This is a genomic window from Streptomyces sp. NBC_00289 (assembly GCF_041435115.1).
Classification (GTDB): domain Bacteria; phylum Actinomycetota; class Actinomycetes; order Streptomycetales; family Streptomycetaceae; genus Streptomyces.
This window is the reverse complement of record NZ_CP108046.1, coordinates 8946750-9002001: the sequence shown is the minus strand read 5'-3', so window position 1 is coordinate 9002001 and position 55252 is coordinate 8946750. Positions and strand designations below refer to the sequence as shown.

General features: G+C 71.9%; 56 protein-coding genes and 3 pseudogenes (1 of these 59 running past the window's edge). 26 read left to right on the top strand and 33 right to left on the bottom strand.

Features of this window, described 5'->3' with window-relative positions; all coding sequences use genetic code 11:
- Window positions 1-65: 65 nt before the first annotated feature.
- Window positions 66-1283 (bottom strand): FAD-dependent monooxygenase, encoded by a 1218-nt coding sequence (locus OG985_RS40765; RefSeq protein ID WP_371673416.1) that lies wholly within the window; start codon window positions 1281-1283, stop codon window positions 66-68.
- Window positions 1284-1622: 339 nt separating this feature from the next.
- Between OG985_RS40765 and OG985_RS40760 the strand changes: the two genes are divergently transcribed.
- The 3 genes from OG985_RS40760 to OG985_RS40750 all read left to right on the top strand — a co-directional run bounded on the left by OG985_RS40760 (window position 1623) and on the right by OG985_RS40750 (window position 3493).
- Complete coding sequence (locus OG985_RS40760; protein WP_371673415.1) at window positions 1623-2024, top strand: tyrosinase cofactor; 402 nt, start codon at window positions 1623-1625, stop codon at window positions 2022-2024.
- 107 nt (window positions 2025-2131) lie between these two features.
- Window positions 2132-2956, top strand: coding sequence for a tyrosinase family protein (locus tag OG985_RS40755; protein WP_371673414.1), 825 nt, complete (start codon window positions 2132-2134; stop codon window positions 2954-2956).
- Window positions 2957-3040: 84 nt separating this feature from the next.
- On the top strand, window positions 3041-3493 hold the full coding sequence (locus OG985_RS40750; RefSeq protein ID WP_371673413.1) for an SRPBCC family protein: 453 nt from the start codon (window positions 3041-3043) through the stop codon (window positions 3491-3493).
- 16 nt (window positions 3494-3509) lie between these two features.
- Here OG985_RS40750 and OG985_RS40745 read toward each other — a convergent pair whose 3' ends face one another.
- Window positions 3510-4223, bottom strand: coding sequence for a ribonuclease H (locus tag OG985_RS40745; RefSeq protein WP_371673412.1), 714 nt, complete (start codon window positions 4221-4223; stop codon window positions 3510-3512).
- Window positions 4224-4262: 39 nt separating this feature from the next.
- On the bottom strand, window positions 4263-5063 hold the full coding sequence (locus tag OG985_RS40740) for a VOC family protein (RefSeq protein ID WP_371673411.1): 801 nt from the start codon (window positions 5061-5063) through the stop codon (window positions 4263-4265).
- Between the two features lie 146 nt (window positions 5064-5209).
- On the opposite strand from OG985_RS40740, the pseudogene OG985_RS40735 reads away from it, so the two are divergent.
- Window positions 5210-5323: pseudogene (locus tag OG985_RS40735) on the top strand (SGNH/GDSL hydrolase family protein); the annotation flags it as partial.
- Window positions 5324-5375: 52 nt separating this feature from the next.
- Complete coding sequence (locus tag OG985_RS40730) at window positions 5376-6275, top strand: aminoglycoside phosphotransferase family protein (protein ID WP_371673410.1); 900 nt, start codon at window positions 5376-5378, stop codon at window positions 6273-6275.
- 30 nt (window positions 6276-6305) lie between these two features.
- Here the strand turns inward: OG985_RS40730 and OG985_RS40725 are convergent, their stop codons facing one another.
- Window positions 6306-6788, bottom strand: a complete 483-nt coding sequence (locus OG985_RS40725) for a VOC family protein (RefSeq protein WP_371673409.1) — start codon at window positions 6786-6788, stop codon at window positions 6306-6308.
- Between the two features lie 155 nt (window positions 6789-6943).
- On the opposite strand from OG985_RS40725, the gene OG985_RS40720 reads away from it, so the two are divergent.
- From OG985_RS40720 to OG985_RS40710, 3 genes are all read left to right on the top strand, one after another.
- Window positions 6944-8155, top strand: a complete 1212-nt coding sequence (locus OG985_RS40720; protein WP_371673408.1) for an epoxide hydrolase family protein — start codon at window positions 6944-6946, stop codon at window positions 8153-8155.
- Window positions 8156-8283: 128 nt separating this feature from the next.
- Window positions 8284-8937, top strand: a complete 654-nt coding sequence (locus tag OG985_RS40715; protein WP_371673407.1) for an ATP-dependent Clp protease proteolytic subunit — start codon at window positions 8284-8286, stop codon at window positions 8935-8937.
- A 1-nt stretch (window position 8938) separates the two neighbouring features.
- Window positions 8939-9541 (top strand): ClpP family protease, encoded by a 603-nt coding sequence (locus tag OG985_RS40710; protein WP_371673406.1) that lies wholly within the window; start codon window positions 8939-8941, stop codon window positions 9539-9541.
- 36 nt (window positions 9542-9577) lie between these two features.
- Here OG985_RS40710 and OG985_RS40705 read toward each other — a convergent pair whose 3' ends face one another.
- Window positions 9578-9979, bottom strand: coding sequence for a helix-turn-helix domain-containing protein (locus OG985_RS40705; protein WP_371673405.1), 402 nt, complete (start codon window positions 9977-9979; stop codon window positions 9578-9580).
- 388 nt (window positions 9980-10367) lie between these two features.
- Here OG985_RS40705 and OG985_RS40700 point away from each other — a divergent pair, with 388 nt between their 5' ends.
- Window positions 10368-11267: an RNA polymerase sigma factor SigF gene (locus OG985_RS40700; RefSeq protein ID WP_371673404.1), complete on the top strand. Its 900-nt coding sequence runs from the start codon at window positions 10368-10370 to the stop codon at window positions 11265-11267.
- Window positions 11268-11364: 97 nt separating this feature from the next.
- Here the strand turns inward: OG985_RS40700 and OG985_RS40695 are convergent, their stop codons facing one another.
- A complete protein-coding gene (locus tag OG985_RS40695; RefSeq protein ID WP_371673403.1) occupies window positions 11365-11823 on the bottom strand; it encodes an ATP-binding protein in 459 nt (152 codons plus the stop codon).
- 250 nt (window positions 11824-12073) lie between these two features.
- On the opposite strand from OG985_RS40695, the gene OG985_RS40690 reads away from it, so the two are divergent.
- A complete protein-coding gene (locus tag OG985_RS40690; protein ID WP_371673402.1) occupies window positions 12074-13321 on the top strand; it encodes a streptophobe family protein in 1248 nt (415 codons plus the stop codon).
- 47 nt (window positions 13322-13368) lie between these two features.
- Here the strand turns inward: OG985_RS40690 and OG985_RS40685 are convergent, their stop codons facing one another.
- Window positions 13369-13779 (bottom strand): hypothetical protein, encoded by a 411-nt coding sequence (locus OG985_RS40685; RefSeq protein WP_371673401.1) that lies wholly within the window; start codon window positions 13777-13779, stop codon window positions 13369-13371.
- A gap of 283 nt (window positions 13780-14062) precedes the next feature.
- Here OG985_RS40685 and OG985_RS40680 point away from each other — a divergent pair, with 283 nt between their 5' ends.
- The gene (locus OG985_RS40680; protein ID WP_371673400.1) at window positions 14063-14350 is read left to right on the top strand and encodes a DUF1905 domain-containing protein; all 288 of its coding nucleotides are present in this window, start codon (window positions 14063-14065) and stop codon (window positions 14348-14350) included.
- Between the two features lie 87 nt (window positions 14351-14437).
- On the opposite strand, the gene mgrA is transcribed toward OG985_RS40680, so the two are convergent.
- The gene (gene mgrA, locus OG985_RS40675; RefSeq protein WP_371673399.1) at window positions 14438-15427 is read right to left on the bottom strand and encodes an L-glyceraldehyde 3-phosphate reductase; all 990 of its coding nucleotides are present in this window, start codon (window positions 15425-15427) and stop codon (window positions 14438-14440) included.
- A 130-nt stretch (window positions 15428-15557) separates the two neighbouring features.
- Between mgrA and OG985_RS40670 the strand changes: the two genes are divergently transcribed.
- Together OG985_RS40670 and OG985_RS40665 are read left to right on the top strand one after the other, a co-directional pair.
- A complete protein-coding gene (locus tag OG985_RS40670) occupies window positions 15558-16472 on the top strand; it encodes a LysR substrate-binding domain-containing protein (protein WP_371673398.1) in 915 nt (304 codons plus the stop codon).
- 84 nt (window positions 16473-16556) lie between these two features.
- Entirely contained in the window at window positions 16557-17072 is a 516-nt protein-coding gene (locus OG985_RS40665; RefSeq protein WP_371673397.1) for a DinB family protein, read from the top strand.
- Here OG985_RS40665 and OG985_RS40660 read toward each other — a convergent pair.
- The 6 genes from OG985_RS40660 to OG985_RS40635 all read right to left on the bottom strand — a co-directional run bounded on the left by OG985_RS40660 (window position 17054) and on the right by OG985_RS40635 (window position 23143).
- Window positions 17054-18124, bottom strand: coding sequence for an adenosine deaminase (locus OG985_RS40660; protein ID WP_371673396.1), 1071 nt, complete (start codon window positions 18122-18124; stop codon window positions 17054-17056). The two genes, OG985_RS40665 and OG985_RS40660, sit on opposite strands and share 19 nt — an antisense overlap.
- A gap of 25 nt (window positions 18125-18149) precedes the next feature.
- On the bottom strand, window positions 18150-18545 hold the full coding sequence (locus OG985_RS40655; protein WP_371673395.1) for a VOC family protein: 396 nt from the start codon (window positions 18543-18545) through the stop codon (window positions 18150-18152).
- A gap of 414 nt (window positions 18546-18959) precedes the next feature.
- The gene (locus OG985_RS40650; protein ID WP_371673394.1) at window positions 18960-19850 is read right to left on the bottom strand and encodes a glycoside hydrolase family 19 protein; all 891 of its coding nucleotides are present in this window, start codon (window positions 19848-19850) and stop codon (window positions 18960-18962) included.
- A 214-nt stretch (window positions 19851-20064) separates the two neighbouring features.
- Window positions 20065-21459, bottom strand: a complete 1395-nt coding sequence (locus tag OG985_RS40645; protein WP_371674634.1) for an aldehyde dehydrogenase family protein — start codon at window positions 21457-21459, stop codon at window positions 20065-20067.
- Between the two features lie 146 nt (window positions 21460-21605).
- Window positions 21606-22793 (bottom strand): RNA polymerase sigma factor, encoded by a 1188-nt coding sequence (locus OG985_RS40640; protein WP_371673393.1) that lies wholly within the window; start codon window positions 22791-22793, stop codon window positions 21606-21608.
- Window positions 22793-23143 carry a YciI family protein gene (locus OG985_RS40635; RefSeq protein ID WP_371674633.1) on the bottom strand — a complete coding sequence of 117 codons (351 nt, stop codon included), beginning with the start codon at window positions 23141-23143 and terminating at the stop codon, window positions 22793-22795. Before OG985_RS40635 ends, OG985_RS40640 begins: the two co-directional genes overlap by 1 nt.
- A gap of 101 nt (window positions 23144-23244) precedes the next feature.
- On the opposite strand from OG985_RS40635, the gene OG985_RS40630 reads away from it, so the two are divergent.
- Window positions 23245-24273 carry an acyl-CoA dehydrogenase family protein gene (locus OG985_RS40630; RefSeq protein ID WP_371673392.1) on the top strand — a complete coding sequence of 343 codons (1029 nt, stop codon included), beginning with the start codon at window positions 23245-23247 and terminating at the stop codon, window positions 24271-24273.
- Between the two features lie 169 nt (window positions 24274-24442).
- On the opposite strand, the gene OG985_RS40625 is transcribed toward OG985_RS40630, so the two are convergent.
- The 8 genes and pseudogenes from OG985_RS40625 to OG985_RS40590 form a co-directional block, all read right to left on the bottom strand.
- Window positions 24443-25576 (bottom strand): hypothetical protein, encoded by a 1134-nt coding sequence (locus OG985_RS40625; RefSeq protein ID WP_371673391.1) that lies wholly within the window; start codon window positions 25574-25576, stop codon window positions 24443-24445.
- A 147-nt stretch (window positions 25577-25723) separates the two neighbouring features.
- A complete protein-coding gene (locus tag OG985_RS40620) occupies window positions 25724-27019 on the bottom strand; it encodes an ISAs1 family transposase (protein ID WP_371666527.1) in 1296 nt (431 codons plus the stop codon).
- Window positions 27020-27208: 189 nt separating this feature from the next.
- Complete coding sequence (locus tag OG985_RS40615; RefSeq protein ID WP_371673390.1) at window positions 27209-27649, bottom strand: peptidoglycan-binding protein; 441 nt, start codon at window positions 27647-27649, stop codon at window positions 27209-27211.
- A gap of 111 nt (window positions 27650-27760) precedes the next feature.
- Complete coding sequence (locus tag OG985_RS40610; protein WP_371673389.1) at window positions 27761-28906, bottom strand: LLM class flavin-dependent oxidoreductase; 1146 nt, start codon at window positions 28904-28906, stop codon at window positions 27761-27763.
- A 177-nt stretch (window positions 28907-29083) separates the two neighbouring features.
- Window positions 29084-29413, bottom strand: a pseudogene (locus OG985_RS40605) (acyl-CoA dehydrogenase family protein); the annotation flags it as partial.
- Between the two features lie 5 nt (window positions 29414-29418).
- Window positions 29419-29973 (bottom strand): NADPH-dependent FMN reductase, encoded by a 555-nt coding sequence (ssuE, locus tag OG985_RS40600; RefSeq protein WP_371673388.1) that lies wholly within the window; start codon window positions 29971-29973, stop codon window positions 29419-29421.
- Window positions 29974-30031: 58 nt separating this feature from the next.
- On the bottom strand, window positions 30032-30259 hold the full coding sequence (locus tag OG985_RS40595) for a hypothetical protein (protein WP_371674724.1): 228 nt from the start codon (window positions 30257-30259) through the stop codon (window positions 30032-30034).
- Between the two features lie 152 nt (window positions 30260-30411).
- The gene (locus tag OG985_RS40590; protein WP_353962189.1) at window positions 30412-30489 is read right to left on the bottom strand and encodes a putative leader peptide; all 78 of its coding nucleotides are present in this window, start codon (window positions 30487-30489) and stop codon (window positions 30412-30414) included.
- A 143-nt stretch (window positions 30490-30632) separates the two neighbouring features.
- Here OG985_RS40590 and OG985_RS40585 point away from each other — a divergent pair, with 143 nt between their 5' ends.
- Entirely contained in the window at window positions 30633-31562 is a 930-nt protein-coding gene (locus OG985_RS40585; protein WP_371673387.1) for a LysR family transcriptional regulator, read from the top strand.
- A gap of 10 nt (window positions 31563-31572) precedes the next feature.
- Here OG985_RS40585 and OG985_RS40580 read toward each other — a convergent pair whose 3' ends face one another.
- From OG985_RS40580 to OG985_RS40565, 4 genes and pseudogenes are all read right to left on the bottom strand, one after another.
- On the bottom strand, window positions 31573-31740 hold the full coding sequence (locus tag OG985_RS40580) for a hypothetical protein (protein ID WP_371673386.1): 168 nt from the start codon (window positions 31738-31740) through the stop codon (window positions 31573-31575).
- A gap of 146 nt (window positions 31741-31886) precedes the next feature.
- Window positions 31887-32852, bottom strand: a complete 966-nt coding sequence (locus OG985_RS40575; RefSeq protein WP_371673385.1) for an MMPL family transporter — start codon at window positions 32850-32852, stop codon at window positions 31887-31889.
- A gap of 148 nt (window positions 32853-33000) precedes the next feature.
- A pseudogene (locus OG985_RS40570) lies at window positions 33001-34029 on the bottom strand (efflux RND transporter permease subunit); the annotation flags it as partial.
- 161 nt (window positions 34030-34190) lie between these two features.
- On the bottom strand, window positions 34191-34694 hold the full coding sequence (locus OG985_RS40565; protein WP_371673384.1) for a MarR family winged helix-turn-helix transcriptional regulator: 504 nt from the start codon (window positions 34692-34694) through the stop codon (window positions 34191-34193).
- 92 nt (window positions 34695-34786) lie between these two features.
- On the opposite strand from OG985_RS40565, the gene OG985_RS40560 reads away from it, so the two are divergent.
- The gene (locus OG985_RS40560) at window positions 34787-36325 is read left to right on the top strand and encodes an SDR family oxidoreductase (RefSeq protein WP_371673383.1); all 1539 of its coding nucleotides are present in this window, start codon (window positions 34787-34789) and stop codon (window positions 36323-36325) included.
- 74 nt (window positions 36326-36399) lie between these two features.
- Entirely contained in the window at window positions 36400-37773 is a 1374-nt protein-coding gene (locus OG985_RS40555; RefSeq protein ID WP_371673382.1) for a deoxyribodipyrimidine photo-lyase, read from the top strand.
- A 283-nt stretch (window positions 37774-38056) separates the two neighbouring features.
- Here the strand turns inward: OG985_RS40555 and OG985_RS40550 are convergent, their stop codons facing one another.
- Window positions 38057-39298 (bottom strand): NAD(P)/FAD-dependent oxidoreductase, encoded by a 1242-nt coding sequence (locus tag OG985_RS40550; RefSeq protein WP_371673381.1) that lies wholly within the window; start codon window positions 39296-39298, stop codon window positions 38057-38059.
- Window positions 39299-39578: 280 nt separating this feature from the next.
- Window positions 39579-40691 carry a MerR family transcriptional regulator gene (locus OG985_RS40545; protein WP_371673380.1) on the bottom strand — a complete coding sequence of 371 codons (1113 nt, stop codon included), beginning with the start codon at window positions 40689-40691 and terminating at the stop codon, window positions 39579-39581.
- A gap of 269 nt (window positions 40692-40960) precedes the next feature.
- On the opposite strand from OG985_RS40545, the gene OG985_RS40540 reads away from it, so the two are divergent.
- From OG985_RS40540 to OG985_RS40525, 4 genes are all read left to right on the top strand, one after another.
- Window positions 40961-41545 carry a sigma-70 family RNA polymerase sigma factor gene (locus OG985_RS40540; RefSeq protein ID WP_371673379.1) on the top strand — a complete coding sequence of 195 codons (585 nt, stop codon included), beginning with the start codon at window positions 40961-40963 and terminating at the stop codon, window positions 41543-41545.
- Window positions 41542-42294, top strand: a complete 753-nt coding sequence (locus OG985_RS40535; RefSeq protein ID WP_371673378.1) for an anti-sigma factor domain-containing protein — start codon at window positions 41542-41544, stop codon at window positions 42292-42294. Before OG985_RS40540 ends, OG985_RS40535 begins: the two co-directional genes overlap by 4 nt.
- 159 nt (window positions 42295-42453) lie before the next feature.
- On the top strand, window positions 42454-42894 hold the full coding sequence (locus OG985_RS40530) for an SPW repeat protein (RefSeq protein WP_371673377.1): 441 nt from the start codon (window positions 42454-42456) through the stop codon (window positions 42892-42894).
- A 684-nt stretch (window positions 42895-43578) separates the two neighbouring features.
- The gene (locus tag OG985_RS40525) at window positions 43579-44460 is read left to right on the top strand and encodes an N-acetyltransferase family protein (RefSeq protein WP_371673376.1); all 882 of its coding nucleotides are present in this window, start codon (window positions 43579-43581) and stop codon (window positions 44458-44460) included.
- A 49-nt stretch (window positions 44461-44509) separates the two neighbouring features.
- Here the strand turns inward: OG985_RS40525 and OG985_RS40520 are convergent, their stop codons facing one another.
- Window positions 44510-45286 (bottom strand): GNAT family N-acetyltransferase, encoded by a 777-nt coding sequence (locus OG985_RS40520; protein ID WP_371673375.1) that lies wholly within the window; start codon window positions 45284-45286, stop codon window positions 44510-44512.
- A 40-nt stretch (window positions 45287-45326) separates the two neighbouring features.
- Window positions 45327-45713: a MerR family transcriptional regulator gene (locus OG985_RS40515; RefSeq protein WP_371673374.1), complete on the bottom strand. Its 387-nt coding sequence runs from the start codon at window positions 45711-45713 to the stop codon at window positions 45327-45329.
- Between the two features lie 60 nt (window positions 45714-45773).
- Between OG985_RS40515 and OG985_RS40510 the strand changes: the two genes are divergently transcribed.
- Window positions 45774-47072, top strand: coding sequence for an MFS transporter (locus OG985_RS40510; protein WP_371673373.1), 1299 nt, complete (start codon window positions 45774-45776; stop codon window positions 47070-47072).
- Window positions 47073-47168: 96 nt separating this feature from the next.
- On the opposite strand, the gene OG985_RS40505 is transcribed toward OG985_RS40510, so the two are convergent.
- The gene (locus tag OG985_RS40505; RefSeq protein ID WP_371673372.1) at window positions 47169-48023 is read right to left on the bottom strand and encodes a GNAT family N-acetyltransferase; all 855 of its coding nucleotides are present in this window, start codon (window positions 48021-48023) and stop codon (window positions 47169-47171) included.
- A 226-nt stretch (window positions 48024-48249) separates the two neighbouring features.
- A complete protein-coding gene (locus OG985_RS40500; protein ID WP_371673371.1) occupies window positions 48250-49041 on the bottom strand; it encodes a chaplin in 792 nt (263 codons plus the stop codon).
- Window positions 49042-49315: 274 nt separating this feature from the next.
- On the opposite strand from OG985_RS40500, the gene OG985_RS40495 reads away from it, so the two are divergent.
- From OG985_RS40495 to OG985_RS40485, 3 genes are all read left to right on the top strand, one after another.
- On the top strand, window positions 49316-50890 hold the full coding sequence (locus tag OG985_RS40495; RefSeq protein WP_371673370.1) for an alpha/beta hydrolase: 1575 nt from the start codon (window positions 49316-49318) through the stop codon (window positions 50888-50890).
- Between the two features lie 443 nt (window positions 50891-51333).
- Complete coding sequence (locus OG985_RS40490) at window positions 51334-52431, top strand: chemotaxis protein (RefSeq protein ID WP_371673369.1); 1098 nt, start codon at window positions 51334-51336, stop codon at window positions 52429-52431.
- Window positions 52432-52493: 62 nt separating this feature from the next.
- Window positions 52494-53522: a Gfo/Idh/MocA family protein gene (locus tag OG985_RS40485; RefSeq protein WP_371673368.1), complete on the top strand. Its 1029-nt coding sequence runs from the start codon at window positions 52494-52496 to the stop codon at window positions 53520-53522.
- A gap of 34 nt (window positions 53523-53556) precedes the next feature.
- Here the strand turns inward: OG985_RS40485 and OG985_RS40480 are convergent, their stop codons facing one another.
- Entirely contained in the window at window positions 53557-53970 is a 414-nt protein-coding gene (locus OG985_RS40480) for an SsgA family sporulation/cell division regulator (RefSeq protein ID WP_371673367.1), read from the bottom strand.
- Between the two features lie 523 nt (window positions 53971-54493).
- Between OG985_RS40480 and OG985_RS40475 the strand changes: the two genes are divergently transcribed.
- Window positions 54494-55252: the 5' portion of a PP2C family protein-serine/threonine phosphatase gene (locus OG985_RS40475; RefSeq protein WP_371673366.1), read on the top strand. Its footprint extends 708 nt past the window's final position; 759 of the gene's 1467 nt are visible here — the first part of the coding sequence; its start codon is at window positions 54494-54496; its stop codon lies off the right edge, out of view.

Below are 55252 nucleotides of genomic sequence, written 5' to 3'. Positions count from 1 at the left end.
GGTGAATGGCGATTCACCTTATCGGTGAATCGCCATTCACCCAATACGCGGCGGAAACGACCGCGCTACTTGCGGGAGGCGAGTGCCCGGGCGTGCACGGTCCGGGCGACCCTCGGCCCCAGCCAGCGCTTGAACCGGCGCAGCACCTCCAACTGCCCCGCGGCCCGGTCGATCCGGTAGTAGAGCCGCGGCGGGACGTGCGGGAGCAGGGGCGAGTGCCGCTGACCGAGCAGGGCGAACATCTGCTCCGGCGGCAGATGGATGTAGCGGGGCAGGCTCTCGTACCACTGGGCGCTGTAGCGGGCCGCGCTCTGGATGGACAGCAGGGCCGACCTGCGTTCCTGCTCGTACGCGGTGAGGGCCTGGGCAAGCTCCACGGGTCGGCTCAGCGCACCGGCCAGGGCGACGGCGTCCTCCAGGGCGAGGGTGGTGCCGGCGCCGATCGAGTAGTGCGTGGTGTGGGCGGCGTCGCCCATCAGCACAAGGTTGCCGCGATGCCAGGTGCGGTTGGTGAGGGTGCGGAAGTTCAGCCACTGCGCGCTGCCGTCGCCGGAGGACCGGCCGATGAGGGGGTGGCCGTCCAGCACGTCGGTGAAGAGCTTCTCCAGCAGGGCCAGTCCGTCGGCCTCGTTCGCGACGTCGAGCCCGAGCCCGGTCCAGGTCTCGGGGGCGCACTCGACGACGCAGGTGCTGCGTTCGGCGCTGAAGCCGTAGCCGTAGCACCAGATCCAGCCGTGGTCGGTTTCCACGAAGGCGAAGGTGAAGGAGTTGAAGACCTTGCTGGTGCCGAGCCAGATGTACTGGTTGCGGCCGGCCCGGACCTCCGTACCGAAGTGGTCCGCGTGGCGGGTGCGCAGCGTGCTGTGAACGCCGTCGCCCGCGACGACCAGGTCGGCCTCGGGCAGGTTCCGGTCCGTGATCTCGTGCTCGAACTCGAGCCGTACGCCGAGCGAGCGTGCCCGGCCGGCCAGAATCTCCAGCAGGCGGTGCCGGCCGATGCCGAAGCCCTCGTCGCCGCCGTGCCGCGTCTCCACGTCCCCGACCCGGGCGACGCCCTCGTTCCAGCGGACCGAGTGCTCGTCGAGGGCGGCGGCCGACTCGGGGTCGTGCTCGTGCAGTTTGTCGAGCAGTCCGCGCCAGTAGGTCACGCCCCACCCGTAGGTCGAGCCCTCCGGGTCACGCTCGTAGACGGTGATGTCATGGGACGGGTCCTGCCGTTTCAGCAGGATCGAGAGATACAGGCCGGCGGGCCCGCCGCCGACGCAGGCGACCTTCACGCACACCCCTAGAAGTTACCCAGTGCGGTCAATTGACAGCGCAGAGTAGCAGGCGGAACGGGAGTGGCCGGTCCTTCGCATTCGCGCCACTTTCACCGCGTGAGGCAGGCCACTCGCAGGGCGTCCGCTCGCGAAAGATCATCGGAAACGCCGCCTTCGGCGGGAGAAATTCCCTCCTCCGGGGCACACGGGTCCCCCGCACAGCAAGATCAACTTCGTTCAACTCTGCACGACATCTGGGTAATTGTCGTGATCGCAGCCAACCACTCGCGGGCGATTCCTCCCGCTCTCGACCGGTCGGATAGGCATACGGAGTCGTCAACCGAACGAACTCCGGAGATCCACATGTCCGAACTCAGCAGGCGCCGCGCACTCACCGCGACGGCCGCCCTCGCCGCCACGGCCGGCATCCCGGCGGCCACCGCCCGCGCCGCGTCCGCCACCTCCGCCGCCTCCACCGCGTCCGCCGCCTCCGCCGCTCACGAGCACGGCTCCCCCGATGTCTTCGACGAGGTGTACCGGGGCCGCCGCATACAGGGCCGCGCCGCCGCCGGCGGCGGTCACCATCACGGGGGCGGCTACGCCGTGTTCGTCGACGGGGTGGAGCTGCACATGATGCGCAACGCCGACGGCAGCTGGATCAGCGTCGTCAGCCACTACGACCCGGTGCCCACGCCCCGCGCCGCCGCCCGCGCCGCGGTCGACGAACTGCAGGGCGCCGCGCTCCTCCCGTTCTCCGCCGGCTGATCCGAGCCGTCGCACCCGACACCGCCCGACCGATCGCCGGCCGGTCCTTCACCACCGGCCCTTCGCCAACCGCCCATTCACGCCCGCACCTTGGGAGCACTCCGCACATGACCGTCCGCAAGAACCAGGCGAGCCTGACCGCCGACGAGAAGCGGCGCTTCGTCGGCGCCGTCCTGCAGCTCAAGCGCAGTGGCCGCTACGACGCCTTCGTCACCACCCACAACGCCTTCATCGTCGGCGACACCGACAACGGCGAGCGCACCGGCCACCGTTCGCCCTCCTTCCTGCCCTGGCACCGCAGATTCCTCCTCGACTTCGAGCGTGCCCTGCAGTCGGTGGACGCCTCGGTGGCCCTGCCGTACTGGGACTGGAGCGCCGACCGCTCGCCACGCTCCTCGCTGTGGGCGCCCGACTTCCTCGGCGGGAGCGGGCGCAGCCTGGACGGCCGGGTGATGGACGGGCCGTTCGCCGCGTCCGCCGGCGAGTGGCCGCTCACCGTGCGGGTGGACGGCCGTACGTATCTGCGGCGCTCGCTGGGCAGCGGCGTGCGCGAGTTGCCGACCCGCTCCGAGGTCGAGTCGGTCCTGTCCATACCGACGTACGACATGGCGCCCTGGAACAGCGGGTCGGACGGTTTCCGCAACCATCTCGAGGGCTGGCGCGGAGTCAACCTGCACAACCGGGTGCATGTCTGGGTCGGCGGGCAGATGGCCACCGGCGTCTCCCCCAACGACCCGGTGTTCTGGCTGCACCACGCGTACATCGACAAGCTCTGGGCCCAGTGGCAGCGGCGTCACCCCGGCACCGGCTACGTCCCGGTCGGCGGCACACCCGACGTGGTGGATCTCGACGACACGATGAAGCCGTGGAACGACGTCCGCCCGTCCGACCTGCTCGACCACACCACCCACTACACCTTCGACACCGACTGACGGCCGGGCGGGGCGGTTTGACCAACAGGTCATGGGTACCCGCGCCGGACACAACCGCCGAGCAGACGAAGGAGTGAATCACGCGTGTCGCAGGTCGAGGAATCCATCGAGGTCGGCGTCCCCGTGCACACCGCCTACAACCAGTGGACCCAGTTCGAGACGTTCCCTGAGTTCATGAGCGGCGTGGAACGCATCGAGCAGCGCTCCGACACGCTCACCCACTGGGTCACCAAGGTGGACGGGGTGCAGAAGGAGTTCGACGCCGAGATCACCGAGCAGATCCCGGACGAGCGGGTCGCCTGGACGACGGTTTCCGGCGAGGCCAAGCAGGCGGGCGTCGTCACCTTCCACCGCCTTGACGCGGACCACACCAAGGTGATGCTGCAGATGGAGTTCGTGCCGGAGAGCCTCACCGAGAAGGTGGGCGACAAGCTCGGGTTCGTGAAGCGGCAGACCAAGGGTGACCTGGAGCGCTTCAAGAAGTTCATCGAGCACCGCGGCCGGGAGACCGGCGGCTGGCGCGGCGCGGTCGTCTGACCGCCCCGTGGGCGCGCTACCCGGACGCCTCCGTACGGCATTCCGGGTGGCCCCAGCCCTGAGCGTTCTTGGTGATGGGTTCCCCGGCCGCGTAGGAGCGTCCGCAGACGCAGCGGCCGGGGAACTTCGCTTTGATCGTCCGTGCGGCGCCGCCGGACGCCTTCGCCCCGCCCGACGCCTTGCTCCCGCCGGACCTGCGGCGCGGAGCGGCGGACGGCGGGGTGTCCGGTGCCGGCGGCGGTTCCGGCGAGCCGAGGGCGCTGCCCGCGGGCTCCTGGACGATCGCCGCCAGGCTGGCGGCCCGGTCGGCGAAGTCGTTGAGCGGGTCGCCGTCGACCTGGTGGGCCGGCACGTAGCGGAACTCGACGGAGCGGCCGTCGAGCAGCTCGTCGATGCGGACGACCAGCTCCTGGTTGGCGACCGGCTTGCCGGCTGACGTCTTCCAGCCGTTGCGCTTCCAGCCGGGCAGCCAGGTGGTGACGGCCTTCATGGCGTACTGCGAGTCCATCCGGATCTCGAGCGGTACGTCGGCTTCGGTGGCCGCCAACAGGCGCTCCAACGCGGTGAGTTCGGCGACGTTGTTGGTGGCCTTGCCGAGCGGCCCCGCCTCCCAGCGGGCCGGTGTCTCCGTCTCGTCCGCGACGACCCAGGCCCAGCCCGCCGGTCCCGGGTTTCCCTTCGAAGCCCCGTCGCACGCGGCCACCACACGTTCACGCATGGCCCCGATCATGCCACGGTCGGGCTGGGCCGCTGAGCGCGAGGGGCGTCGTCAGGAGACGTCGGTCGTCTTCGGCAGCTCGCCCGCGGTCGTCGTGACGTCGATGACCGAGAACGCGGCGCCCTGCGGGTCGCTGATGGCGGCGAAGCGCCCGAACGGGGTGTCCATGGGCCCGAAGCGCAGCACACCACCGAGCTTGGTGGCCCGGGCGACGGCCTCGTCGCAGTCGTCGACCGTGAAGTAGACGTTGATGTAGGGCGGCACCTCGGGCGGGAAGTCCTCGGTCATCCTCATCCGGCCGAGAACGGTGTCGTCGCCGAGGTTGTACATGCGGAAGTCGACCCCCGCGTCGTCCATCTGTTTCGCCGTGTAACCGAAGACCGCCGGGAAGAACGCGTCCGACTTCTCGGGCTCCCGGGTGAAGACCTCGGCCCAGCAGAACGCCCCGGGCTGCTCGGGCGGCGCCTCGAAGCCCTCGTGGACGCCGGCCTGCCACACGCCGAACACGACGCCGCTCGGGTCGCGTGCCAGGCACATCGTGCCGAAGTCGCCGACCTGCATCGGCTCCATCAGCACCTCGCCGCCCTTCTCACGGATCCTGGCGGCGGTGGCGGCGGCGTCGGAGGACGCGAAGTACAGGCACCACTGCGACTGGCCCTCCTGCCCCGGCATCGGCGGGACCACGGCGGCGACCGCCTTGCCGTCCACGTAGGCCTGGGTGTAGTTGCCGTACTCCGACGACGACTCGCCGAAGGTCCAGCCGAGGACGCCGCCGTAGAAGCTCTTGGCTCCCTCGACGTCGCTGAACATCGCATCGGCCCAACAGGGCGTTCCCTCTGGTCGTACGGCCATGGCAGCGGCCTCTCCGAATCGGCGAATGGTCCGATTCCACACGCTAGCGAGCGGTTCGCCCGCCCGCGCGCCGAACGCAGGAGCCCGTCGCGGAAACCACGGCCGGCCGACCGCCGCGAGAACGGCTGGGAGCCATGCCGGTCCGTCTCTTCTTCTGCCTGGCACCGACGACCTCGACACCGAAGCCCTGCCCGGTCCGCTCCCCCGGCATCCTGCGCATCGTTCGGGAGATCACCCGGGTGATCGGCGACCACCGCTGACGCCCGCCGAATTCGTTCGACTTCCCGCTCGCCGGACGATGGGATGGACCGCATGTGTGCCGTGAAGATGCACGCGGACGAGGTCGACCTCGACGCGTCCCTGGTCGGTCGGCTGGTCGCCGAACAGTTCCCCGAGTGGACCGGGCTCCCCGTCGAGCGCCTGGCGTCCTCCGGGACCGAGAACGCCATGTTCCGACTGGGCCCGGACAAGGTGGTGCGGCTGCCCCGGCGCCCCGGAGCGGTGGAAAGTGTGGCGCACGAACAGCGCTGGCTGCCCAGGCTGGCGTCCTCGCTGCCGGTCCCCGTACCCGAGCCGCTGGGACAGGGCAGGCCGGGCGAGGACTTCCCGTGGCCCTGGTCCGTCTACCGCTGGTTGGAGGGCGGCAACCCGGTCGCTGGCGCCGTGGAGGAGCCGGAGTCGCTGGCCCGGGACCTCGCGGAGTTCGTCCTCGCGCTGCGCCGGATCGATCCGCACGACGGTCCGCCCAACCACCGGGGCGTGCCTCTCGCCACCCGGGACGCGCTCACCCGGGAGGCCATCGGCCTGCTGGAGGGGCGGATCGACACCGCCGCGGTGTCGGCCCGGTGGGAGGAGGCACTGCGCCTCCCGCGGCACGGCGGACCGCCCGCCTGGGCGCACGGCGACCTGATGCCCGGGAACGTCCTCGTGGCGCGGGGGCGGCTCGGCGCCGTCATCGACTTCGGCACGGTGGGCGTGGGCGATCCCGCCGTGGACCTGATCATCGCCTGGAACCTGCTGCCCGGAGCGGCGCGGGAGACCTTCCGGCGGGCGGTCGGCGCCGACGACGCCGAGTGGGCCCGCGGCCGTGGCTGGGCGCTGTCGATCTCGCTGATCCAGCTGCCCTACTACTGGGACACCAATCCGGCCCTGGCCGCGAACTCCCGGCATGTGATCAGGGAGATCCTCGCCGAGCGGCCGGCCGCGCCCTGACAGGCGCGACGGCCGGCCCGGCGGGGCGGTTCACTCGCCCGCGTACGCCTTCTCCAGAGCCGCGATGTCGAGCTTGTACATCGACATCATGGCCTGGGTCGTGCGCGCCGCCTTCTCCGGGTCGGGGTCGCTGATCATGCCGATGAGCCTGTCCGGGATCACCTGCCAGGACACGCCGTACCTGTCCTTGAGCCAGCCGCAGTTCCCGGTCTCGCCGCCGTTCTCGGTGAGCCTGGTCCAGAAGTGGTCGACCTCCTCCTGGTTCTCGCAGAAGATCTGGAAGGAGATCGCCTCAGTGAACGTGAACTGCGGTCCGCCGTTGAGGCCGAGGAACTTGTGGCCGTTCGCCGTGAACTCCACCGCCATCACGGAGCCGGGGTCACCGGGGCTGCCGTCCGTGTAGCGGCTGACGCGCCCGATGCCGGAGTTCTTGAAGATCGACACGTAGTAGTGGGCGGCCTCCTCGGCCTGGCCGTCGAACCAGAGACACGTGGTGAATCCCTCGGTGGTCATGAGTACCTCCTGGAGCGTGGAACGCGGTCATCTGTGTCGACCGATCGTTCCCGCGAAACTCATCGGTCGACGACAGATCGATCCCAGAAAACCCATCGGCCGACGGACCGTTGATCCGATTGGCCCTGTCACCGCCCGGAACTAGCATCCGGATCATGACGTCCTCGCCCGCAGACACAGACAGCATCAGCCCGTTCCGTATCGACGTACCGCAGCGCGATCTCGACGATCTGCACGAGCGCCTCGACCGCACCCGGTGGCCGGAGGCGCTGCCGGGGGTCGGCTGGTCCCACGGTGTTCCCCCGGACTATCTGCGGGAGCTGGTACGGCACTGGCGGCACGCCTACGACTGGCGGGCGGCCGAGGAGCGGCTCAACGAGTGGCCGCAGTTCACGGCCACCGTCGACGGGGCGACCGTCCACTTCGCGCATGTCCGCTCCCCCGAGCCCGACGCGACCCCGCTGATCATCACCCATGGCTGGCCGGGGTCGATCGTCGAGTTCCTCGACGTCGTGGGGCCGCTCACCGATCCGGCCGCCCACGGCGGCGACCCCTCCGACGCCTTTCACGTGGTCGTACCGAGCATCCCGGGGTTCGGGCTGTCGGGCCCCACGCCGGACACCGGCTGGGAGGCCGGCCGGATCGCCGACGCCTGGGCCGAACTGATGGGGCGGCTCGGCTACTCGCGCTTCGGCGCCCAGGGCGGCGACTGGGGTGCGGCGATCTCCCGCGAACTGGGCCGCGCGCACCCGGAACGCGTCATCGGCGTGCACCTCAACCTGCTGCCGGGCGCGCAGGCCGCCACCGAACCGACCCCCGACGAACTGGCGGCACTGGGCCCCGAGGAGCGGGAGAAGACGCTCACCTCGTGGCACCGGTGGAGCGCGTGGTCGCGCGAGGGCACGGGATACGCCGTCCTGCAGTCCACCCGGCCGCAGACCCTGGCGTATGCCCTCACCGACTCCCCCGTCGGCCAACTCGCCTGGATCGTCGAGAAGTTCAGGGAGTGGACCGACTCGGAGGAACTGCCCGAGGAAGCCGTGGACCGCAACCGGCTGCTCACCAACGTCATGCTGTACTGGCTGACCGGGACCGCCGGTTCGTCGGCCCGCGTCTACTACGAGCGGGCGCACGCCACCGGTCGGGCGGCGGCACCGGCCGAGCCCTCCACCGCCCCCACCGCGCTCGCCGTCTTCCCGGCCGAGCTCCAGCTTCCCCTGCGGCACAAGGCGGAACGGACCGAGAACCTCGTGCGGTGGACCGAGTTCGACCGGGGCGGGCACTTCGCGGCGATGGAGGAGCCCGATCTGCTGGTCGGCGACGTGCGCGCGTTCTTCCGGGAGCTGCGCGAGAAGCACACGCCCTGAGCGCTCTGCCGTGGGCGAATCTGCTGCGGGCCGAGAAACCCGCGGCAGCGGCGCATCGCACCCGAGAGTGGAGAACGCGGCGACCACCGCCGCACCCGACATCTCCGACGACTCGACGAGGAGCGCCGATGTCTCCACTCACCACCGGCTTCGCCCCGGCCCCGATGCCGCGGGCCGAGGACGGCGACACCCCCGCGACCCGGTTCGACGACCACCTGGCCGCGCAACTGCTCGCCCAGCGCGTCGTCTTCCTGGGCACCCAGGTCGACGAGGTCTCCGCGAACCGGGTCTGCGCGCAGTTGCTGATCCTGTCCGCGGAGGACCCTCACACCGACATCGGCCTGTACATCAACAGCCCGGGCGGTTCGGTGCACGCGGGTCTCGCGATCTACGACACGATGCGGCTGATCCCCAACGACGTCTCCACACTCGCCATGGGCTTCGCCGCGAGCATGGGGCAGTTCCTGCTCAGCGTCGGCGCGCAGGGCAAGCGCTACGCGCTGCCCAACGCGCGCGTCATGATGCACCAGCCGTCGGCGGGCATCGGCGGCACGACCGCGGACATCGAGATCCAGGCGGAGAACCTGGAGTTCACGAAACGGACCATCGAGCGGATCACCGCGGAGCACACCGGTCAGAGCGCCGAGACCATCTCCCGGGACGGCGACCGCGACCGCTGGTTCACGGCCGGGCAGGCCAGGGACTACGGCATGGTGGACCGGGTCGTGGAGTCCCTCGCGGACATCCGCCCGACCGCCTCACGACGACGGATGGGGCTGTGAGATGGGGACCTACACGATTCCGAACGTCGTCGAGCGGACCCCGCAGGGTGAGCGGTCCTACGACGTGTTCAGCCGGCTGCTGTCCGAGCGGATCATCTTCCTCGGCACGGAGATCGACGACGGCGTCGCCAACGTCGTCATCGCGCAACTCCTGCATCTGGAGTCGGCGGCCCCGGAGCAGGAGATCGCCGTCTACCTCAACTCGCCCGGCGGCTCGTTCACTTCGCTGATGGCGATCTACGACACGATGACGTTCGTACAGGCACCGATCTCGACCTTCTGCGTCGGGCAGGCGGCGTCCACGGCGGCGGTGCTCCTGGCCGGCGGGGACCCCGGGCGGCGGTTCGTCCTCGAGCACGCGCGCGTGCTGCTCGGGCAGCCGGCCAGCGGCGGACGGCAGGGAACGGTGACCGACCTCGCCCTCCAGGCCAAGGAGATGGTCCGGATCCGCTCCCAGGTCGAGGAGGTGCTGGCGCGGCACACGCACCACGACATCGCGACGCTGCGGGCCGACATGGACCGCGACAAGGTCTTCACCGCGCGGGAGGCCGTGGCGTACGGACTGGCGGACGAAGTGCTGGGCCGGCGCCCCATGATGGTCTGAGGCGCCGGATCCGCGGCCGTCGGCGGGAGGGCGTCGTCAGGCGGCCAGGCACAGTCCGTTGTACGGCGAGGTGGAAGTGGCCCGGCCCCTGCCGTGTCGGCGGGCGGAGAGCCGGGTGAGCTCGCCCTGCGCCAGCGACAGCAGGTCGCCCAGGCCCAGGCCCAGCGCGTGGGCGGCGGCCGCGAGGACCTCCGACGAGGCCTCCTTGCGGCCGCGCTCCACCTCCGAGAGATAGGGCATGGAGATCCGCGCCGCGTCGGCCACGTCCTTCAGCGTGCGTTCCTGCGCGAGGCGTTCGCGCCGCAGGACGTCCCCGACCAGGTCACGCCACAGGGGCTCCCTGGGGGCGGGCGTGGGTGGCGCGGGTGAGGCGGCCGGGCGCACGGCCGGCGGACGCAGCGGGATGACGCGGGCTTCGTTGGGCGCTTGGTTGCTCACCCCCTCAGCCTAGGATTTCCGGGCTCCGGGGGAAGGGAGTGGCATTCCGCCCTGGGGGGAATCCACGTTCCTGACCCCGCGACGGCTCGTGGGCCACGTGGCGCGCCGGGCCCGGGAGTGGCAGATTGGAAGTGGTACCGGCTGCGGGGTCACGGCCTCGGCGCCCCGGTCCCGCACACCTTTTTCCCTTCCGCGGCCACACGGAGGGCATGGTCCGTCACAGGCCGGGTACGCGCTGTGGAGAAGGTCTCGCGGGCGGTGCGCCGCCCGGCGGTCGATGTGTGCATACGTCGCCGCGAACGGGGTACACGGCAAGCCGCGACACCCGGACAGGGACCTTGGACACACCGAGGCCGTAGGGGCAGATGCCGTGACTTGGGGAGAGGTAATGGACACCGCCGTGATCCGGCCGGAGGCACAGGTCGTCGAGGAGACCGCCGAATCCACCAGGACCAGGACGACGGGTGCCGGTCCGCTGCCGGGGGTCGAGAACCCGAGGACCGTGGCTCCGCGCGACGCGCGTGAGCTGTCCCGCCAGTTCTTCAGGCGCCTGACGGAACTCGAGGAGGGCACGCACGAGTACCAGTACGCGCGCAACACCCTCATCGAGATGAACATGTCGTTGGTGCGGTTCGCGGCGGGCCGGTTCCGGGGCCGCGGGGACGACATGGAGGACATCGTCCAGACCGGCATGATCGGCCTGATCAAGGCCATCGACCGCTTCGAGCTGGCGCGCGAGGTCGAGTTCACCTCGTTCGCGCTGCCCTACATCGTGGGCGAGATAAAGCGGTTCTTCCGTGACACCACCTGGGCCGTGCACGTGCCGCGCCGCCTGCAGGAGCTGCGGGTCGAACTGGCCAAGGCGCGTGAGGAACTCGCCAGCCGCCTCGACCGCGATCCCACGGTCGCCGAACTGGCCACGCTGATGAACATCTCCGAGAAGGAGGTGGTCGAGGCGCAGATCGCTTCCAACGGCTACAACTCCTCTTCCCTGGACGCCGCGCTCACCGGTGACGGCGCCGAGGGCGGCGAGGCGGTGCTGGCCGACTTCATCGGTGTGGAGGAGGACGGGCTGCGGCTCGTCGAGGACTTCCAGTCGCTCGCCCCGCTGATGGCGGAGCTGAGCGAACGCGACCGCCAGATCATCCACATGCGGTTCGTGGAGGAGGCCACCCAGGCGGAGATCGGCGAACTGCTCGGCTGCTCGCAGATGCACGTGTCCCGGCTGATCAAGCGGATCATCACCCGCCTGCGCGAGGGCATGCTGGGCGAGCTCGGCTGCGCCTGACCGAGGGATCCACGAGCGGGTGCCGCCCCACCTTCAGGTATGGGGCGGCACTCGCGTCCGGTGGGGCCGGGTGGGGGCAGGCCGACCCGGGTCCGGCTCAGTTGCGTTTGTCGAGGTGCACGGCGGCGGTCACGCGTTTGCCCACCGGCACCCGTTCCACGGCGACCTCGGCCGCGAGGGCGTGGACGATCTCCAGCCCGTGCCGGCCGATGCGCTGGGGGTCACGGGGAAAACGCCGGGGCAGGGCGGCGCTGCTGTCGTAGACGGCCACGGTGAGCGAGGTGTCGGTCCCCTCCAGCTCCAGGATGTACGGGCCGTCGCTGTGCCGGTCGGCGTTGGTGACGAGTTCGCTGACGACCAGGAGTACCTCGTCCTGGACACGGCGGTCGATCTCGGCACACCACTCGGTCCTCAGCTGCTGGAGGAAGAGCGCGGCGAAATGCCGGGCCTCGGCGATGCAACCCGGTTCGCCCGTGTAGTGCGCCGCCCGCCGGAGCGGATCCACGGGCACGTCGAAACCAGTCGGTATCACTGCCCCGTCCAGATGATCGATCATGCGTTTCTCTCTCGAATGCCGGACTGCCCGGACGCTGCTGCACCAGTCCTCGTACCCCGACTCGCGCCGCGCAGTCCACCAGGGTCCGTCGTTCGGATCAGGCGAGCCCGTCCTGATCCTGACGACAGGCCCCAGATCCGGTGACGCCGCTTGCGGCACGACCGTCGGGTCCGGTCCCGCGCGTCGCGCGGGCCGGCGCGGACGGTCCTCCCGGCGGGCGGGCCGGGTCGGTGCTGCTTAGCGTGACAGCGTGAGCCGTCGAACCCGTTCCGAGCAGGCGGTCGCCCGCCCCGGCTGGCCCCAGGCGCTCGTCACGGCGCTGGGCACGCTCGTCGCCATGGCGGTGGTCGCCGCCCTTGGTCTGTGGGCGGCGGGTGCGACGGACCTCCCGGACAACGCGTTCCCCAGAGTCGTCGCGGCCACCGTGGTCACCGCGGTCGGCGGCAGTCTCGAGCTGTCCGGGGACGCCGGGGAGCTGGCCGAGACGCGGGCGGGGCTGACGGTGGTCCCGCTGTCGGTCACGCTCGTCGGGGCCCTGTCGCTCGCCGCGGGTTTCCTTCGGCCGCTGCGGCGCCGTGCGGTCGTCGGCGGTGGCGAGCTGGCCGGCTGGGCGGGCCGGATCGCCGTGCCGTGGCTGCTCGCGCTGACGGCCCTCGCCCTCGCGGCCCGCCAGACCTTCGCGGTCTCCCTCGGGGAGGGAGTGCTCGCCGACCTGGGTGACGTGTTCGACGTCGCGCCGAGGGTCGGCTTCACCACTGACGTGCCACTGAGCGTGATCTCCGGCCTGGTGTGGCTGGGCGCTGTGCTGGTGGTGGCGGTGCTGGTCTCCGGTGAGCCTCCGCTGCGGGCCCGGCTGCTGCGCCTGCGGGAGTCGGTACGGCCGGCCGCGTACGCCATGGTCGTCCTGCTGCTCGTGTACGTCGCCCTGGGCGTCGTCATCGCCCTCGTCGTGGCGGTGACCCGCGGACCCGCGGCCGAGACCCTGGCCGTGATCCTGCTCGGCATGCCGAACCTGGTGTGGCTGACGCTCACGATCGGCCTCGGGGCGACGTGGCACGGCCGGGTGCAGGGCCCGTTCGGGCTGCCCATGCCGCACGTGCTCGACGAGGTGCTGCGCACCGGCGACGTCTCCGCGCTCAACCTGGGCACGCTGTCCCGGTACGACGGCCGCGTGTGGTGGCTCGTGGCCGTCGACGCGGTGCTGCTGTCCGCCGCCGCGTACGTGATGGCGGCGCGGTCACCGGCGGGCACCCGGGTCTGGCGGCACGCGGTGCGGATGGCGGCCGCGCTGGCACTGACGGTCCTCATGGTCTGCCTGACGGGCCGCGTGTCCGCGCACTACGGCCTGTCGCTGCTCGTCTTCGGCGACCTGGGCGGGGGCCTGTCCGGTGAACTGTTTCTGGACCCGGAGATCTGGCCCGCGCTGGGCCTGGCCGTCCTGTGGGGGCTGGCCACCGGACTCCTGGGCGGGCTGATGGCGCGGTGGACGCGCCGGTGAGCCGGAGTCCCTGCCACGGAGGGGTCGGCGCCGGAGCTTCGGGTGTGTCAGGCGACGGGCACGACCAGGCCCGGGGTGGTGCGCTGCATGCGCAGGGCGTCGACGGACTCGGCCATCAGTTCGTACTCGGTGGTGTCGTCGCTGACGGCGATCCGCACCAGCCGTCCGGCCGCCAGTCCGTCCGCGACCAGCTCCTGCCGGGCGGCGTCGCCGCACCAGGCGCGCAGCACGGTCGGTACGTCGAGCACGGTGTCGGAGACCGGGACGAGCGCGCTCGGGGGGAAGTGTGCCGCCTCGGGGCGGGGATCGAGGCGATCGGCCATCCACGAGGCGCGGTCGCGCAGCCACCACAGGGCGAGGGCCAGGGTGGGCGCCCGATAGGTTCCCAGCGGCACGCCGATGCGCCGGCCGGCGCAGGTACCGTACGCCGTGACATGGCACAGGAACTCGTCGTGCACGGTTCACACCCCCGTAGCTCCGCTCGCCTCTCGGCTGGGCCTCTCTTTCGTGCGGCTCGTGTGCAGTACGTGATCGTTGCTTCGCTCGACGTGAAGTCCTTCAACTGTTGAGTATGTTCACTACCGAAACACTGTCACCACGACTTTTTGGCCACTCTCCTGGCATATTCACCAAGCCGGTTGGCCGAAAGCTGACAACTACACGTTCGGCGTCGGACTCCGCGATGAGTTTTCCCGCTCCCGGCGGTCTCTTGGATACGGGGACCACCGAGCGGAGGACGACATGGGTACGAACGCACCACTCGACGAGCAGTTCACCGCCGTACTGCGCAGGAGCCCGAGCGACGGCGGCTGGACCTACCTCGTCTGGCCCGGGTCCGCGGAGTTCTTCGGCACCCGTGGCCTCGTGAAGGTGCGCGGCACGATGGACGGGCACCCTTTCCGCAGCTCGTTCATGGCCCTGGGCGACGGCACCCACAAGCTGCCCGTCAAGGCCGAACTGCGCGAAGCGCTCGGCAAGGGCGAGGGCGACACGGTGACCGTACGGCTCGAGGAGCGGCTCGGCGCGTAGCCGGAGCGGGGGCCCCGGCGCACGGCAGAGGTCCCGGAGGCGGCCGATCGCCTCCGGGACCTGTCGGAGCACCGCACCCGGGGTGCTTCAGCCCTGGACGAGCGCGTCGATCCGGGCCAGTTCGTCCGCGTCGAAGTCGAGGTTGCGGATGGCCTCGACGCTGTCCGCGAGCTGCTGCGGGCTGCTCGCCCCGACGAGCGCGGAGGTGACCCGGCCGCCGCGCAGCACCCAGGCCAGCGCCATCTGGGCCAGGGACTGACCGCGGGACTTGGCGAGGTCGTCCAGGGAGCGCAGCCGTCCGACCAGTTCCTCGGTGACCGCGTCGGAGTTCAGGAAGGGGCTGTCGCTCGCCGCCCGCGAGCCCTCCGGGATGCCGTCCAGGTAGCGGCCCGTGAGGAGGCCCTGCTCCAGCGGTGAGTAGGCGATGGAGCCGACCCGGAGCTCGTCCAGGGCGTCGAGCAGACCGTCCTCGGGACGCCGGTCGAGCATCGAGTAGCGCGGCTGGTGGATGAGCAGCGGGGTGCCCAGCTCACCGAGGATGCGGGCGGCCTCGCGGGTCTGCTCCGGCGAGTAGTTGGAGACGCCGGCGTACAGCGCCTTGCCCTGCTGGACGGCCGTGTGCAGGGCGCCCATCGTCTCCTCCAGGGGAGTCTCCGGGTCGGGGCGGTGCGAGTAGAAGATGTCGACGTACTCCAGGCCCATCCGGGTCAGGCTCTGGTCCAGGGAGGACAGCAGGTACTTGCGCGAGCCCCACTCGCCGTACGGGCCGGGCCACATCAGGTATCCGGCCTTGGTGGAGATGACGAGCTCGTCGCGGTACGGCGCGAAGTCCGCCTTGAGTGCCTCGCCGAGGGCGGACTCGGCGGCACCGGGCGGCGGGCCGTAGTTGTTGGCCAGGTCGAAGTGGGTGACACCGAGGTCGAAGGCGCGGCGCAGGATCGCGCGCTGCGTCTCGACCGGCCGGTCCGGGCCGAAGTTGTGCCACAGGCCGAGCGACAGCGCGGGGAGCTTCAGGCCGCTGCGCCCGGTGCGCCGGTAGGGCATGTCCGCGTAACGGTCGGTGTGTGCGGTGTACAACGCGACTCCAGTGGGGTTGGCACGGGTGCGGTTTCCGGGAGACCCAGGAATCCGGTCCCATCTTTCGCGACCTGCGGGCAGCGGTCCAACAGAAGAATCCGATGGAATTCAGCGGATAGGCTTCTCAATCATGGAACTGCGCCACCTCCAGCACTTCGTAGCGGTCGCCGAGGACCGGCATTTCACCCGGGCCGCCGAACGGCTCATGGTGTCCCAGTCCGGCCTGTCCGCCTCCATCCGGGCCCTGGAGCGGGAGTTGCAGACCCCGCTGTTCGTGCGGACCACCCGCCGGGTGACGCTCACCGAGGCCGGGCGGGCGCTGCTGGGCGAGGCCGAGCGCATCCTGGCGCAGGTGCGGGCGGCCCACGAGGCCGTCGCCGCCGTGCAGGGCGTGCTGCGGGGCACGCTCGCGCTGGGCACCGAGCAGTGCATCGCGGGTGTCCACGTGGCGAGGCTGCTGGCCGCGTTCCGGCGACAGCATCCGGACGTGGAGATCCGGCTGCGGCAGGCGGGCTCGGGCGCGCTGGCGGAGGAGGTCGCGGCCGGCCGCCTCGACCTGGCGTTCGCGGTGCGCATGCAGGCGGACACCGACCAGCTGCGTTCCGTCCCCCTGACCGACGAGCCGATGACCGTGCTGTGCCACCCCACCCACCGGCTCGCCACCGCCGGCGCGGCCGTCACACCGGACGAGCTGGGCGGCGAGGTCTTCGTCGACTTCCACCCGGACTGGGGTCCGCGGTGCATGACCGACGCCGCCTTCGCCGCCGCGGGCGTGGGACGCACCGTCGCGCTGGAGGTCAATGACGTGCACGAACTGCTCAACCTGGTGGACGAGAACCTCGGCATCGCCGTCGTACCGGCGCATTTCCGGCACAAGCGGGAGTCACTCGCGGCCGTCCCGCTCAAGGGCACCGGCGACGCGGTGTACGAGACGGTGGCCCTGCTGCCGCCCCCGCAGACGACCAGTCCGGCGGCCCGGGCCCTGATGGAACTGCTCGAAACGGAGGGCCTGGCAACACTCCAGGACGGGGCCCGTCCCTCCTGACGCGCCCTGTCCTCTTCCGCGGGCGGTTTCCACGGGAGCCGGATTCCGGACGCAGGACGGATCGCGATGCGCGATGGTGGACGTATGCATGCAAAGGACATCCTCATCGACGGGTTCAACCGCATCCAGGAAGAAGTCCACGCCGCCGTCGGCGATCTGCCCCCGGACGTGCTCAACGCCCGCCCCGCCCCGGACGCCAACTCCATATCCTGGCTGGTCTGGCACCTCACCCGGGTCCAGGACGACCACGTGGCCGACGCCTCCGGGCTCGACCAGGTGTGGCTGTCACAGGACTGGGAGAAGCGCTTCGGCCTCGATCTGCCCCGCAGGGCCACGGGCTACGGACACAGCGCCGCGCAGGTCGCCAAGGTGCGCGTCGACTCCGGTGACCTGCTGACCGGCTACTACGACGCCGTGCACGAGCAGAGCCTGGGGTTCCTGCGCGGCCTGACCGCCGCGGACCTCGAGCGCGTCGTGGACGAGCGCTGGGAGCCACCGGTCACCCTGGCCGTACGGCTGGTCAGCGTCCTGTCCGACGATCTGCAGCACGTCGGACAGGCCGCCTATCTGCGGGGGCTGCTTCAGAGCGCGGCCTCGTAGCCGGGCAGGACGACGTCCTCGATCAGGGCGTTGCGCTCGTCGAACGGGACGAAGGCGCTCTTGAGGGCGTTCACCGTGACCGTGCGCAGGTCCTCGACCGTCCAGCCCGCCTCCTCCACCAGCAGGGACATCTCACGGGTCATCGTCGTACCCGACACCAGCCGGTTGTCGGTGTTGAGGGTGACCCGGAAGCCCAGGTCCTTCAGGGCCGTGATCGGGTGCTCGGCGATCGACTCGGCGGCGCCGGTCTGCAGGTTGGAGGTGGGGCACATCTCCAGGGCTATCCGGCGGTCGCGGACCCAGCCGGCGAGGCGGCCGAGCTTGCCGTCGACGATGTCGTCGGTGATGCGCACGCCGTGGCCGATGCGCTGGGCGCCGCACACCTGGAGCGCCTGGTGGATGCTGGGCAGGCCGTGCGCCTCGCCCGCGTGGATGGTGAAAGGGACGCTCTCGCGGCGCAGGTGCTCGAAGGCGGCCAGGTGGTCGGCGGGCGGGAAGCCGTCCTCGGCGCCCGCGATGTCGAAGCCGACGACGCCCGCGTCCCGGAAGGCCACCGCGAGGTCGGCGGTCTCCCGCGTGCGGTCGAACATCCGCATGCCGCACAGCAGGGTGCCCACCCGGACCGGCGTGCCCGCGGCAGCCGCCTTGGCCATGCCGGCGGCCAGCCCCTCCTGGACGGTCTCGACGACCTCGGGCAGGGCCAGCCCACCGTTCAGCATCAGCTCGGGGGCGTAGCGCACCTCGCCGTAGACGACGCCGTCGGCGGCGAGGTCGAGCACGTACTCCTCGGCCGTGCGCAGCAGGCCCTCGCGGCTCTGCAGCACCGCGAGGGTGTGCTCGAAGGTGGCTATGTAGCGGACCAGGTCACCGGAGTTGGCGGCCTCGAAGTACCAGGCGGCCAGGGCCTCGGGGTCCGTCGTGGGCAGGGTGTGGCCGACCGACTCCGCTAGCTCCACCACCGTGGCGGGGCGCAGGCCACCGTCGAGGTGGTCGTGCAGGACGGCCTTGGGCAGGCGGCGAAGGGTCTCGGTGTCGATGCGGGGCGCGGTCATGTGCGTGTTCCTCGGCAGGTGGGTCTCAGTCGGTGGCGGGCTGGAGCAGGTCCCAGCGGTTTCCGTACAGGTCCTGGAAGACGGCGACCGAGCCGTACGGCTCGTGCCGCGGCTCCTCCAGGAAGGTCACGCCGGCGGCGAGCATCCGGGCGTGGTCGCGGGCGAAGTCGTCGGTGTGCAGGAAGAAGCCGACGCGACCGCCGGTCTGGTCGCCGACGCGGCCCTGCTGGGCCTCGTCCTTGGCCCGGGCGAGCAGGAGGTCGGTGCCGCCGTCCTCCGGGCCCGGCCGGACGACGACCCAGCGGGAGCCGTCGGGGCGCGGGGTGTCCTCGACGAGGCGGAAACCGAGGGCCTCGGTGTAGAAGCGGATCGCTTCGTCGTAGTCGTCGACGACGAGGGTGACCAGGGCGATACGTCGCATCGGGGCCTCTCCGGGGTGGGGATTGACCGGAGACGTTATACGTAAAACCTCGCGCTCGCCAGTCGCCTCTGGCCGGCCGGGGCGAACGCGGCTCGTCGGGGGCGGGGTCGTGGGATCGGTACCAGCCGGCAGGGCCGCGGCCGGGCGGTCACGGCGGGGGCCCCGAGGCCCGGAGGAAGAGTCCCGGCCGCCGGCGGGAGGAGACGGCACCGCCCGTCCACCGCGTCGCGCCGAAGCGATGCGGTGGACGGGCAGGTCGCTCAGGGGCTCCGGTCGGCGCCCCGGTGCCCCTGGCGTCGGAAGCGGCCGGGTGCTCGGATGCCGGCGGCGCCCGCGGGGAGCCTTCCGGTGGTCACCCGCGAGTTCGGCACGCGCCGGAGGGCCCGGAGCGACCACTGCGCGGACCCCGTGTCCTCAGCAGTAGAGGTTGCCGCCCGGCGTCGTGGCGAGGATCTGCGTGAACCGCTGGTAGGCGTCCACGCGACTCTGCACCTGGGCCGGGTTCTTGCCGTCGCATTCGAGCGAGCCGTTGATGGAGCGGATGGTCTGGCCGAAACCGGCGCCGTTGACCATGGCGTTGTGCGGGGTCATGCTGCCGGGTCCGGTCTGGGTGTTCCAGTACCAGAGGGCGGTCTTCCAGGCCACGGCGGAGTCGTTCTGCACCAGCCAGGGGTTGTTCAGGAGATCGATGCCGAGCGCGTCGCCTGCGGCCTTGTAGTTGAAGTTCCAGCTGAGCTGGATGGGGCCGCGCCCGTAGTAGGCGGACTGGCCGGCCGGGCAGCCGTACGACTGGCTCCAGTCGCAGTAGTGGGGGTAGTTGGCGGTGTTCTGTTCGACGACGTACACCAGGCCGCCGGTCTCGTGGTTGACGTTGGCGAGGAAGGCCGCGGCCTCCTGCCGCTTCACCGTGTCGCTTCCGGTCTTCGCGAAGCCGGGGTAGGCACTCAGGGCGGCGGTGAGGCCGCTGTAGGAGTAGAAGGAGTTCCGGTTCGGGAACATCTGGTTGAACTGGGACTCGCTCACCACGAACGTGCCGGAGGGGTTTCCCGAGCCGGTGTCGCAGGCGTAGGGATCCCAGTACCAGGTGCTGATGGTCGGGTCGTAGCCCGGGTTGTCGTGTTCGGCGATGTAGGCCTTGCCGTCGGTGTAGCGGACGATGTCGCCGGTGGCGTACGACCGGCCGGCCGTCCAGGCGGGATAGCTCGAACACGCGGCGGCGGACGCGGGTGCGGCGGGCAGCAGCACGGGCACGGCGCTGCCGAGGACGAGTGCGGTGACCACGGCGGAGATGCGGCGCCTCGACACAGGAACAACTCCTTTGCGGAGCACGGCCGCACCCGGACAAGGGCAGGGCGAAGCCGGACCTTGAACGCACGTGCCGGTGTACCCGGCACGGCGTGGGCGCGGCCGTGGTGGGGGGTGGGAGCCATACTCAACCGCTTTGGTCTGTACCAGTCAAGGGTGTAGACCAGTCAACTCCGCTTCGCCACCGCACATATGGGTGGACCTGCCGTCGGCATCAGCTCAGCGGCTTCTCCAGCACGGCCTTGCGGTGGCTGAAGGTCTCGATCGAGTAGCGCCCGTGATAGCTGCCCGTACCGCTCTCGCCCACCCCGCCGAACGGCAGGTCGGAGACGGTGAGATGAGCGAGCGGGAGGCCGTGGCCGAGCGCACCGGAGGAGGTCTCGGCGGCGATGCGCCCGCGGGTGTCGGCGGAGTCGCTGAAGACGTACAGGGCGAGCGGCTTGTCGCGGTCGTTGACGAAGTCGATCGCCTCGTCCAGGCCGGGGACCGTGACGATCGGCAGCACGGGACCGAAGATCTCCTCCCGCATCACCGGCGACGCGGGATCGACATCGGCCAGGACGGTCGGCGCGATGTACTTGGACGCGCGGTCGGTGGCGCCGCCCACCACGACACGTCCGGAGTCGAGCAGGCGGGACAGCCGGTCGAAGTGCCGTTCGTTGACGATGCGGCCGTACTCGACGGAGGCCGCCGGGTCTGCGCCGTACAGGGTCTCGACGGCGCGGGCCAGCGCGGGCTCGAGGGCGGCGGCGGTCTCCGGGTCGGTCAGGACGTAGTCGGGGGCCACGCAGGTCTGCCCGGCGTTGAGGAACTTGCCGCGCGCGAGCCGGGCCGCGACGACGTCCAGGTCGGTGTCGCGGTCGACGAACGCCGGTGATTTGCCGCCCAGTTCGAGGGTCACCGGGGTGAGATGCTCGGCGGCGGCGCGCATGACGATCCGGCCGACCGTGCCGTTGCCGGTGTAGAAGATGTGGTCGAAGCGCTCGGCCAGCAGGGCGGTGGTCTCCGGGATGCCGCCCTCGACGACGGCGACCGCGTCGGTGTCGAGGTACGCGGGCAGCAGCCGCGCCAGCACGGCGGAGGTGGCGGGAGCCAGCTCGCTGGGCTTGGCGACCACGGTGTTGCCCGCGGCCAGAGCGCCGACCACGGGGGCGAGCAGGAGCTGGGCCGGGTAGTTCCAGGGGGCGATGACGAGGACGACGCCGAGCGGGTCGTACTGCGTCCAGGCGGAGGCGTCGGCGCCCAGATGTGCCGGGATCGGGGCAGGCTCGGGGCGCAGCCAGCCGGCGAGGTGGTCGAGGGTGTGGTCGATCTCGCGGACCGTGAAGTCGATCTCGGTGCGATGGGCCTCGGTGGAGCTCTTGCCCAGGTCGGCATGGAGGGCCGCGGCAAGGTCCGGGCCGTTCTCGGTGAGCATCTCGCGCAGCCGGCGCAGCTGGGCCGTGCGCCACTCGAGGGGCTTGGTGCGGCCGGTGCGGAAGGTGGCGCGCAGCCGGGCCACGGTGTCGGCGGGCTGCTCGGGGGTGGGCTGGTTCACGGTGCCTCGCTGGTGGTGCGCGTGCCTTGCGGCCCGCGGCGCGTTCTCGAACGGTCGGACGAGCGATCGGATGTAAATGCCAACCTTTCAGCTGCCCAAGTAAATTCCACCACCACGGACCTGACTTTGTGTATCGGGGCCGTCACACCACCGGACTCCCCGGCCGCTCCCCCTCCACTCCGCCCGCGCCCGGGTCCGACCAGGGCGTACGGCGTCGCTCAGCGCGTGAGGCGACGGGCGCGCCCGTCCAGGTAGGCCTGCTCGGCCGGGCTGTCGGTGAGCTCGCGGGCCGCCTCGTACGCCCGTACCGCCTCGGTGTCGCGGCCCAGTCGGCGCAGCAGGTCGGCGCGGACCGCGTGGAAGACGTGGTAGCCGTCGAGGTCCAGGGCGTCGACGAGTTCGAGAGCCCGGCGCGGGCCGTCCGCCTCGGCGACGGCGACCGCTCGGTTCAGCGCCACGACCGGGCTGGGGGCGACGGCCACGAGCTGGTCGTAGAGGCGCAGGATCTGCCCCCAGTCGGTAGCGGCGCCGGTCGGCGCGTCGCTGTGTACGGCCTGGATCGCGGCCTGGGTCTGGTACGACCCCGGCTGGTTCCGGCGCAGACAGCGGCGGACCAGCTCCTGCCCCTCGGCGATGAGGTCGCGGTCCCAGCGGCCACGGTCCTGCTCGGGCAGCGGTACGAGCGCGCCCCGCTCGTCGAGCCGGGCCGGCCGGCGCGACTCGACGAGCAGCATCAGCGCCAGCAGGCCGGTCGCCTCGGGCTCGTCCGGCATCAGCTCGGTGAGGAGACGGCCCAGGCGCACTGCCTCGGCACACAGGCCGGCGTCGCCCGTGTACCCCTCGTTGAAGATCAGGTAGACGACGGCCAGGACGCCCTTCAGCCGGTCGGGCAGGTCGGCGTCGCGAGGCACCCGGTACGGGATCCGCGCGTCGCGGATCTTCGACTTGGCGCGGACCAGGCGCTGGGCCATGGTCGGCTCGGGCACGAGGAACGCCCGGGCGATCCGCTGTGTGCTCAGCCCCCCGAGCAGCCGGAGGGTGAGGGCGACCTGCGCCTGCGGAGCGAGTGCCGGATGGCAGCAGGTGAAGATGAGCCGGAGCCGGTCGTCACGCACGGGGCCCTCCTCCGCGGGCGGGTCGGGGGCGTACAGCCGGGCGGCCTCGGCCTGCCGGGCGTCCCGGGAGGACTCGCGGCGCAGCCGGTCGACCGCGCTGTTGCGGGCGGTGGTGATGATCCATCCCGCCGGACTCGGCGGCGCCCCGGTCTCGGGCCAGCGCCGTACGGCCGTGGTGAAGGCGTCCTGGACCGCTTCCTCGGCGAGGTCGATGTCGCCGAGGAAGCGGACGAGGACGGCGACGGCACGGCCGTACTCCGCGCGGAACACGGCCTCGACGTCCAGGGGCATCAGGCCTCGCCCATGAACGGGCGCACCTCGATGGGAAGGGTCGTCGCCCAGGCCGCCCGCCGGCCCCAGTGCAGGGCGGCGTCGAGGTCCGGCGCCTTGATCAGGCAGATCCCGCCGAGGTACTCCTTGCCCTCGGCGTACGGCCCGTCGGTGACGAGAACATCGCCGTCCTGGGGGCGCAGCACCGTGGCCGTCTCCGTTCCGTGCAGGCCCCCGGCGAACACCCAGGCGTCGGCCTCGCGCAACTCCTGGTGGAACGTCTCGAGGTTGCGGCCGATCTCCGCCATGCCCTCGTCCGACGGCGGCTCGCCGTCACGGGGCGTGATCACGCTGAGCAGGTAGTACTTCATGACGTCCTCCGAGGTGTCCGGGTGCCGTTCTCTCACCTCCTACACGAACGGCGCACCCCCGGATCGACACCGGGCCACGCGACACCGGAAGAATCTCGCCCATGACCGCCCCGCATCCCCTCGTCACCCGCGCCCGCCGCCTCGCGGACGACCTCCTCGCCCCGCACGCAGAACAGGTCGACCAGCGAGAGGTCCCCGTGAGCCACCTCGCGGAGATCAGGCGCTCGGGCCTGCTCGGGCTGAACGCGCCGAGGGAGTACGGCGGGGCCGCCGCACCCGGAGCGGTGGTGCGCGAGACGGCGGAGATCCTGGCCGGGGCGTGCTGCTCGACCTGGTTCGTGCAGACCCAGCACCACACACCGGTGCTGACGCTGGCCGGCAGCGAGGCCCCGGTGCGCGATCGGCTGCTGGGCCGGCTGGCGACCGGTGAGCTGCTGTCCGGGGTGGCCTACGCGCACGTCCGGGCGTACCCCCGCGTCCCCGTGCGGGTCACCCGGGAGCGGACCGGCCGGCGCTTCGACGGGACGGTTCCCTGGTACACCGGGTGGGGCCTGAACGACGTGCTGCTCCTCGCCGGGGTCACCGACGCCGACGAGGTCCTGTTCGCCTTCGCCGAGGCGCGGGAACAGCCGGGACTGCGGGCCTCGGCCCCGATGCGCCTCGCCGCCCTCACCGCGGCCCGCACGGTCTCCCTGGAACTGGACGGCCTGTGGCTCCCGGAGGAGGCTGTCGCGCTGCGCGCCCCGCACGACCGCTGGGCGGCGGCGGACCGGCTCAGGACCCTGAACGCCAACCCGGCGGTCTTCGGCCTCACGGAGGCGGCCCTGACGCTGCTGGACGAGGACACCGCGGCCCCGCTGCGCGCCCGCCTCGCCGAGGTGCGCCGCCGGTCCTACGCCCTGATCGACGGCGCGGCGCCCCACGAACACCCGGCGGAACGTCTGGCCCTGAGGACACGGGCGTACGGGGTGATGCAGGCGGCGACCACGGCGGCGGTGGTGGCCGGCGGAGGCCGCACGATGCTGCTGGCGAACAAGGCCCAACGACTGGCACGGGAGGCGCTGTTCCTGATGGTGCAGGGCCAGACGGCGGAGTCACGGACAGCTCACCTCGACGCGCTGACCGCCTGACGGGGCCGGCCGACGGGGCCCACGTGGTGGGCCCCCATTGTGGGGTCTGCGTGGTGGGCCCCGTGGTTGGGCCTGCATGGTGGGCCCCCGTGGTTGGCCTGCATGGTGGGCCCCCCATGGAGGGGCGTGCATGGTGGACCCGCATGACGGGGCCCCTCCGCGGTCTGGGTCACCGGCCGGCTTCCCGTCCGGGTGGCCTCACCGGTGCTTCCTGCTCCGGGCCGCCGTCCGGGTCCGCGTCCGGGCCACCACGGAATCCGGCACCGGCTCGCTCCGGGGCGGCCGGTGGTCCGATCGGGCCCGCCGGTCCGGGCCCGTCGTCGGCCATGACGGCGGCGTTCTCCCGGTCGACCACCGCGTCGGTCGGTCTGCCCAGTTCCGACAGCGTCATCTGCGCCCGGTCGTCGACCAGGCGGGTCACCAGGTGTTGGGCGGCGCCGAAGACCGCCGCCCAGGCGAGGACCTGCGCCCTGCTGTCCAGGTTGCTGAGGCCGGGGACGAAGGCTCCCCTGATCAGCAGCACCCCGAGGAAGGCCGACAGGGCGCCGGTCGGGAACTTCAGCACCGCCGACGCCAGGGGGAGCATGTACGGGGCGCTGGTGCCCCGGATACGGCGCAGCGAGGCGATGACGGTGAGTGCCGCGCCGGCCAGCCCGGCGACCTCGACGGTGACGATGTCCCGCGGCAGGGCGAGGCTGCTCGGAACGGTGCCCGGCGGCCTGTTGTGGTACTCCATGCTGGGGCACACCACGTCCACATGGTTCGCGTCACCGGCCCCGACCTCGGGGGCGAAGCACAGGCTGAGCGAGCTGGGGGAGAACCAGCCGTAGAGGGCGAGGCCCGCCACGCCGGCGAGGACGAGGAACGTGGCGGTCCAGAGGATGTTGCGCAGGCTCCGGACCCGGGCCAGTTCGCCGTCCAGGTTGTTGTACGCGCTGTCCAGTGCCCGGGCCAGCAGTTCACGGTCGCTCGGCGTCATCTCGCCGGCGATGATGTGACGGATCCGCTGGGCGAGCCTGATGCGCCGTGGGTCGTCCCTGTCCAGATGGCGCTTGACCAGCGCCATGACCTCGCTGGCGCGGCCGGCGACCTCCGTGTCGGACACCAGTTGGAGCAGCAGCACGTCGGCGCTGCGCAGATTCGACCAGACGCCTTCACGGGCGGTCGAGCCGGACCAGGGCCGCCGCCAGCCGAACACCTCGTCGGCCGCGGCGCGGGCCTGGTCGAGATGGCCTTTCGTTCCTTCGAGGAACGTCCTGCGGTCGTCGTCGCACGGCCTGGTTTCCTCGCGTCTCAGCTGCACCTCGAGATAGGCGAGACGGGTTCTGGCCCGAGCCCGCCACGGCGACCGCGGTGGTCGGGGACGCAGGCCGACGGCGAGCCGTCGGCGCGCACTGGCCCAGGTGCTTTCCCCCAGGGCCCCGGCGTGTGCCTGGATCGTCCGGTTTGGTTATGTGATGCCGTAGAGGGCGAGGACGCGGGGGCGCTCGGTGTGGGCTCGTCGTCCGGCGGCGGTGTTGACGTAGCCGGCGAGCTTGAGCGCGCTGCGGATCAGGTCGCGGAGGGTAGCGAGTACGGCGGGCGCGTTGCGGGTTCTGACCTGGGACTTGTCCTCGTTGAAAGTGACATCTCGACACCAGTGGACGGTATTTTCCACGGTCCAGTGCCCGCGAGCCCAGGACGCGATCTCGGCTGCGTTCGCTTCCTCGGCGGGCAGGTCGGTGATGGCGTAGACGGTCTCGCTGGACCATTTTTTCGCCCCGTAGAGACGGCGTCGGCGCTGGATCCGCAGGACCTGGGCCGCGTGCGGGAAGAGCAGGCCCTCGACGGTGACGACCTGCACGAGCCGCTGCTCGTGACGGCCGTGGCCCCGGGCGTCGTCGCGGTGGATCACAGGGATCTCCTTCCAGGGCAGGGCGTGGAGTTGACGGGCCTGGCCGCGCTGGTTGTTCTTGATGGTCAGCAGGTAGTGAGCGCCGCGTTCGCGCAGGTAGATGGCGTGGTCGCGTTGGGCGTGGAGGGCATCGGCGGTAACGACCACCCCCGTGAGATCCGCGTCGTCGATCTGGTCGAGGAGAGGTGCGAACTCGGGGATTTCGTTGGTCTTCGCGCCGATCTCGCGGGAGGCGAGAGTGACACCGTCGCCGTGACGGACGGCGGACAGGACGAAGACGCGGCTGCCGTCCGGGCGCCTCGCGCCGCGCAGGCACTTGCCGTCCACCGCGATCGCCCGCCGCCGGAGCCGTACCGGCTCGGCGCGGGCGGCCGCCCGGTGAGCCCGGCGCTGTTCACGTTCGGTGCCACCGTCGGGCATCACCGGCTCCGGCCGGCGGGGCTGTGCGGACAGCAGAGGCCGAAGGTAGTCGTAACCGGCCGCGCCGATCTCACCGGGATCGAGTCGCCCCAGGACGCTGCGCAGGGTTTTCTCGCTCGGCACCCGGTAGCGGCCAAGGAGTGGGTGGTAGGGCAGGCCGAAGGCGGCCAGTTCCTCCGGCGCCGCACGTCGGCACCACTCCGCCGCCGCGGTGATCGAGTCGTGGCCGGACGGGGTCATCGCGCAGACCACCAGGGCCAGCAGCGAGGAGAGCCGGTACCGCACTCCGCAAGCCCCTCTCGGATCGGTGACCGACTCGAACTCGGCGACCAGGCAGCGCACTTGCTCCTTGGCGGCACCCTCGCCGAGGGCTTCCAGGCAGGGCGCACAAGGCACGGGGACAGCGACAAGGGATGATGGAGAAACGAACACGGCACCTTCGTGGATCTTGCAGCGTAGAGAACTACATGATCCACAGGTGCCGTGTTCACCTGCTTCCGGGGCCCACCACCGAGATCAACACCCCAGACCGGGACGATCCAGGCACTCGCCGGGGCCCTGTGCTTTCCCCGGCCGCCACGGAAGTGTCCATCGCCGGTCTCCGTCGGTGCCTGGGGCGGGCTATTCACTCATGTGGAGAGCGGGCACATGGAGTTTCTCCCACGAATTGCGGCCCGGAATACCGTTGGCATCGCTGCCGATGAAGCCGAGTTTCTCCTGCCACTTGGCGTAGGACCTCCGATCGGCCTCGCTCCACTGGAGGTCGGGCTCGTCGGGATATGCCGAGCAGCCCTCCTCGATGAGGCGCCAGCCCATGACCTCGATGATCGGGCTGCTCACGGACGACTGGAAGAAGTCCTTGCCCGGGAAGGGCTCGTCGTCGCTGACCGGCACCGCGGTCGGCTCCGTCACGCGGACCCGCTGGCCCGGGTGAATCAGGTTCGGATTCTTGATCTGGGGGTTCCACTTCCTGACCTGGGCCAGTGTCACATGGAACATGGCCGCGATTTTGGAGAGCGAGTCGCCCTCCCTTACCACGTAGAAGTCCGGTGTCGCGTTCATACGCCCATGCTAGTGACGAATCGAGAAGAATTCGACACGTGAAGAACGGTCGCGCGAGAGCCAGTTGAATATTCATTTGAATTCGCCGCCGTATGGGCGAAACGCCTTCATTCAGCTCGCGAACGGCACCTGCGCCGAGGGCGCGGACTCCGTACGGAACGGGTGCCGCCACAGTCCCCGTTCGGCCAGCCGGGGCAGCACCCCCTCGCCGAACCAGTACGCCTCCTCCAGGTGCGGATACCCGGACAGCACGAACTCCTCGATGCCGAGGGCCGCGTACTCCCGGATCCGTTCGGCGACCTCGTCGTGGCTGCCGACCAGCGCGGTCCCCGCTCCGCCGCGCACCAGTCCGATGCCGGCCCACAGGTTGGGGTGGATCTCCAGGCCGTCTCGGCTGCCGCCGCCGTGCAGGGCGAGCATCCGCTGCTGCCCCTCCGACTCACTGCGCGCCAGCCCGGCCTGGACGGACCTGACGGTCTCCGCGTCGAAGCCGGCGAGCAGCCGGTTCGCCTCCGCCCAGGCCTCTTCCGAGGTGTCCCGGGTGATGACATGCAGTCGGATGCCGAACCGCAGCGTCCGCCCTTCCTTCGCCGCGAGCCCCCTGACCCAGGCGATCTTCTCCGCGACCTGGGCCGGCGGCTCGCCCCAGGTGAGGTAGACGTCGACGTGCTTCGCGGCGACCTCACCGGCGATCGGCGAGGACCCGCCGAAGTACACCTCGGGCACCGGGTCGGGCACCCGGGCCAGCTTCGCGTCCTCGACCCGGAGGTGCTCCCCCTTCAGGTCGACGGTCTTGCCCTCCCACAACTCCTTGACGATCTGCAGGAATTCGCCCGTACGGCGATAACGGTCGCCCTTGTCCAGGAAGTCGCCGTAGGCCCGCTGCTCGTGGCTCTCGCCGCCCGTGACGACGTTGAGCAGCAGCCGTCCGCCGGTCTGCCGCTGGAAGGTGGAGGCCATCTGCGCGGCGAGCGTCGGCGAGACGAAACCGGGGCGGAAAGCGACCAGGAACTTGAGGCGTTCCGTGTTCTGGCTGACCATCGCGGTCGTCAGCCAGGCGTCCTCGCACCAGGCGCCGGTCGGCGTGAGCGCGCCCACGAATCCCAGGTCCTCCGCGGCGCGGGCGATCTGGCTCAGGTAGGCGACCGTCGGCGGCCGGTCCCGTCCGGAGACGGTGGCCGGGGTGCCGTGACCGCCGCCGACGACATGGCGGCTGTCGCCGTTGGTGGGCAGGAACCAGTGGAAGGTGAGGGACACGTGGGTCTCCGATCCGGGATGGCCGCTGGACGACAGGGCAGACACGCTCTAGAGAAGGCCGTGGCGCGGTGGTCTCGTGCCGTTCAGCACGTACCGGCCGATGTGCTGGATCTTCCAGCGGGGCGGGTCGTGCAGCGTGTGGGTGCGGGCGTCCCGCCAATGACGGTGCAGGTTGAGCGAGAAGACGAACTTCTGCTGCTGTTCGGTGCCCTGACGGCGGATCACGTTGACGTAGGCAAAGTGGCTCCTCGGGATCTGGGCGAGGCTGCCGTCGGCCGTGGCGAGCAGCCGGAAGACCTCCGCGAGGGTCTCCTGCCGGACGTCGGCGCCGCCGTGCCCGGCGGGGACGGTGACCGCGAGCAGCCCGGAGGCGGAGAGCTGGTCCACCTCCTCCCGCGGGAGTCTGCGTTCCGCGTCCCGTTCGGAGGCTCCCGCCCGGAACCGCGTGGCCAGTTCGGCGGCGACGGCCAGGGCCTCGGCGTCGTCGGCGATCACCTGCGCGGCCATCGCGGTCAGCCCGTCGCGGCCAGCACCGGGGTGCGGCCGAGGGCGGTCGAGAACTGGTCGACCACCTGGGTGAGGGCCCCGTCGGCGGAAGCCGCGACGGTCAGGGAGCCGTCCTGGTGCACGGTGATGTCCTTGTCGAGGGTGAACCAGCCCTGCACGATGTGGGCTGCGCCCATGGAGCTGAGGACCGGCCGGAGCGCGTAGTCGATGGCCAGGACGTGGGCGGTGGACCCGCCGGTGGCGAGCGGCAGCACGGTCTTGCCGGTGAGGGCGTACTGCGGGAGCAGGTCGAGAAGTGCCTTGAGGACACCGGAGTACGACGCCTTGTAGACGGGGGTGCCGACGACGACACCGTCGGCGCGCGCGAAGAGCTCGGTGGCCTCGACGACGGCCGGGTGCCGGAAGTCCGCGCCGAGGAGCGCCTCGGCGGGGATGGTGCGGACGTCGAGCGGGATCACCTCGTGGCCCTGGGCGGTCAGCCGGCGGTCCAGATGGCGCAGCAGACGGTTGGTGCGGGAGGAGGCGGAGGGGCTGCCGGAGACGGACAGGACGGTGGCCATGGGTCCTCTTTCGGGGAGGAGGAACGCCTGTGCGCGACAGGCGCCCCCGGTGAGTCGGTCAGAAGTACCTGGTGGGTGCGGGCAGTTCGCCCTCGAGGACCCAGCGGCCGACCTCGCGGCGCCCGTAGGCGACGAGGTCGTGCAGCGTGTGGGTGCGGACGTTGCACCGGAACCGGTCCCGGTTGTAGTCGTGCCCCCAGTCGGTGCGTTGGTCGATCTTTCTGGTGGCCAGTCCCCCGCTGACATGGGGGACCCGGTAGGCGAATTTCCCGGGCTCTGCGGGCATGCGGAACTCCTGTTGCGGAATTTCGGGTACGCCGAATTCGACGGGCGCGACTGAGCGTGGAATTCAGGCGGTGACGGGGAAACGCGGCACACGGCTGCCTGGCCACAGAGAGGCGCGGTGCGGCGCGGAGGGGATGCGGCGGATCGGCGGGATCAGGCCGCGGAGCAACAGGAGGCGCTGGAGACGCGCGCGAGGTCGACGTGGCGTCGCCGCGTGAGGTCCAGTCGCATCTTCATGTTCTCGATCGTGACAGTCGCCGTTCCCGGCAGTCAAGGAAAACCCGACCGGTCTCGTATCGCGGACCATTGAATTTCACGAAGGTGTGACAGGGAAACCCTTGAACGGTCGGTGATCGGACAGCAACTCTGTTGCCGTGCGGACAGAACAGCTGGAATACATCGCGGCGGTCACCCGGCTCGGTTCGCTGCGCCGGGCCGCCGAGGAACTGCGGCTCTCACAGCCGGCGTTGAGCGAGACCGTGCGGAACCTGGAGCGCGAACTGGGAGTGGATCTCCTGGAACGCAAGCGCACCGGTGCCACGATGAGCGCCGAGGGCCGCGAGCTGCTGCCGCACATCGTCGGCGTGCTGGAGGCGGTGGACCGGCTGCGGGCCGCCGCGGGCGAGCAGCACCGCGTCAGCCGCATGGTGCGCGTCGGGACGGTCAACGCGGCGACCGTGCCGCTGCTCATTCCGGTGGTGCGCGAGTTCCGCGCCGCGCATCCGGTCACGCAGGTCGAGGTGGTCGCGGCCCAGCAGACGCAGATCCACCAGGCGCTGTCGGAGGGCGGTTTCGACCTCGGGCTGGTCAACCATCTGGAGGGCGACGACGTGCCGGCCGGCGTGGAGTCCACGCAGTTGCTGCACGGGCGGCCGGTGGTGTGCGTACGCCCCGACAGCCCGCTCGCGTCCCGGGCCGCGGTGACGGTGGACGACCTGCTCGAACAGCCGCTGATCGCGATGCGTTCCGGTTACGTCATGCACCGGTACGTCCACCGGCTTCTCGGCGGCCGCGGCCCGTCCTTCTCCTACTCCACCGATGGCGCGGAGATGGGCAAGCTGATGGTCGCCGAGGGACTCGGAGCGACGCTGCTGCCGGACTTCAGTGTCGTGGGGGACCCGCTGGAGCGGCTGGGGGCGCTCACGTACCGGCCGCTGGCCGGGGACACGACCCGGGTGCTGCTGATGCTGCAGCGGCGCAGGGCCGAGTCCGTACCGCAGGCGGCGCGGGGCCTGCACACGGTGTTCGTGCGCCGGGCGCGGGACCTGGGGGGCACTCTGACGGTGGACGCGCCGGCCGGCTGAGGGGCGGCGGTCAGTCGTCGTCGCGGGCCGGGACCACCACGAGGAAGGCGTCCGACTTCAGGTCCATGACGACCGTCGCGGGCTCACCCGCGGCACGGCGCCGGGCCGCGCATTCCTCCGCAGGCCACGATCCGCGCGGACTTCCGGCAGGAAAGCGCTCCAACACCTTCGCGCCCATAACGGCACACACCTCCGTCAACAGCCATGAACTCCCTTACGTTCCGCTTGCCCTGGATCGGCAGCGGCATGCCCGGCTCCCGGAACTCGGTGCGCGGGCGCGGACCGGCCGTCAGACCACCGCCGACGGCCGGTCGTTGTCACGGGTCAGGGTGCCGCCGACGTGAGGTCCCGGATCTCGTCGTGGTCCTCCGGCGACTCCCGCGTCCGGCTGAGCCGACCCGGCCACCAGGCCCGGGGTCCGATGTCCCGCGCCAGTGCGGGCACCAGCAGCGAGCGCACGACCAGGGTGTCGAGCAGGACCCCGAAGGCGACGATGAAGGCGATCTGTGCCAGGAAGGCCAGGGGGATCACGCCGAGCGCGGCGAAGGTCGCGGCGAGCACCACGCCGGCGGAGGTGATGACTCCGCCGGTGGTGACCAGGCCGCGCAGCGCACCTTGGCGCACTCCGTGCCGCAGGGACTCCTCGCGGACCCGGGACATCAGGAAGATGTTGTAGTCGACGCCGAGGGCGACCAGGAAGACGAATCCGTACAACGGCACGGAGGGGTCGGTGCCGGTGAAGCCGAAGACGTGCGGGAAGACCAGCGCGGAGACCCCCAGCGTGGCAAGGAAGTTGAGGGCCACGGTGGCCACGAGCAGCGCCGGCATCAGCAGCGAGCGCAGCAGCCCGGCCAGGATGACGAAGATGACGGCGAGGACCACGGGCACGATCAGGGTGCGGTCGCGTTCGGCCGTGCGCAGTGTGTCGTACCGCTGCGCGGTGTACCCGCCGACGAGGGCGTCGGCGTCCGGCACCGCGTGCAGGGAGGTCCGCAGCCGTGCCACGGTGTCCTCGGCCGCGCGGCTGTCGGCGGCGGAGCGCAGGGTGACGTCGACGCGTACCCGCCCGTCGACGACGAGGGGTTCACCGCCCGGACGCCCGGACGCGGTCACTCCGGCCGCCGAGGCGACCCCCTTCGTGGACCGCGCCGTGGCCAGGACCCGGTCGAGGCGGTCGGCGTTCGCGACGACCACGGCCGGGTTGCCGGAGCCGCCCGGGAAGTGCTGGGCCAGGGTCTGCTGCGCGGCGACGGACGGAGCGTCGTCGACGAAGGTCTCGTCCAGCGGCACGCCCTGGGAGGTGAGGGCGGGGGCGAAGGCGGCGCAGGCCAGCAGGCCCGCGAGGGCGATGGCCCAGACCCGGCGCGGCGCCCGGTCGACCAGGGCGGCGACGCGCCGCCACACCCCGTGGCCTGCGGTTCGGTCGTCGGCGGCCCGGGGCCCTGCGGGCCCAGTAGGCCGCCCGCCCGAGCAGGACCAGTACGGCGGGCAGGAAGGTGAGGGAGCTCAGGACGGCGCAGACGATGCCGATGGCGCCGACCGGTCCGAGCGCCCGGTTGTTGGTCAGATCGCTGATCAACAGGGCGAGCAGACCGAGGGCGACGGTCGCCGCGCTGGCCACGACGGCGCCCCACGACTGTCGCAGCGCGGCCCGGACGGCGGCGAACCGGTCGGAGTGGCGGGCCAGTTCCTCCCGGAAGCGGGCGGTCAACAGGAGGGCGTAGTCGGTGGCGGCACCGATCACGAGGATGAAGAGGATGCCCTGCACCTGGCCGTCGACGCGCACCACGTCGTGGTCGGCGAGCACGTAGACGACCGCGCAGGCGAGCGCCAGTGCGAACACGGCGCCGAGAATGATCACCAGGGGCAGCAGCAGGCTGCGGTAGACGAGCAGCAGGATCACCAGGACCGTCACCAGGGCCACGGCGAGCAGGAGTCCGTCGATGCCCGCGAAGGCGTCGGCCAGGTCGGCCTGGCCGGCGGCGGGACCGGCGATCCGCACGGTGGTGTCGGGCACGCGTTCGGCGGTCGCCCGGATGCGGTCGAGGGTGTCGGCGAGCCGGTCGCCCAGGTCGGGTCGCAGTTGCACCACGCCTTCCAGAGCGGCGCCGTCCCGGGAGACGAGTGCGGGCGCCACCTCGCCGACCGTGCCGGGTATGCCGGCCACGGAGGTCAGCGCCCGCGCCGCGGCGGCCTGCCGGTCGGCCATCCTCCCGCCGTCGCCGTCGCTGCCGTTGTCGCCGGTCCAGACGATGATCGCGGGCAGCGTCTCCTGCTGCCGGAAGGCCCGCTGTTCGGCGATGACCTCCGTGGACTCGGCGCTGCGCGGCAGGAAGGCGGCCTGGTCGTTGCCCGCGACCTCGCCGAGCCGGCCGGCGTACGGGCCGAGGGCTCCGCCGACAACGAGCCAGGCGAGGAGCAGCAGGACGGGCAGGAGCCGACGGGCCCGTCGTGGGGTGGTGGACATCGTTCTCCAGGCTTCACGGGTGCGCTGTGGGAAGGGGTGCCGACGAGTAACCATCTCAATGGGAAACAATCTCAATCATTGAGATACATTGCGGCGGTGATCGTAGCCGACACCTTCTCTTCCCCGTTCACCCCGTCGCCGGACGCACCCGGAGACCACGCTCAGGAACCGGCCGACCTCACCTCGGAGAGCTCCTCGTTCAGCGCGGCGAGAAAACGCAGCGCCACCGACAGTTCGGCCTCGGTGAAGCGGGAGCGGGCGGACTCGGTCGCCTCGGCGAGCGGACGGAAGTACGACCGGGCCGCCGACCTCCCGTCGGCCGCGTAGTGCAGGTGGACCACCCTGCGGTCGGCGCTCTCCCGGACCCGGCGGATGTGCCCCTTGCGCTCGAGCCGGTCGACACACGCGGTGACGGCCCCCGAGGTGAGCCCCAGGTGCTCCCGGAGCCGGCCCGGGGTCATCGGCTCGTGGGCGTCGAGGATCGCCGCGAGCGCCTGTACGTCCGTGGGATGCAGACCGTGGTCCCCGGCGAACCCCTGCACCAGGCGGTTGATCCCGACGTTCATCCGCCGCAACTCGACGGCGAAGGCACGCAGGTCGCCCGCCCCGGCCGCGGCGGCGTCGCGCTCTCGCCCCGGCTGCTCCCGCTCGTCTGCTGTCGCCACGCGATCAGCCTATAGAAACCCCCGCATCCGGTTCGGTCCGCACCGCGGAAGGAATCACTGGAGGAACCCACCGAGCGAAGAGCCGAGGCCTCATGAACACGGACGACTCCGCGCCGCACGGGCCGGCCCGGCACTGCCTGGTGACCGGCGCGACGGGATACATCGGAGGCCGGCTCGTCCCGGAACTCCTCTCCGCGGGCCACCGCGTGCGCTGTCTGGCCCGCTCCCCCGGGAAGCTGCGTGACCACCCCTGGGCGGGCGAGGCGGAGGTGGTGCGCGGCGACGTCACCGACGCCGCGTCGGTCGCCGAGGCCATGCGGGACATCGACGTCGCCTACTACCTGGTGCACGCGCTGGGCACGGGCACGAGCTTCGAGGCGACCGACCGGGAGGCGGCACGGATCTTCGGGGAACAGGCCCGGGCCGCGGGCGTACGGCGCATCGTCTACCTGGGCGGCCTCACACCCGCGGACGTCCCCGAGCACGAACTGTCGCCGCATCTGCGGTCGCGGGCCGAGGTCGGCCGCATCCTGCTGGACTCCGGCGTACCCACCGTCGTGCTGCGCGCGGCCGTCATCATCGGATCCGGCTCCGTCTCCTTCGAGATGCTGCGCTACCTCACCGAACGCCTCCCCGTGATGGTCACCCCGAGCTGGGTGCACACCCGGATCCAGCCCATCGCCGTACGGGACGTGCTGCGGCTGCTCCTCGGCGGTGCCGAGCTGCCCGACGAGGTCAGCCGCGCCTTCGACATCGGCGGGCCGGACGTCCTGACCTACCGGGAGATGATGGTCCGCTACGCGGCGGTGGCCGGCCTGCCGCGCCGCGTCATCCTGCCCGTCCCGGTCCTCAGTCCCGGTCTGTCCAGCCACTGGGTCGGGCTGGTGACACCCGTGCCGGCCTCCATCGCCCGCCCGCTCACCGAGTCCCTGCGCCACGAAGTGGTCTGCCACGAGCACGACATCACCCGCCACCTGCCCGATCCCCCCGGACATCCGATCGCCTTCGACGACGCCGTCCGGCTGGCCCTGCAACGTGTCCGCGAGGCCCGGGTGACGACCCGCTGGTCGTCCGCCTCGGTGCCCGGCGCGCCGAGCGACCCACTGCCGACGGACCCCGACTGGGCCGGCGGCAGCCTCTACACGGACTCCCGGGAACTCGTCGTCGCCGCTCCGCCCGAGGCGCTGTGGCGGGTGATCGAGGGCATCGGCGGCGAGAACGGCTGGTACTCCTTCCCACTCGCCTGGGCGGTGCGCGGCTGGCTGGACCGGCTGGTCGGCGGGGTCGGCCTGCGCCGCGGCCGCCGGGACGCGGCGCACCTGCGCGTCGGCGACTCGCTGGACTTCTGGCGGGTGGAGGAGATCGAACCCGGGCGTCTGCTGCGGCTGCGGGCGGAGATGCGGCTGCCCGGCCTCGGCTGGCTGGAGATGCGCGCCGACACGGACGAGAACGGTCGCACCCTGTACCACCAGCGTGCCCTCTTCCATCCGCACGGGCTGCTGGGCCACGCCTACTGGCGGAGCGTCTCCCCCTTCCACGCCGCGGTGTTCGGCGGCATGGCCCGCAACATCGCGAAGGCCGCGGGGAAGGCACCGGTCACCCGGCGGAGGGAAAACGCTCCCGTCCGTTGACCGGCGCATCCGCGCACCCGCCGGAGCCGGAAGCAGACACGGCCCACCCGCTCACTCTCCCGGGAGCTCGCGTCATGAACGTCTCGGTCGTCCTGTTCACCTCGGACCTGCGGCTGAACGACCATCCACCGCTACGGGCGGCGAACGACGGCTCCCGCCAGGTCGTGCCGCTCTTCGTGCGCGACCCGGCCGTCGACGGCGCCGGCTTCGCCGCACCCAACCGGCTGGCCTTCCTCGCCGACTGTCTGCGCGACCTGGACGCGGGGCTGCGCGACCGGGGCGGCCGGCTCGTCGTCCGCCACGGCGACATCGTCGAGCAGGTGTGCAAGGTGGCGGCCGAGGCGGACGCCGACGAGGTCCACATGGCGGCCGACGTCAGCGGCTACGCCCACCGCCGCGAGGAACGGCTGCGGCGCGCGCTGGAGACGGAGGGGCGGCGGCTGCACGTCCACGAGACGGTGACCACGGCGGTGACACCGGGAGCGCTCACTCCCGCCTCCTCCGACCACTTCGCCGTCTTCACCCCGTACTTCCGCCAGTGGTCGCAGCAGCGGCTGCGCGACACGCTCGGCGCGCCGCGCACCGTGAGGGTGCCGGAGGGCGTGGTCTCCGGCGAACTCCCGTCCCGGGCCGGGCTCCCCGGGCTGTCGCATGGGCTGGCCGCGGGTGGTGAGGTCGCGGGCCGGAAACGGCTCACGGCGTGGCTGCGCAGCGGGGTCGCCGCGTACGAGGACCGTCACGACGACCTGGCCGGCGACGCCACCTCACACCTGTCGCCGCACCTGCACTTCGGCACCCTCTCCCCCGTCGAACTCGTCCACCGGGCGCGCAGGGTGGGCGGCCCGGGCGCCGAGGCGTTCGTCCGTCAGCTCGCGTGGCGCGACTTCCACCGGCAGGTCCTGGCCGCGCGGACGCACGTGGCCACCGCCGACTACCGCACCAAGCACGACCGCTGGCGCCCCGAGCGTGCGGCACGCGAGGACGTCGCCGCGTGGAGGGAGGGCCGCACGGGATACCCCGTCGTCGACGCGGCGATGCGCCAACTGCGCCACGAGGGCTGGATGCACAACCGCGGCCGTCTGCTGACGGCCAGCTTCCTCGCCAAGACGCTGTACGTCGACTGGCGGGTGGGCGCCCGGCACTTCCTCTCCCTGCTGGTCGACGGCGACCTCGCGAACAACCAGCTCAACTGGCAGTGGATGGCCGGCACCGGCACCGACAGCCGCCCCAACCGCGTCCTCAATCCGGTCATCCAGGCCAAGCGCTATGACCCCGACGGGGCGTACGTCCGCCGCTGGGTGCCCGAACTCGCCGAGCTGGACGCGCCGTTGATCCACGAGCCGTGGAAGCTGACGGGGCTGGACCGCGCCGCGATCGACTACCCCGACCCGATCGTCGAACTGTCCGACGGACTCGCCCGCTTCCGCCGGGGACGCGACCGCGAGTGAGGCGGAGGGGGCGAGGACGGAGGGGTGCGAGGGCGCGCACGGCCACGAAGCCGTACGTCCCGGGCGCCGCCCACCGCAGCGCGTGCGCGTGCCGCGTGCGGCGCCTTCGTTCTTCGCGGGCCACCCCGGGCGCGCAGCGCACCGGCCGGCCACTCCGCGGGCTCGACGAAGGCCACTGCTGTCCGGCGGCGCCCCTGCGGGCGCGGGGCTGAACCGATGCGCGGCTCCGCCCCGCTGAGGCGACACCCACGCGCGGCGTACCGGGCCTGTGGAAGCGGGCGCCTCAGCGGCCGAGGTCGCGCAGTACCTCGCGTGCGGCGCGTGCTCCGGAGGCCAGGGCTCCCTGCACCGAACCGGTGGCCCGGTGGTCACCGCACGCGTACCGTCCCGGTCCGATCCGGGTGGTACGACTGAGCGGCTGGGGCGGCGCCATCACCGGCAGCGCGGCCTGGATCGTCCGGACGGTCAGCAGGCTCCACCCGCCCGTGCCGGTGCCGTACACCTCGCCCAGCGCGGCACGCACGGTGGCCTCCCGGCCCTCGGTGTCCTCGCCCAGGACGGACGTGGCGACGAGCGCGGACCCGCGCGGGGCGTATCCGGGGGCGACGTCGCTCACGACACACGTGTTGAGGAAGCGGCGTCGAGGCTCCACCAACAGGGTCGGCTCGCCGAGCGGCGAGCGTGGTGCGACGTGGTAGTACGTCGTCACGACACGGTAGGCGGGGAGGTCCAGTCCGGGCAGCAGCGCGGCAGCCGGGCCCGGCCCGGTGGCCACCACCACGGCGCGGGCGGGCACTTCGTCGCCGCCGGGGGTGACGGCACCGTCGTCGGTGAGCCGCTCCACGGGAGTCTCCAGACGTACGACGCCCCTGGGCAGCCCTGCCGCCAGGGCGCGGGGGACTTCGCCGATGCCCGTGTCCGGCAGGCACAGCGAGCCGCGCAGCATGCTGCGCCACACCAGGTGGAAGAACCGGCTGGACGTCTCCAGTCCGTCCTCGAGGAACACCCCCGACAGGAAGGGCCGGAAGAAACGCTCCACGAAGTCGTCGGAGAATCCCGCCGCTGCCAGTGCCGTGCGCGTCGTGCGGTCCTCGGCACGCTTGACGAACCGGACCGGGGCCAGCATGTCGCGGGCCGACAGGACGCCGAGGGCCAGCAGGTCGCGCGGGCCCGCGAGCCGGCCCGGCAGCAGGTCGGGGAGCGCCCGGGGGCGACGGCTGGGATCGGCGAAGCGCAGCGTCCCGCTCCCGGTGTGGATCAGGACACCCGGAGTGAAGGGCCGCAGTCGCAGCTCGCGCAGCGCAAGCCGCCGACGGACCTGCGGATAGGCGGTGTTGAAGACCTGGAAGCCGCGGTCGATCACGAACCCGTCGACACGGTCCGAGCGCATCCGCCCGCCCACCTCGTCGGAGGCTTCCAGGACCCGCACGGTGAGTCCCGCGGTACACAGGTCGCGGGCACAGGCCAGTCCGGCCACCCCCGCTCCGATCACCAGCACATCGGTGGTGTCGCGGATCGTGGGCACGGCGACCGTCCTCGTGGTCTCGGGCCGCCCGGCGAGGACCGGACGACGACGGCCGTACCGGTCGGCACAGCCCTCTCGCCCCCCGCTTCCCGTCCCGACGGTCCCACGGATGCGGAGTGACCGCGAATTCTCCGCCCCGGCCCGGCCCTCCACCGTCCCGCTCCAGCCTCCCAAGAACCGGACCGGCACCCGGCCCCGGACCCGGACCCGACGGCTCAACCCGGCACGACGATCCGGTCCGTGTCGTACGAGGCACGACGAACCCTCCGCCCCCGACGGGTCAACGCGGCCCCGGGAGCCCGTCCGTGCCGTATGCGGCGCGCAGCAGGTCCAGTGCGTCGCGCAGGGTCGTCGGCCTCGGCATTCCCGGGGCGGGGCGGCTGCCCCAGCCCGGCCCGGCCGTGAGTACCAGGGGCTGTCTGCGGGCGCCCTTCACTCCCCACTGGGTGCCGGCCACGTGCCGGGCCAGCGGCAGGCTGGCCGTGGAGCGCGACTGTGCCCACAGGACCACGGCTCGCGGACCGAGTCGCTGGACCGCCGCGGTGAGCGCCTCGGCGGGCACGGCGGCGCCGAACATCCGGGTGGGCAGACCGAGTTCGCCGAGCCCCGCGTTCAGGGCCTCGAGCGGCAGGGTGTGCTGCTCGCCGGGAGCGCAGGCCAGCAGGACGGGCTCGACGGCGGAGGCGGTCCCCTGCGGTGCGCGGGCCCGGGTGTGTCTGCGCAGGGTGGTGGACACGTGCCAGGACAACAGGTGCTCGACCTCGACGTACCGGTCGCCGGAGGAGGCCCACTTGCGTCCCACGGCGTGCAGGGTGGGCATCATCACCTCCTGCCAGGCGACGGTGAGGCCGTGCTCATCGACGACCGAGGCCAACTGGTCCTCGACCGCCGGCGCGTCGAGCCGGACGGCGGCGCGGGCCAGGCCGCGGCACTCCTGGCGCACGTCGCCCAGCGGCAGCCCGCCGGCCGCGCGTGAGCGGACGGGGACGGTGGCCGACCCGGACGGCGCGGACGGTTCGGCTCGCACGGGCGGTTCGGCTCGCACGGACGGTTCGGCTCGCGCGGACGGTTCGGCTCGCGCGGACGCCTCCGCGCCGGGCGTGGACCGCCGTACTCCCTCCCGGGCGGCGCGTGCCGCCTCCGCGGGCGGCACCCCGGACGAGGTGAGGCGGCACATCGTCTCCAGCATCTCCACGTCGCGCGGTGTCCAGCGACGGTGCCTGCCCTCGGCGCGGACGGCCGGCCCGATGCCGTACCTGCGGTCCCAGGAGCGCAGTGTGGTGGGCGACACCCCGAGCCGGCGAGCGAGCCCGCCCGTCGTGAGACCGGCGTCGGGGCCCTCGCCGTCCGTCACCTCGTACCCGTCCGCCGGGCCCGCTTCGGTCTCACCCATGTGCCGACTGTACGACGCAGAATCGATGCGAGTCGCCGACCGCCCGCGCGGCCGGCCGAGGGCTGCGCGCCGTACGAGCGCCCCCTGCGCCGACGATCCGTCGGCGCCCGCATCCGAACCCCCCTCGCCGTCGGAAGACACCGACACAGCCGCCGGAAGACCCGCGCCGCAGCGAGAGACGCTCACCCTTTGCCTGATCGGACCAATCCGTCGGCCCCCGCGCACCGGATTACGCCCGGACATGTCACACCTCCCGGAGGATCCCCCTCGTGAAAGAAGCCGTCTACATCGGCACAAATCCGTCCTCACCACCTGATCTGCAGGAGTTGCTGGGCGGCGTGGCCCTGGGCGACCAGAAGGCGTTCGCCGCGCTCTACGACGCCGTCGCGAGCCCCGTCTTCGGTGTCGTGCGCAGCGTGCTGCGTGACCAGGCGCAGTCGGAGGAGGTCGCCCAGGAGGTGCTGGTCGAGGTGTGGCGCAGCGCTCCCCGTTACCGTCCGGACCGCGGCACGGCCATCAACTGGATCCTCACCCTGGCCCACCGGCGGGCCATCGACCGGGTGCGCTCGGTGGAGGCGGCCGCCGCGCGGGAGCACCGCGCGGCCCTGCTGGACCGCGTGCCCGAGTACGACCACGTCACCGAGCAGGTGGAGGCCCGGCTGGAGCGGGAGCAGGTACGCCGCTGTCTGCGCACGCTGACCGAGCTCCAGCGGCAGTCGGTCACCCTCGCCTACTACCGCGGACTGACCTACCGGGAGGTGGCCGAGGCTCTGGCGCTGCCGCTGGGCACCGTCAAGACACGACTGCGCGACGGTCTCATCCGGCTGCGCGACTGCCTGGGGGTGAGCGCGTGATCACCGCGGACCTGCACACGCTGTCGGGTGCCTACGCCCTGCACGCTCTGGCCGACGACGAGCGCACCGCGTTCGAGCGGCACCTGGACGGCTGTCCGACCTGCGCCGAGGAGGTCGCCGGGTTCACCGCGACCGCGGCCAGGCTGGGCCTCGCGGCGGCCGAGCCGCCCCGGACCGCGGTGCGGGACGACGTGCTGCGCCGGATCGTCGCCGTACGGCAGGACTCGCCCCGCGTGCGGTCCACCGTCCGCCGAGGGCGCGGGACGGGGCACGCGCGTCCGCTCTCGCGGTGTGCGCTGGCGGCCTGTCTCGCCGCGGCGGCCGTGTTCGGCGGCACCGCCGCGTGGCAGTACGAGCGCGCCGAGGAGGCCCGCGACCTGGCGGGCCGGGCACAGCGGAACGCCGACGACCTGGCCGCCGTACTCGCCGCTCCCGACGCCCGGACCCGGACCGCGCGGCTGCCGGGCGGCGCGCGGGGGACGGTCGTGGTGTCCGCGAGCCGTGACGCGGCCGTGTTCGTGTCCTCGGGGATGGCCGAACCACCCCGCGGCAAGGTGTACCAGCTGTGGTTCGACGATCGGGGCACCATGCGATCCGCGGGCCTGATGGACCCGCACCTGGCCGGTCAGACGGTGCTGCTGGGCGGACCGGTCGACAAGGCCACGGGGATGGGCATCACCGTGGAACCCGCGGGCGGGTCCGGCGAGCCGACGTCGACTCCCCTCGCTGTGATGGAGTTCCCCACCTGACCGATGCCGGAACGTGGGCCCCGCCGAAGGCGGTGGGGGTCCTCGGCCTGCTCACCCGGACCTACACATAAAGGAAAAATAAGAGCAGAATGAGACTGCGCGGCGCTCACCGCACACCGCACCAGACGCGGTCGGGCTGCAAGCAGAAGGAGACCCACCATGGCCAACGTCTCGCCCACCAGAGGTGACATCACCAGCCACCCCGATGCTTCGGAAATGCGGGAACGCTACGCCCGCATGCTCGGCGGCCGCGATGTGGCACTCGTGGACGGACCGGTGTTCCTGCTCGGGCTGTACTGCGCGGTGTCCCCGTGGATACTCCACTACACGGCCGGCCAGCCCGCCCTCATGACCCACAACCTGATCGTCGGCATCGCGATCGGCCTGCTGGCCCTCGGGTTCACCGCCGCTCCGGCTCGCATGTACGGCCTGAGCTGGGCCATGTGCGCACTCGGCGTGTGGATGATCGTCTCGCCGTGGATCGTCGGCGAGAGCCCCGACACCGGAGTCGTGCTGAACAACATCATCATCGGCGCCCTGGCGCTCGTCCTGGGGCTGATGTGCACCGCCACGGCGGCGAGGAGTGCCCCCAGGCCGTAGCGGCACCCGCCGGGCGGTCGGGAGACCGGCGAGCCCGGGAGAGACCGGAACGAAGGCCGGCCCGCCCAGCGCGGACCGGCCTTGTCCTGCCCGGCCGCGCCGTCGCCCAGGGTCTGACGTGCGTCTGGACCGCACCCGGGGACCGGGACAGGATCGTCGCCCTCCACGACGATCCCGAGATGGCCCGCTGGACCCCGGTGGCCTCCCCCTTCGACACCGGTGCGGCCCTGGCCGCCCACCTCGTCGAGGCACGGAAGGGAAGGGCCCAGTTTCGGCCCGAGAACTGCGTCCCCGGCGCGTGCTGTTGCGCATCGACTCCGACAACGCCGCGAGCGAGGGCGTCACCCGTCCTGCGGCTTCGAGCTCCCGAAGGACGCCCCGGTCCTGCGCGTCTCCCGAGGCCGGGCGGTCTCCCTTCGGACCTGGGCCCTGACTCGGACCTGAAGCGCGTCGGCAGCGCCGGACCTGGCGTCTCGGCCGGGTCCGCCGCCTCCGTCGTAGGGCTGGACGGGCGGGGTCGGCTCACGTGGTGACGGTGTGGAAACCCCGTTGCGCACATCGGCGTCCGACGGCAGGCTTCAGCCGCGCGAACCGATCGGACTCCGCCGTGTCCGAGGTGTTCCGAGCTGGTTCGACCCGCTCCTGCCCCGCCCCGCCCGACTCGCCCCGCCAGACGGAGACCCGTTGTCCCTGCACCTCACCCCGCTCACCGACCCGCAGCCCGGCGGTTCGAGCCGCCGCCTCGCCTGGGTGGCCTCGGACACCGACGGGATGCCGCTCGGTACCGCCTACCTGCGGCTGTTCACGAGGGAGGGGCAGCAGCACCTCGCCGAACTGGAGATCGCCGTGCACGACACGGAGCGGCGGCGGGGCGTGGGCACCAGGCTGCTGGACGCCGCCGTGTCAGCGGCCCGCGCGGAGGGGCGCCGGTCGGTGCTCGCACAGGCCGAACAGGACTCCCCCGCCGACCTGTTCCTTGCGGCGCGGGGCTTTCGCCGGGTGCTGACGCTGACGTACGCCAGGCTGCCGCTCGCCGAGGCGGACCTCGACGCGATCGCGGAGCTCGCCCGACGACCGCACCCCGGCTACACGTTGACGGAATGGGACGGCAGCGTGCCGCCCGAACTGGCGCGGTCGTACGCCGACTCGCGGCGCGCCATGGACGACATGCCGATGGAGGGCACCGACTACGGCACGGTCGTCTGGGACGTGGAGCGGGTGCTCGCCGCGGCGGAGGCCGTCGCGAAGCGCGGCGAGTCGCTGCACACCGTCGCCGCCGTGAGCACCGCGGACGGATCGGTGGTCGGGTTCTCCGAACTCGTCGTGCCGGGTGACGGCCTGGGCGACGGTCAGCACTACGGCACCGCGGTGCTCCCCGAACACCGCGGTCACGGCCTCGCCCGCTGGATGAAGGCGGCCTCCATCAGCCGCGCCCGCGAACGGCACCCCGCCCTCGCCGGGCTCCGCACCGACACCGCGGAGAGCAACGCGCCCATGCTGGCCGTCAACGACGCGCTCGGCTACCTACCGACGCACAGGGCGGCGGAGTACCAACTCGACCTGTGAGTCCTCGCGGCTGTGCCCCGGCGACCGCGAGCGCCTGTGACGACAGGGTCTACGGCACGTACACGTACGGTGTCGTCGTGGTCAGGGGCTGGAAGCCGAGGCGTTCGAGGACGCGGCGGCTTTCGTTCAGGGCGTCGACCTGGAGGTAGCGGTAGCCGCGCTCGGCGGCGGCGCGGGCCCTATGGGCCACCAGCGCGCGGTAGATGCCGCGTCCACGCCACTCCTCGACGGTGCCGCCGCCCCACAGGCCGGCGAACCTGGTACCCGGCACGAGCTCCATACGGGCCGCGCTCACCGCCACGTCACCGGCGAGGGCGACGACGGCGACCACGGTCTCCGGGTCGGCCTTGAGGTGGGAGAGCAGCTGGTGCCGCAGCCGCGAACTGCCGGTACCGAAGGCCTTCTCGTGCACGTCCGCCACCAGATCGACGCCCGCCTGGTCGGTGACGGGAAGGATGCGGATGCCCTCGGGCGGCTCGGCGTCCACCGTCAGGTCGGCGACCTCGCCGATCATCAGGGTCTCCTCGGGCCGGGGTTCGAATCCGGTGGCTCTCAGCCGTCCGCCCAGGTCCACCGGCAGATCGTGCCCGTACAGCTTCCACTCGAACTCGAGGCCGAGACCGTGGTAGTGGGCGATCTGTTCGGCGATCGCCGCGTCCGCGGTCGCCTCGTCCAGGTCCGACCAGACCACGCCGTTCCAGCCGAGTTCGGAGGAGACCTGGCGCACCACACGCCCGGTCCGCTCGATCCGGGCGCTGGGGCTGTCCGGCTGCGCGCCTTCGCGCATGTCCCGGTCGAAGAGGGCGAGTATCGCGACATGATCCATGGGCTCACTCCAGCATCAGGCCGCGGCCGCGGCAAGGGTTTTACGCGGTTACGGCACCTTCGTCGGCTCCGTCCGCTGCCGCCAGATAGGTCCTGAGCCGGTCCCGGTTACGGGCCAGACACTCGACGCGGGCCTGGATGCGGTCGATGTGGGCCTGCAGCAGGGCGGCCGTCTCCGGGGTGAGGGAGCCGGCCGGCGGAAGGATCTCGTCCGGGCCCGACAGATACGGCAGGATCGCGCGGATCATCTCCGTGGTGAGCCCCGAGTCGAGCAGCCCGCGGATCTGCTGGACGTCACGGACGTCCGCCTCGCCGTACTCGCGGTAGCCGTTCCCGGACCGCGCCGGGTGCAACAGTTCCTGCTCCTCGTAGTAGCGCAGCAGCCTGGTGGGGACGCCGGTACGGCGCGACAGTTCGCCGATCTTCATGGCCGCCTCCGAGGGTCGCCGCTTGCCTTCACACTGGTGTGAAGGTTCGAGCATGGTCGCATGTCCACCGCTTCCATGGCCAAGGGCACCACCCTGCCCACCGCTCTGCCGTGGCCCGGGCTCCTCGCCCTGTCCACCGCCGCCTTCACCGCTGTCATGACGGAGTTGCTGCCCGCCGGACTGCTGCCGCGCATCGCGCCGGCGCTCGGTGTCTCCGAGGCCCGCGTTGGCTTCCTGGTGACCGGGTACGCGGTCGCCTCCTTCGCGGCGGCGATACCGCTGACGGCGTTGCTGCGCGGACTGCCCCGCCGCCCGGTGCTCCTCGGCGCCCTCGTGGGTCTCGCGGTGAGCAACGCCGTGGTCGCGCTGTCCTCGTCGTACACCCTGACGTTCGCGGCCCGGCTGTCGGCCGGGTGCATGGGCGGCACGCTGTGGGCGATGCTCGTCGGGTACGCGGCCCGGATGGTGCCGGCCGAACGGCGCGGCCGGGCCATCGCCGTCGTCCTCGGCGGCATCACGCTGGCGCTGTCGCTGGGCGTGCCCGCCGGGACCGTCCTGGCCGAGGCACTCGGCTGGCGTACGGCCTTCGGCGTGCTGACCGGGCTGGCCCTGCTGCTGGCCGGCTGGGTGCGGTGGCAGGTGCCCGGTTTCCCGGGCGAGGGCACGGGCGCACGGACGCCGCTCCCCCGGGTGGCGCGGCTGCCGGGCCTGCCCGTCGTCCTGTCCGTCACCCTGCTCCTGCTGCTCGGCCATCAGGTGATGTACACGTACGTCGCCCCGTTCGCGGCGCACGCCGGCTTCGGCCGTACCGGCCTGGTGCTGCTGGTGTTCGGGGCGGCCACCGTGGCCGGACTCTGGATCACCGGACTTCTCGTGGACCGCCACCCGCGCACCACGCTGCTCGCCGCGCTCGCGCTGTGCGCGGCCGTCATGCTCACCCTCGGGCTCTACTCCCGCTCCCCCGCCGTGCTCCTTGTCTCCGTGGCCCTCTGGGGCGCCGGCTTCGGCGGCGCGCCGACCCTGATCCAGACCGCGCTGGTCGACGCGTCCGGGCCCGGGCACGCGGACGTGGCGACGTCCCTGCAGACCACCGTGTACAACGCCGGGATCGCGGCGGGTGCGCTGACCGGAGGGGTCGCCCTGGAGAACCTGGGCGCCCAGGCACTGCCCTGGACCTCGCTCCCCCTCGTCGCGGCCGCGCTCGCCACGGTGGCTCTGGGCCGCCGACACGCCTTTCCGGCCGTACGACGGCGGACGTGGGCGGCGCGCGAAGGCGCCGCCACGCCGCCGTCCTTGCCAGGCTGCCGACCGCGCCACGACGATGACGGCCGCGTGGGGCAGGACGGCCGTACGCGATGACCGGAGCGGGCGACGAACCCCCGGCCGTACCGGGGAGGGGGCCGGTGGGCGGGCCGAGCGGCCGCGTCGGGTGGTGGTGCGGCGACTAGGCCAGACCTAGCCCAATTCCAGTGTCGTGATCCCGAAGACGCGTTCCCGGGCGAAGGGCCGCACCGGTCCCGTGTACATCCGGGCCGTCTCGAACGAGGGCCTGAACCCGGCCTGTTCGGCCAGTGCGACGCCCGCCGCGTTCGTCTCGGGCACGTCGACGGCGACCTCGTGGCCGGCCGCGTCGGCGGTCAGCGCGGCGAACAGGGCTCGCGCGTCCTCGGCGGTGTCGGCGAACAGCGGGCCCACGCGCAGGGCGTCGCGGCCGGGCCGGATCACTCCGTACCCGGTGACGCGGCCCCCGCTGCGCCGGAGGACGGCGCGGTGTCCGGGGCCGGTCAGCCAACGGGCCAGGAACCGCGGTCGGTCGGCGGGGCAGCAGGCGCCGTCGTACACGGTGAGGTCCGCCAGGTCGGCCGGCCGCACGGCGTGGACGTCGGCCGGAGGCTCGGTCCGCGGGGCGGCACCGGTGAACCGCACGGTGCGGTGGTCGAGTTCGAAACCGGACCGGCGGTAGTTGTCCTGCTGGGACACCACGCCGTCGAGGCCCACCGTGCGGTGTCCGGCGTGGGCCAGCGCGGTCTTCCATGTGGTGAGTCCGTGGCCTCGGCCGCGCAGGTCGGGCCGGACGAGGTAGCAACCCAAAAAGGCGTACTCCGCACCGTAGTTGACGACCGAGATGGCCGAGACGGGCTCACCGCCGACGCGGCCGAGGAAGAAGCCCTCGGGGTCCTGCGCGAAGAACGCCGGCCCGTCGGAGAGCCCCGGGTTCCAGCCCTCGGCGGCGGCCCACCCGCTGATGACCGGCCAGTCGTCGAGGCCGGCCTGCGTGACGACGAGGTTCTCCCGGGCCGGTGACGTCATCGGTGCGCTCCGTTCGGTGGGGGCCGCGAGGCGGTGCTCGGCCGCGTCCGCAGCATTCTCGCCGCTCCCCGAGAGGCGCGTCACGGAGCGGTCGCGAGGTTGGCGAAAAGCAGGGCCGGGTCCGGGGTGGGCGGTGACATCGTGGCACGGCGGCGGGCCCACCGGATGATCGTCCCGGGTTCCGAGGTCGTCCGGTGGGACTCTTCGCGTGCCGCCGATGCCTGGCTCAGCGCACCGACCCCGGACGGAAACGCCGGTACAGGACGGATCCGGTCAGGAACAGCGCCGCGCCGCCCATGGCGGCGGCGGATACGGTCCGGTCCGTTCCGGTGTGGGCGAGGGAGGCCGCGTGCGGGGTGTGCGGAGCCGGCTGCGGCACCGGGACCGCCCGGGGCGGCTCGGCCGGCCTCGTGCGCGGCCGCTCCGGGCCGTCGGGACGGCCCCCGGCGGTGTTCGTGGACTCGTTCCCGACGGCCGCGTTGCCGACGCCGACCACGCTCACCGCGTTGCCGCTGACGTTCAACGGAAGGTGGACGGGAAGCTCGATGGCGTTCCCGGAGAGCACGCCCGGCGAGTCCCCCGCGCCGCCCTCGGCCACGGCTCCGCCGGGCAAGCCGGTCCGGTACCCACCGGCTTGCCCGGACCGGTCGCTTCCGGGCCCCTCGGCACGATTCCCTCCGTTCCCCTGGGACCCGCTCTCATGGAATCCGTTCTCCCGGGACCGTTCCCGCCCGCCCTTCTGGGACCGGCCGCTGCCGACCCCCTCGTTCGTGCACCTGTTGCCCACGGCGGGATTGAGGAGCCCCACCACGTTCACGGTGTCGCCGCACGCGTTGACCGGGACGTGCACCGGAAGCTGCACGGTGTTGCCGGAGATCAGTCCGGGTGAGCCGACCGCGGCACCGCCCGCCGCAGCACCACCGTCGGCCGCGAAGGCGGCGGACATCGGCATCGTCACTGCCATCGCGCCGGAGGCGGCGGCGACGGCGATCACACCGTTTCGGGTGGCCCGTCTCATAGTTTCCCTGCCTTCCAGACATGCTTCGCGGGCACTCACCCGCACCGGATAAAACGGCGGGCGAACCATCCGAGTTATGGCTTATCGACCTTTCACCCCATCGAGCTGCACGGTTATCGAACCTACGGCAAAACCGTCATATGCCCGCAGAAAGAGCACAGGGTAAGGCGCTCGGCGCGATCCCGCTCGTCCAGAGGCGGGGCCCGTGGGGGCCGCCTATCGTGAGCGAGGGCGCCGGTCCCCCGGTCCACGGCGGGCGCTCATGGAGGCATTCATGCAGGCCAAGCTGTCGGCGCGGCCCACGATCCGGCGCTGCGCGCTCACCGGTGCGATCGGGCTCACCCTGCTCGGCGCGGCGTTGCCCACGGCCGTCGCCGACGGCTCCGACCCCGACCTCTCCCGGTTCTACGACCAGAAGGTCACGTGGTCGAAATGCGCGGGCGCGGAGATGCCCAAGGATCTCCAGTGCGGCAAGGTCACCGTGCCCCTCGACTACGCGAAGCCGCGTGCGGGCACCCTCGACCTGGCGCTCGCCCGCTATCGGGCGACCGGCAAGCCGAGAGGTTCGGTGCTGCTGAACTTCGGCGGTCCCGGCGCCGCCGGTGTCAACGCACTCGCCGCGGGCGGCAAGGAGTTCATGGATCTCACCAAGGACTACGACGTGGTGACCTTCGATCCCCGCGGCGTCGGCAGGTCCTCACCGGTCAGCTGCGGCGACGGCACCGAGGAGGCCGCGGACGCGACGGACGACAGCACGGATCTCGACGCCGATCCGCGGGCCGTGCTGAGGAAGCTGGAGAAGGCGGCCGCCCAGTGCGCCAAGCACTCGGGACCGGTACTCCCCCACATCGGCACGGTCGACTCGGCACACGACCTGGACGTGATGCGCGAGACCCTCGGCGACAAGAAGCTCAACTACCTCGGCTTCTCCTACGGGACCCGGCTGGGTGCGGTGTACGCGGCCCGGTTCCCGAAGAAGGTCGGGCGGCTGGTGCTCGACGGCGTGGACACGCTCACCGAGCCACTGACCGAGCAGGGGGTGGCCGGAGCGACGGGACAGCAGACGGCGCTGGACGACTTCGTCGACTGGTGCGTGAAGGACATAGCCTGCCCGCTCGGCCAGGATCCGCGCATGGCCCGCGAGCAGGTCGTGCGGCTCGTCGACTCCCTCGACGAGGATCCCGTACCGACCGACTTCGGGCAGGACTTCACCGGGCAGGACCTGGTGGGCTCCATCAGCCAGGCGCTCTACAGCAGCGAGCTGTGGCCCTCGCTGGAGCGCGCGCTCGCCGACCTGGTCGAGGACGGTGACACGCAGGGCATTCTCGCGTTCTCCGGCGGCGGCGCGGTGCTGCGCGCCGACGGTGACGGCGACCTCGCCGACGACGAGGACATCCCCCTCGACAACGTCTCGGCGGCGCTGATGGCGATCAACTGCGCGGACGACCCCGACCGCCCCGACGCCGACACCATCACCAGGAACCTCGGCCGGCTGCGCGCCGAATACGAGAAGGCCTCACCGGTGTTCGGCCGCTACCGGCTCACCGAGGTACTCATGTGCTACGGCCGCCCCAAGGGCACCGACTACATCCGCGACGAGGTGAAGGACCTGCCCGGGCCGGACATGCTCCTGGTGGGCACGCGCGGCGACCCGGCGACGCCGTACCGCTGGACCGTGGAGACGGCGGAGCGGCTCGGCGACTCGGCCGTGGTGCTCGACAACAGGAGCGAGGGCCACACCGGTTACGCGTCCTCCAAGTGCGTGCACCGCAAGGTCGACGCGTTCCTGCTCTACGGCTCCCTGCCAGCCGACGGCAGCTCCTGCGGGCCGGACGACGACGACAGGTGACGCCCGGGCGCGAGGAGGTCGAGGAACCGCCGTACCCAGGTCGTCGCGGCCGTGTCGTACCCGCGCCGCCGAATCCGCGTAGCCGTACGCGCGGCGTCGTACCCGCCCCTCCGCACCCGCGGCCGAAGACCGGCGTCGAGGGCCCCCCGTCGCCAGACCATCCCCCGCCCACACCCGCCCCCGTCGCCACAGCAACACCCCCGACCACCGTAACCACAGCGTCGCGCCCGACCACCGTCACCACAGCATCGCCCCGGACCGGCGCGTCCAGACCGGCGCGTCCAGACCGGCGTTCCGTGCCTCGCGGCACGTCCGCGATCCGACGGCCCGGGCGGGGTCGGCACGCGCGACAAGATCGGCAATGAAGTGCCGATGAAGTGCCCTTGATGGCCGCCCCGTTTACCCCAAGTGCCCGATCGGTGAATCGGTCCTATGGTGCTCTTATGGAGCACGCACTCAGTCACACGACCCTCACCGAGCTGCGCCGCCCGCGCCCCTATCCCGCGGTGTCCGTGCTGACGCCGACCCACCGACGCGAGCCCGAGAACGCCCAGGATCCGGTCCGGCTGCGCAACGTGGTGGCCGAGGCGAAGAAGCAACTGGAGTCCGACCCCGCGGTCCCCCGGGAACGACGTCTCGACGTCGTCCGCCAACTCGACCAGGCCCTCGCCGAGGTCGACCTGGCGCACTCCGAGGACGGTCTGGTGATCTTCGCGGCGCCGGGAGAGCACCAGGTGTGGTCCCTCGCCAGGACCGTGCCGGAACGTGTGGTGCTCTCGGACACGTTCCTCACCCGCAACCTCGTCTCCGCCCAGGCCGCCGAGCGGCCGTTCTGGGTGCTGTCGGTGTCCGCGGACCGCGTCACACTGTGGAGCGGCGGCGCGGACCGGGTCGCCGAGCACCACACCGGCGGCTTCCCCCTCGTCAGGGAGCGGCAGAACTTCGACGCCGAGCGCCAGGAACGGATCGGCGACCTGCCCAGTACCTTCCGTGACGAGGACACCCGCCACTTCCTGCGCGAGGCCGACATCGCGATGGCCGCCGTCCTGCGCCGCGACCCGCGCCCGATGTACGTCACCGGAGAGACCGCGGCACTGTCCGCACTCGACGAGGTCGGCGGCGTCACCCGGGACGCGGTGCACGTCCCGCACGGCGGGCTCGCCCACGGGTCCGCCGAGGCCGTGTCGCAGGCGGTGCGGCCGATGATCGCCGCCGAGGCCCGCAAGAACACCGACGCGGTGGCGCGGGAACTCGAGTCGGCCCGTGGGCGCAAGTCCTTCGCGGCCGGTGTCGACGAGGTCTGGCGAAGCGCCCGCGAGGGCCGCGTCCGACTGCTGGCGGTCGAGGAGAACTACCGGGTGACGGTCCGCGACGACGGCGGCGACCACCTGACCCCCGCTCTGAGCGGCGACCTCGACGCCCGCGAGGACATCGTGGACGAGATCGTCGAACAGTGCCTGGAGACCGGCGCCGACGTCCGCTTCGTACCGGACGGTGTCCTCGCCGAGGCAAGCGGTATCGCGGGGGTGCTGCGCTTCTGAGAGTCGCCCTCTCCGCGCGGTCTACGCTACGGCGGGACGATCGCCGAAGAGGGAGTGCACACGTGGGTGACCTGCTGGGCGTGGCCGTACTGGGTGCGGGACACATGGGAGCCGACCACATACGTCGCCTGGACCGGGTGGTGAGCGGGGCCAGGGTGGCCGCCGTGGCCGACCCCGATGCCGAGCGGGCGAAGGAGGCGGTGGCCGGCCTGTCGGGTGTCTCGGTGCACACGGAGGTCGAGGCGGCGCTCGGGGCGCCCGGCGTCGAAGCGGTACTGATCGCCTCGCCCGGCCCCGCGCACGAGGAGGCGCTGCTCGCGGCGTTCGCCCGCGGGCTCCCGGTGCTGTGCGAGAAGCCCATGGTGCCCGACTCCACCGGAGCGCTGCGCGTGGTGGAGGCGGAGGCACGGCTCGGCCGGCGGCTGGCGCAGATCGGCTTCATGCGCCGCTACGACGCGGAGTACGGCCGGCTCAAGTCCCTGCTGGACAGCGGCAGGTTGGGGCGCCCGCTGATGCTGCACTGCACCCACCGCAACGTCTCCTCCCCGCCGGGCTTCACCTCCGCGATGCTGATCGACAGCTCCGTCTCGCACGAGATCGACGCGGCCCGATGGCTGCTCGGGCAGGAGGTGGCCGCGGTGACCGCGCTGCGTCCGCGCTCCTCGTCCGGCGCGCCCGAGGGGCTGCTCGACCCGCAGTTCGTGCTGTTCGAGACCGAGGGTGGCGCCCTGGTCGACGTGGAGGTCTTCGTCAACTGCGGCTTCGGCTACCAGGTCCGTTGCGAGGCCGTCTGCGAGACGGGCAGCGCCAGGATCGGCGACGACCACTCGATGCTCGTGACCACGCGGGGAACGGCGCGCGAGGAGGTGCCGCAGGACTACCTCGTGCGGTTCGCGGACGCCTACGACCGGGAGGTGCAGGCATGGGTCGACGCCACCCGGCACGGCCGGGTCACCGGCCCCGGCGCCTGGGACGGCTACGCGGCCTCGGTGGTCGCCGAAGCCGGGGTCCGCTCACTGGAGAGCGGCGGCACCCGCACGCCCGTCGCCCTCGCCCCACGCCCGGAACTCCACGCCGGGACCGGCCGCTGACACGCGGTGCGCGAGCCGGCGCCGGCCGTGCGCTTCAGACACCGCCGAAGAGGGAGTTGAGGCCGCGGTCGACGGCCGCGTCGAGTTCCTCCTCGCCGTTGGCCACGACCGCGTAGGTCCGCAGCAGGAAGCGGCGCAGGGCGGGTGTGTCGAACTGGAGCAGGGCCAGGCCGAGCGGTGAGTGGAACTCCAGGACCGTCCGGGAACGGCCGCACGGCCAGATGTGCACATCACCGCCTCCAGCCGGCCCGTCCAGTCCCTCGCCGAGCAGGGTGCGGGCGAAGGTCCAGGTCACTCCCTCGCCGTCCAGCGACACCTCGGGCGGAAAGTCGAGATGCACCGCCAGCGGGTCGCCGGAGGCATAACGGAGAGTGGCGGGGACGGGCAGCTCCTGGTCCTCCGCCGTGATCAGACGTGCGCGGGCGGGCTGCGTGAGGGTGATGTCCATGCTCGGTCTCCGCTACGGGTGAGAGGTCGGCCGGTTGCGCCGTGTGCCTTTACGAGCTCGAAGGGGCCCCTCGCATTACGCCGAACCCGGCACGAATTATGTGACCTGCGTCACTTGTGAGAGCACATAAAAACATCAACCATACTAATCACTCCCATAGCGGACTCCCGCCACCCGGCTCCCACCTCCCCCCGCACGCGCCCGTCACCCCTGTCGCGGCCCTGGCCCGGCCCGCGCCGCGTATGCCATGCTCCCTAGAACACAGAGCCGTCGAACACACAAATGAATGCCGCTCCGGCCACCCCTCCGGCCCGTCAAGTCACGTACGCCGCCTACGACTTGCCCACGACAACGACTACGCCGAGCGTACGACCGCGTTCGCTCTGTGAAGACTGTGGCATATGCCAGAAGCACCAGCCCATCGTGTGTTGCCGAATCCCTTACAGGCCGTCGCGCGCTGTGCAACAGTCGTAACGGTCCCTCCGTCAGTCCTGGTCGTACCGTCCCCTCCATCGGAGTGCGCATGTCGTCCCATCTCTCCGCGGACCGCTCATCCGCCCAGCCGCCGGGCCGCGGCTCGGTCGACGCGCTCATATCGCAGGCGAGACGACTCAAGGGCGACGTGAACGCCGTACGACGGGACGCGCAGAGCGACGAATCGGACCCGCAGGAGCGTTGGCAGCGCGCGCTGTGCGACCTTGCCCTGCACCAACTCAACGATCTCGACGCCCACTTGGGGCTGCTGCGGGACGGCCCGCCGTCCGCGCCCCCCGCACCCGAGACCCTGCCCGCCCGGGAGACCGAGCCGCCCCCACCCGCGCGCGGTTCACTGCTCAGCCGGGTCGGCAGCGCGGAGTGGAATCTCCTGACGGACGAGGCCGGCTGGTCCGGAGAGCTCTACCAGATCCTGGGCCGCGACCCCGCCGCTCCGCCACTCACCCTCGACGAACTGCCGTCCGTGGTACTCGACGAGGACCGGCCGAAGCTGACGTCGATGGTGACCGACTGCCTCGTCGACGCCCGGCCCATCGACGGCGAGTTCCGCGTCCTGCGCCCGGACGGCGACGTACGCACCGTGCACATGATGGGCGAGCCCGTGCTCGGCGCCGACGGAAGTACGGCTTCGATGTGGGCCGTCCTGCGCGACGTCAGCGAACTGCGCCGCAGTCAGCGGGCGGTGAGCGAGACCCACGACTCGCTCCAGCGCCACCGGCACCGGACGCAGACCGAGCGACGGATCGCGGTCGAACTGCAGGAGGCCGTACTGCCGCCGTGGCGCGGC

What these genes read in the sequence shown, in the direction of transcription:
- OG985_RS40760 (WP_371673415.1), top strand. Translation starts at nt 1,623, where the DNA reads ATGTCCGAACTCAGCAGGCGCCGCGCACTCACCGCGACGGCCGCCCTC.
- OG985_RS40755 (WP_371673414.1), top strand. Translation starts at nt 2,132, where the DNA reads ATGACCGTCCGCAAGAACCAGGCGAGCCTGACCGCCGACGAGAAGCGG.
- OG985_RS40745 (WP_371673412.1), bottom strand. Translation starts at nt 4,223, where the DNA reads ATGATCGGGGCCATGCGTGAACGTGTGGTGGCCGCGTGCGACGGGGCT.
- OG985_RS40740 (WP_371673411.1), bottom strand. Translation starts at nt 5,063, where the DNA reads ATGGCCGTACGACCAGAGGGAACGCCCTGTTGGGCCGATGCGATGTTC.
- OG985_RS40730 (WP_371673410.1), top strand. Translation starts at nt 5,376, where the DNA reads ATGTGTGCCGTGAAGATGCACGCGGACGAGGTCGACCTCGACGCGTCC.
- OG985_RS40725 (WP_371673409.1), bottom strand. Translation starts at nt 6,788, where the DNA reads ATGACCACCGAGGGATTCACCACGTGTCTCTGGTTCGACGGCCAGGCC.
- OG985_RS40720 (WP_371673408.1), top strand. Translation starts at nt 6,944, where the DNA reads ATGACGTCCTCGCCCGCAGACACAGACAGCATCAGCCCGTTCCGTATC.
- OG985_RS40715 (WP_371673407.1), top strand. Translation starts at nt 8,284, where the DNA reads ATGTCTCCACTCACCACCGGCTTCGCCCCGGCCCCGATGCCGCGGGCC.
- OG985_RS40710 (WP_371673406.1), top strand. Translation starts at nt 8,939, where the DNA reads ATGGGGACCTACACGATTCCGAACGTCGTCGAGCGGACCCCGCAGGGT.
- OG985_RS40700 (WP_371673404.1), top strand. Translation starts at nt 10,368, where the DNA reads ATGGACACCGCCGTGATCCGGCCGGAGGCACAGGTCGTCGAGGAGACC.
- OG985_RS40695 (WP_371673403.1), bottom strand. Translation starts at nt 11,823, where the DNA reads ATGATCGATCATCTGGACGGGGCAGTGATACCGACTGGTTTCGACGTG.
- OG985_RS40680 (WP_371673400.1), top strand. Translation starts at nt 14,063, where the DNA reads ATGGGTACGAACGCACCACTCGACGAGCAGTTCACCGCCGTACTGCGC.
- OG985_RS40670 (WP_371673398.1), top strand. Translation starts at nt 15,558, where the DNA reads ATGGAACTGCGCCACCTCCAGCACTTCGTAGCGGTCGCCGAGGACCGG.
- OG985_RS40665 (WP_371673397.1), top strand. Translation starts at nt 16,557, where the DNA reads ATGCATGCAAAGGACATCCTCATCGACGGGTTCAACCGCATCCAGGAA.
- OG985_RS40660 (WP_371673396.1), bottom strand. Translation starts at nt 18,124, where the DNA reads ATGACCGCGCCCCGCATCGACACCGAGACCCTTCGCCGCCTGCCCAAG.
- OG985_RS40655 (WP_371673395.1), bottom strand. Translation starts at nt 18,545, where the DNA reads ATGCGACGTATCGCCCTGGTCACCCTCGTCGTCGACGACTACGACGAA.
- OG985_RS40640 (WP_371673393.1), bottom strand. Translation starts at nt 22,793, where the DNA reads ATGCCCCTGGACGTCGAGGCCGTGTTCCGCGCGGAGTACGGCCGTGCC.
- OG985_RS40635 (WP_371674633.1), bottom strand. Translation starts at nt 23,143, where the DNA reads ATGAAGTACTACCTGCTCAGCGTGATCACGCCCCGTGACGGCGAGCCG.
- OG985_RS40630 (WP_371673392.1), top strand. Translation starts at nt 23,245, where the DNA reads ATGACCGCCCCGCATCCCCTCGTCACCCGCGCCCGCCGCCTCGCGGAC.
- OG985_RS40615 (WP_371673390.1), bottom strand. Translation starts at nt 27,649, where the DNA reads ATGAACGCGACACCGGACTTCTACGTGGTAAGGGAGGGCGACTCGCTC.
- ssuE (WP_371673388.1), bottom strand. Translation starts at nt 29,973, where the DNA reads ATGGCCACCGTCCTGTCCGTCTCCGGCAGCCCCTCCGCCTCCTCCCGC.
- OG985_RS40595 (WP_371674724.1), bottom strand. Translation starts at nt 30,259, where the DNA reads ATGCCCGCAGAGCCCGGGAAATTCGCCTACCGGGTCCCCCATGTCAGC.
- OG985_RS40590 (WP_353962189.1), bottom strand. Translation starts at nt 30,489, where the DNA reads ATGCGACTGGACCTCACGCGGCGACGCCACGTCGACCTCGCGCGCGTC.
- OG985_RS40580 (WP_371673386.1), bottom strand. Translation starts at nt 31,740, where the DNA reads ATGGGCGCGAAGGTGTTGGAGCGCTTTCCTGCCGGAAGTCCGCGCGGA.
- OG985_RS40560 (WP_371673383.1), top strand. Translation starts at nt 34,787, where the DNA reads ATGAACACGGACGACTCCGCGCCGCACGGGCCGGCCCGGCACTGCCTG.
- OG985_RS40555 (WP_371673382.1), top strand. Translation starts at nt 36,400, where the DNA reads ATGAACGTCTCGGTCGTCCTGTTCACCTCGGACCTGCGGCTGAACGAC.
- OG985_RS40545 (WP_371673380.1), bottom strand. Translation starts at nt 40,691, where the DNA reads ATGGGTGAGACCGAAGCGGGCCCGGCGGACGGGTACGAGGTGACGGAC.
- OG985_RS40530 (WP_371673377.1), top strand. Translation starts at nt 42,454, where the DNA reads ATGGCCAACGTCTCGCCCACCAGAGGTGACATCACCAGCCACCCCGAT.
- OG985_RS40520 (WP_371673375.1), bottom strand. Translation starts at nt 45,286, where the DNA reads ATGGATCATGTCGCGATACTCGCCCTCTTCGACCGGGACATGCGCGAA.
- OG985_RS40515 (WP_371673374.1), bottom strand. Translation starts at nt 45,713, where the DNA reads ATGAAGATCGGCGAACTGTCGCGCCGTACCGGCGTCCCCACCAGGCTG.
- OG985_RS40510 (WP_371673373.1), top strand. Translation starts at nt 45,774, where the DNA reads ATGTCCACCGCTTCCATGGCCAAGGGCACCACCCTGCCCACCGCTCTG.
- OG985_RS40505 (WP_371673372.1), bottom strand. Translation starts at nt 48,023, where the DNA reads ATGACGTCACCGGCCCGGGAGAACCTCGTCGTCACGCAGGCCGGCCTC.
- OG985_RS40500 (WP_371673371.1), bottom strand. Translation starts at nt 49,041, where the DNA reads ATGAGACGGGCCACCCGAAACGGTGTGATCGCCGTCGCCGCCGCCTCC.
- OG985_RS40495 (WP_371673370.1), top strand. Translation starts at nt 49,316, where the DNA reads ATGCAGGCCAAGCTGTCGGCGCGGCCCACGATCCGGCGCTGCGCGCTC.
- OG985_RS40490 (WP_371673369.1), top strand. Translation starts at nt 51,334, where the DNA reads ATGGAGCACGCACTCAGTCACACGACCCTCACCGAGCTGCGCCGCCCG.
- OG985_RS40480 (WP_371673367.1), bottom strand. Translation starts at nt 53,970, where the DNA reads ATGGACATCACCCTCACGCAGCCCGCCCGCGCACGTCTGATCACGGCG.